This is a genomic window from Mesorhizobium sp. WSM4312 (genome assembly GCF_002294875.1).
Classification (GTDB): Bacteria; Pseudomonadota; Alphaproteobacteria; order Rhizobiales; family Rhizobiaceae; genus Mesorhizobium.
In genome coordinates, this window is record NZ_NSFU01000013.1 from 53477 (window position 1) to 109105 (window position 55629).

At 64.8% G+C, this 55629-nt stretch carries 54 protein-coding genes and 1 pseudogene (2 of these 55 only partly in view); 28 read left to right on the top strand and 27 right to left on the bottom strand.

Going from position 1 to position 55629, the window contains the following annotated elements:
* A protein-coding gene (locus tag CK228_RS22405) for a VpsF family polysaccharide biosynthesis protein (RefSeq protein ID WP_095789263.1) crosses the window boundary here: on the top strand, positions 1 to 1166 show its 3' portion. It extends 166 nt beyond the left edge of the window; 1166 of the gene's 1332 nt are visible here — the last part of the coding sequence; its start codon lies beyond the left edge, outside the window; it ends in the stop codon at positions 1164 to 1166.
* Positions 1167 to 1170: 4 nt separating this feature from the next.
* On the opposite strand, the gene CK228_RS22410 is transcribed toward CK228_RS22405, so the two are convergent.
* The 3 genes from CK228_RS22410 to CK228_RS22420 form a co-directional block, all read right to left on the bottom strand.
* Complete coding sequence (locus CK228_RS22410) at positions 1171 to 1452, bottom strand: DUF5076 domain-containing protein (RefSeq protein ID WP_095789264.1); 282 nt, start codon at positions 1450 to 1452, stop codon at positions 1171 to 1173.
* A 67-nt stretch (positions 1453 to 1519) separates the two neighbouring features.
* Positions 1520 to 2794, bottom strand: coding sequence for a cellulase family glycosylhydrolase (locus CK228_RS22415; RefSeq protein WP_095789265.1), 1275 nt, complete (start codon positions 2792 to 2794; stop codon positions 1520 to 1522).
* Complete coding sequence (locus tag CK228_RS22420; RefSeq protein ID WP_095789266.1) at positions 2791 to 3960, bottom strand: DUF1972 domain-containing protein; 1170 nt, start codon at positions 3958 to 3960, stop codon at positions 2791 to 2793. Before CK228_RS22420 ends, CK228_RS22415 begins: the two co-directional genes overlap by 4 nt.
* A 438-nt stretch (positions 3961 to 4398) precedes the next feature.
* On the opposite strand from CK228_RS22420, the gene CK228_RS22425 reads away from it, so the two are divergent.
* The 4 genes from CK228_RS22425 to CK228_RS22440 are packed head-to-tail and all read left to right on the top strand — an operon-like array spanning position 4399 to position 9358.
* Positions 4399 to 5568 carry a glycosyltransferase family 4 protein gene (locus CK228_RS22425; protein ID WP_095789368.1) on the top strand — a complete coding sequence of 390 codons (1170 nt, stop codon included), beginning with the start codon at positions 4399 to 4401 and terminating at the stop codon, positions 5566 to 5568.
* Complete coding sequence (locus CK228_RS22430; RefSeq protein ID WP_179296010.1) at positions 5565 to 6866, top strand: hypothetical protein; 1302 nt, start codon at positions 5565 to 5567, stop codon at positions 6864 to 6866. Before CK228_RS22425 ends, CK228_RS22430 begins: the two co-directional genes overlap by 4 nt.
* Before the next feature lie 3 nt (positions 6867 to 6869).
* A complete protein-coding gene (locus CK228_RS22435; RefSeq protein ID WP_179296011.1) occupies positions 6870 to 8105 on the top strand; it encodes a GNAT family N-acetyltransferase in 1236 nt (411 codons plus the stop codon).
* A 29-nt stretch (positions 8106 to 8134) separates the two neighbouring features.
* Positions 8135 to 9358 carry a GNAT family N-acetyltransferase gene (locus CK228_RS22440; protein ID WP_095789267.1) on the top strand — a complete coding sequence of 408 codons (1224 nt, stop codon included), beginning with the start codon at positions 8135 to 8137 and terminating at the stop codon, positions 9356 to 9358.
* Between the two features lie 123 nt (positions 9359 to 9481).
* On the opposite strand, the gene CK228_RS22445 is transcribed toward CK228_RS22440, so the two are convergent.
* Entirely contained in the window at positions 9482 to 9796 is a 315-nt protein-coding gene (locus CK228_RS22445; RefSeq protein WP_095775075.1) for an EthD family reductase, read from the bottom strand.
* Between the two features lie 419 nt (positions 9797 to 10215).
* On the opposite strand from CK228_RS22445, the gene CK228_RS22450 reads away from it, so the two are divergent.
* The 10 genes from CK228_RS22450 to CK228_RS35365 all read left to right on the top strand — a co-directional run bounded on the left by CK228_RS22450 (position 10216) and on the right by CK228_RS35365 (position 21150).
* Positions 10216 to 10440, top strand: coding sequence for a hypothetical protein (locus CK228_RS22450; RefSeq protein ID WP_095775076.1), 225 nt, complete (start codon positions 10216 to 10218; stop codon positions 10438 to 10440).
* Positions 10441 to 10509: 69 nt separating this feature from the next.
* Positions 10510 to 13014: a DNA ligase D gene (gene ligD, locus CK228_RS22455; protein WP_095789268.1), complete on the top strand. Its 2505-nt coding sequence runs from the start codon at positions 10510 to 10512 to the stop codon at positions 13012 to 13014.
* Positions 13015 to 13248: 234 nt separating this feature from the next.
* Entirely contained in the window at positions 13249 to 14157 is a 909-nt protein-coding gene (locus CK228_RS22460) for a Ku protein (protein WP_095775078.1), read from the top strand.
* Positions 14154 to 15278 (top strand): tetratricopeptide repeat protein, encoded by a 1125-nt coding sequence (locus tag CK228_RS22465; protein ID WP_095789269.1) that lies wholly within the window; start codon positions 14154 to 14156, stop codon positions 15276 to 15278. Before CK228_RS22460 ends, CK228_RS22465 begins: the two co-directional genes overlap by 4 nt.
* Before the next feature lie 208 nt (positions 15279 to 15486).
* Positions 15487 to 16131, top strand: a complete 645-nt coding sequence (locus CK228_RS22470) for an alpha/beta fold hydrolase (protein WP_095789270.1) — start codon at positions 15487 to 15489, stop codon at positions 16129 to 16131.
* 7 nt (positions 16132 to 16138) lie between these two features.
* Positions 16139 to 16909 carry an exodeoxyribonuclease III gene (gene xth / locus CK228_RS22475; RefSeq protein WP_095789271.1) on the top strand — a complete coding sequence of 257 codons (771 nt, stop codon included), beginning with the start codon at positions 16139 to 16141 and terminating at the stop codon, positions 16907 to 16909.
* A 191-nt stretch (positions 16910 to 17100) separates the two neighbouring features.
* Positions 17101 to 18624: a WD40 repeat domain-containing protein gene (locus CK228_RS22480; RefSeq protein WP_095789272.1), complete on the top strand. Its 1524-nt coding sequence runs from the start codon at positions 17101 to 17103 to the stop codon at positions 18622 to 18624.
* A gap of 78 nt (positions 18625 to 18702) precedes the next feature.
* Positions 18703 to 19254, top strand: a complete 552-nt coding sequence (locus CK228_RS22485) for an isochorismatase family protein (RefSeq protein ID WP_095789273.1) — start codon at positions 18703 to 18705, stop codon at positions 19252 to 19254.
* 323 nt (positions 19255 to 19577) lie between these two features.
* Entirely contained in the window at positions 19578 to 20840 is a 1263-nt protein-coding gene (locus CK228_RS22490; RefSeq protein WP_245438096.1) for an amidohydrolase family protein, read from the top strand.
* Between the two features lie 91 nt (positions 20841 to 20931).
* Positions 20932 to 21150 (top strand): hypothetical protein, encoded by a 219-nt coding sequence (locus CK228_RS35365; RefSeq protein WP_179296012.1) that lies wholly within the window; start codon positions 20932 to 20934, stop codon positions 21148 to 21150.
* Positions 21151 to 21590: 440 nt separating this feature from the next.
* Here CK228_RS35365 and CK228_RS22505 read toward each other — a convergent pair whose 3' ends face one another.
* Both CK228_RS22505 and CK228_RS22510 read right to left on the bottom strand, forming a co-directional pair.
* Entirely contained in the window at positions 21591 to 21875 is a 285-nt protein-coding gene (locus CK228_RS22505; RefSeq protein ID WP_095775085.1) for a hypothetical protein, read from the bottom strand.
* A gap of 114 nt (positions 21876 to 21989) precedes the next feature.
* Positions 21990 to 22730: a sulfotransferase family protein gene (locus tag CK228_RS22510; RefSeq protein ID WP_095789275.1), complete on the bottom strand. Its 741-nt coding sequence runs from the start codon at positions 22728 to 22730 to the stop codon at positions 21990 to 21992.
* Positions 22731 to 22946: 216 nt separating this feature from the next.
* Between CK228_RS22510 and CK228_RS22515 the strand changes: the two genes are divergently transcribed.
* The gene (locus tag CK228_RS22515; RefSeq protein WP_095789276.1) at positions 22947 to 23189 is read left to right on the top strand and encodes an exopolysaccharide production repressor protein; all 243 of its coding nucleotides are present in this window, start codon (positions 22947 to 22949) and stop codon (positions 23187 to 23189) included.
* 417 nt (positions 23190 to 23606) lie between these two features.
* Positions 23607 to 23906 (top strand): DUF1236 domain-containing protein, encoded by a 300-nt coding sequence (locus tag CK228_RS22520; RefSeq protein ID WP_095775199.1) that lies wholly within the window; start codon positions 23607 to 23609, stop codon positions 23904 to 23906.
* 77 nt (positions 23907 to 23983) lie between these two features.
* Here CK228_RS22520 and yghU read toward each other — a convergent pair whose 3' ends face one another.
* Positions 23984 to 24850, bottom strand: a complete 867-nt coding sequence (gene yghU, locus CK228_RS22525; RefSeq protein WP_095789277.1) for a glutathione-dependent disulfide-bond oxidoreductase — start codon at positions 24848 to 24850, stop codon at positions 23984 to 23986.
* 326 nt (positions 24851 to 25176) lie between these two features.
* Here yghU and CK228_RS22530 point away from each other — a divergent pair, with 326 nt between their 5' ends.
* Together CK228_RS22530 and CK228_RS22535 are read left to right on the top strand one after the other, a co-directional pair.
* On the top strand, positions 25177 to 26082 hold the full coding sequence (locus tag CK228_RS22530; protein ID WP_095200613.1) for a S1C family serine protease: 906 nt from the start codon (positions 25177 to 25179) through the stop codon (positions 26080 to 26082).
* Positions 26083 to 26101: 19 nt separating this feature from the next.
* Complete coding sequence (locus CK228_RS22535) at positions 26102 to 27091, top strand: LysR family transcriptional regulator (RefSeq protein ID WP_095789278.1); 990 nt, start codon at positions 26102 to 26104, stop codon at positions 27089 to 27091.
* On the opposite strand, the gene CK228_RS22540 is transcribed toward CK228_RS22535, so the two are convergent.
* On the bottom strand, positions 27088 to 27816 hold the full coding sequence (locus CK228_RS22540) for an SDR family oxidoreductase (protein ID WP_095789279.1): 729 nt from the start codon (positions 27814 to 27816) through the stop codon (positions 27088 to 27090). The genes CK228_RS22535 and CK228_RS22540 overlap by 4 nt on opposite strands.
* A 126-nt stretch (positions 27817 to 27942) precedes the next feature.
* Entirely contained in the window at positions 27943 to 28398 is a 456-nt protein-coding gene (locus CK228_RS22545; protein WP_095789280.1) for a MarR family winged helix-turn-helix transcriptional regulator, read from the bottom strand.
* A 65-nt stretch (positions 28399 to 28463) separates the two neighbouring features.
* On the opposite strand from CK228_RS22545, the gene CK228_RS22550 reads away from it, so the two are divergent.
* Complete coding sequence (locus tag CK228_RS22550) at positions 28464 to 28937, top strand: cupin domain-containing protein (RefSeq protein WP_095789281.1); 474 nt, start codon at positions 28464 to 28466, stop codon at positions 28935 to 28937.
* A 28-nt stretch (positions 28938 to 28965) separates the two neighbouring features.
* Here CK228_RS22550 and CK228_RS22555 read toward each other — a convergent pair whose 3' ends face one another.
* Positions 28966 to 29577: a hypothetical protein gene (locus CK228_RS22555; RefSeq protein ID WP_095789282.1), complete on the bottom strand. Its 612-nt coding sequence runs from the start codon at positions 29575 to 29577 to the stop codon at positions 28966 to 28968.
* Positions 29578 to 29830: 253 nt separating this feature from the next.
* Between CK228_RS22555 and CK228_RS22560 the strand changes: the two genes are divergently transcribed.
* Entirely contained in the window at positions 29831 to 30430 is a 600-nt protein-coding gene (locus tag CK228_RS22560) for a YdeI family protein (RefSeq protein ID WP_095789283.1), read from the top strand.
* 2 nt (positions 30431 to 30432) lie between these two features.
* On the opposite strand, the gene CK228_RS22565 is transcribed toward CK228_RS22560, so the two are convergent.
* Entirely contained in the window at positions 30433 to 31062 is a 630-nt protein-coding gene (locus CK228_RS22565; protein WP_095789284.1) for a glutathione S-transferase family protein, read from the bottom strand.
* A gap of 170 nt (positions 31063 to 31232) precedes the next feature.
* Here CK228_RS22565 and CK228_RS22570 point away from each other — a divergent pair, with 170 nt between their 5' ends.
* Entirely contained in the window at positions 31233 to 31931 is a 699-nt protein-coding gene (locus tag CK228_RS22570) for an SDR family NAD(P)-dependent oxidoreductase (RefSeq protein WP_095789285.1), read from the top strand.
* Positions 31932 to 32110: 179 nt separating this feature from the next.
* Here CK228_RS22570 and CK228_RS22575 read toward each other — a convergent pair whose 3' ends face one another.
* Both CK228_RS22575 and CK228_RS22580 read right to left on the bottom strand, forming a co-directional pair.
* Positions 32111 to 32446: a hypothetical protein gene (locus tag CK228_RS22575; RefSeq protein WP_095789286.1), complete on the bottom strand. Its 336-nt coding sequence runs from the start codon at positions 32444 to 32446 to the stop codon at positions 32111 to 32113.
* 31 nt (positions 32447 to 32477) lie between these two features.
* Entirely contained in the window at positions 32478 to 32789 is a 312-nt protein-coding gene (locus tag CK228_RS22580; RefSeq protein ID WP_179296013.1) for a hypothetical protein, read from the bottom strand.
* A gap of 385 nt (positions 32790 to 33174) precedes the next feature.
* Here CK228_RS22580 and CK228_RS22585 point away from each other — a divergent pair, with 385 nt between their 5' ends.
* Positions 33175 to 34797 carry an ABC-F family ATP-binding cassette domain-containing protein gene (locus CK228_RS22585; RefSeq protein ID WP_095789287.1) on the top strand — a complete coding sequence of 541 codons (1623 nt, stop codon included), beginning with the start codon at positions 33175 to 33177 and terminating at the stop codon, positions 34795 to 34797.
* Positions 34798 to 34967: 170 nt separating this feature from the next.
* On the opposite strand, the gene CK228_RS22590 is transcribed toward CK228_RS22585, so the two are convergent.
* Entirely contained in the window at positions 34968 to 35405 is a 438-nt protein-coding gene (locus tag CK228_RS22590; protein ID WP_095789288.1) for a VOC family protein, read from the bottom strand.
* Between the two features lie 148 nt (positions 35406 to 35553).
* Positions 35554 to 35994 (bottom strand): hypothetical protein, encoded by a 441-nt coding sequence (locus CK228_RS22595; protein WP_095775100.1) that lies wholly within the window; start codon positions 35992 to 35994, stop codon positions 35554 to 35556.
* 250 nt (positions 35995 to 36244) lie between these two features.
* Between CK228_RS22595 and CK228_RS22600 the strand changes: the two genes are divergently transcribed.
* On the top strand, positions 36245 to 36595 hold the full coding sequence (locus CK228_RS22600; RefSeq protein WP_095789289.1) for a hypothetical protein: 351 nt from the start codon (positions 36245 to 36247) through the stop codon (positions 36593 to 36595).
* 61 nt (positions 36596 to 36656) lie between these two features.
* Positions 36657 to 37556, top strand: a pseudogene (gene fusA, locus CK228_RS22605) (elongation factor G); the annotation flags it as partial.
* A gap of 50 nt (positions 37557 to 37606) precedes the next feature.
* Here the strand turns inward: fusA and CK228_RS22610 are convergent.
* The 4 genes from CK228_RS22610 to CK228_RS22625 all read right to left on the bottom strand — a co-directional run bounded on the left by CK228_RS22610 (position 37607) and on the right by CK228_RS22625 (position 43602).
* Positions 37607 to 38248, bottom strand: a complete 642-nt coding sequence (locus CK228_RS22610; RefSeq protein ID WP_095789371.1) for a glutathione S-transferase family protein — start codon at positions 38246 to 38248, stop codon at positions 37607 to 37609.
* 135 nt (positions 38249 to 38383) lie between these two features.
* Positions 38384 to 39094: a hypothetical protein gene (locus CK228_RS22615; protein WP_095789291.1), complete on the bottom strand. Its 711-nt coding sequence runs from the start codon at positions 39092 to 39094 to the stop codon at positions 38384 to 38386.
* Between the two features lie 80 nt (positions 39095 to 39174).
* Positions 39175 to 40734, bottom strand: a complete 1560-nt coding sequence (locus tag CK228_RS22620) for an FAD-dependent monooxygenase (RefSeq protein WP_095789292.1) — start codon at positions 40732 to 40734, stop codon at positions 39175 to 39177.
* Between the two features lie 264 nt (positions 40735 to 40998).
* On the bottom strand, positions 40999 to 43602 hold the full coding sequence (locus tag CK228_RS22625) for an EAL domain-containing protein (RefSeq protein WP_179296015.1): 2604 nt from the start codon (positions 43600 to 43602) through the stop codon (positions 40999 to 41001).
* Positions 43603 to 43763: 161 nt separating this feature from the next.
* Here CK228_RS22625 and CK228_RS22630 point away from each other — a divergent pair, with 161 nt between their 5' ends.
* Positions 43764 to 44744, top strand: a complete 981-nt coding sequence (locus CK228_RS22630) for a GlxA family transcriptional regulator (RefSeq protein ID WP_095789294.1) — start codon at positions 43764 to 43766, stop codon at positions 44742 to 44744.
* Positions 44745 to 44795: 51 nt separating this feature from the next.
* On the opposite strand, the gene CK228_RS22635 is transcribed toward CK228_RS22630, so the two are convergent.
* The 5 genes from CK228_RS22635 to CK228_RS22655 form a co-directional block, all read right to left on the bottom strand.
* Positions 44796 to 45968 carry an ABC transporter ATP-binding protein gene (locus CK228_RS22635; RefSeq protein WP_095789295.1) on the bottom strand — a complete coding sequence of 391 codons (1173 nt, stop codon included), beginning with the start codon at positions 45966 to 45968 and terminating at the stop codon, positions 44796 to 44798.
* On the bottom strand, positions 45961 to 47103 hold the full coding sequence (locus CK228_RS22640) for an ABC transporter substrate-binding protein (RefSeq protein WP_095775108.1): 1143 nt from the start codon (positions 47101 to 47103) through the stop codon (positions 45961 to 45963). The genes CK228_RS22635 and CK228_RS22640 overlap by 8 nt, the downstream gene beginning before the upstream one ends.
* Entirely contained in the window at positions 47100 to 47939 is an 840-nt protein-coding gene (locus CK228_RS22645) for an ABC transporter permease (RefSeq protein ID WP_095789296.1), read from the bottom strand. The genes CK228_RS22640 and CK228_RS22645 overlap by 4 nt, the downstream gene beginning before the upstream one ends.
* On the bottom strand, positions 47936 to 48796 hold the full coding sequence (locus CK228_RS22650) for an ABC transporter permease (RefSeq protein ID WP_245429705.1): 861 nt from the start codon (positions 48794 to 48796) through the stop codon (positions 47936 to 47938). Before CK228_RS22650 ends, CK228_RS22645 begins: the two co-directional genes overlap by 4 nt.
* Positions 48797 to 49010: 214 nt before the next feature.
* Positions 49011 to 50561: a winged helix-turn-helix domain-containing tetratricopeptide repeat protein gene (locus CK228_RS22655; RefSeq protein WP_095775111.1), complete on the bottom strand. Its 1551-nt coding sequence runs from the start codon at positions 50559 to 50561 to the stop codon at positions 49011 to 49013.
* A 186-nt stretch (positions 50562 to 50747) separates the two neighbouring features.
* Between CK228_RS22655 and CK228_RS22660 the strand changes: the two genes are divergently transcribed.
* Positions 50748 to 51449, top strand: a complete 702-nt coding sequence (locus CK228_RS22660) for an alpha/beta hydrolase (RefSeq protein WP_095789297.1) — start codon at positions 50748 to 50750, stop codon at positions 51447 to 51449.
* Positions 51450 to 51653: 204 nt separating this feature from the next.
* Here CK228_RS22660 and htpG read toward each other — a convergent pair whose 3' ends face one another.
* Positions 51654 to 53540, bottom strand: a complete 1887-nt coding sequence (gene htpG / locus CK228_RS22665; RefSeq protein ID WP_095789298.1) for a molecular chaperone HtpG — start codon at positions 53538 to 53540, stop codon at positions 51654 to 51656.
* Between the two features lie 386 nt (positions 53541 to 53926).
* Positions 53927 to 54811 carry a hypothetical protein gene (locus tag CK228_RS22670; RefSeq protein ID WP_095775114.1) on the bottom strand — a complete coding sequence of 295 codons (885 nt, stop codon included), beginning with the start codon at positions 54809 to 54811 and terminating at the stop codon, positions 53927 to 53929.
* A gap of 341 nt (positions 54812 to 55152) precedes the next feature.
* On the opposite strand from CK228_RS22670, the gene CK228_RS22675 reads away from it, so the two are divergent.
* Positions 55153 to 55434 (top strand): hypothetical protein, encoded by a 282-nt coding sequence (locus CK228_RS22675; protein WP_245318287.1) that lies wholly within the window; start codon positions 55153 to 55155, stop codon positions 55432 to 55434.
* 115 nt (positions 55435 to 55549) lie between these two features.
* Here the strand turns inward: CK228_RS22675 and CK228_RS22680 are convergent, their stop codons facing one another.
* Positions 55550 to 55629 carry the end of a LysR family transcriptional regulator gene (locus CK228_RS22680; protein ID WP_095789299.1) on the bottom strand. Its footprint extends 844 nt past the window's final position, so 80 of the gene's 924 nt are visible here — the last part of the coding sequence; the start codon falls outside the window, past its right edge; it ends in the stop codon at positions 55550 to 55552.

Genomic DNA, 55629 nt, shown 5'->3' on the forward strand with positions numbered 1-55629 from the left:
TGGTGGGCTACAATTACGATGGCCTGACCGGCAACCCGGCGACCAAGATCCATCCGTCGACCTATCTGCTCGTGCTGGTGTTTGCCTGGCGCGCCTGCACCTTCGGCAACCCGGTCGGCTATATGGTGGCCGTCGCCGACCGGCGGCCGGCCAGCACGCTGATGGCGGTCATCTCGATCGTGCTGCTGGTGGTCGTCGTCGTCAGGCAGCGCCCCGGCATGGCCGGCATGATCGACACTTTCGTGGCGCCGGCGCTGCTGGTGATGATGCTGGCCGAGGACGACGAGAAGACATTTGCTCGGATGCAGACCGTCGTTCACGCCATCATGACCGTGAACGCGCTGCTCGCTCTGTTCGAGTTCGCCACCAAGACGCTGCTCTTCCCCTATCGCCTCGACGGCGAGGTGTTCATGAGCGACCTGCGCTCGACGGCGCTTCAGGGTCATCCGCTGTCCAATGCCACGGTCACCTCGATCTATGTGCTGGCGCTGCTCTCCGGTTCGAGATCCCTGTCCATGCCGCTGCGGCTCGGACTGATCGGCCTGCAATTTGCGGCCCTCGTCGCCTTTGGCGGCCGCTCCGCTATGGTGCTGACCATCGTGCTCGGCGGCTGCTACCTGCTCATCCAGGGGCTGCGCGGCTTGCGCTCGGGGCGCGTCAACCTGCTTGGCGCGGCGCTCGGCCTGATCCTTGCCGCGCTGGTGCCGGTGGTCATCGCGGTCGCGGCGGCATACGGCTTTTTCGATGCGCTGCTCGAGCGCTTCGTATCGGACTCCGGCAGCGCCAATGCCCGGGTCGAGATGTTCGAACTGTTCAAACATTTCGAACTGCGCGACCTGATCGTGGGGCCTGATATCGACCTCATCGAAAGCCTGCGCCGCATCAGCGGCCTCGAACAGGGCATCGAGAACCCGGTCATCCGCATGGTGCTCTACCAGGGCGCCTTCTTCACCTTGCTGTTGTTTGTCGGCTTCGCGCTGTTCATGCACGAAGTGGCGCGCCGCTGCCATGCCGGCATCTGGCTGCTGATGCTGGGCTGGCTGATCCTGCTCAACACCTCCGAAAGCCTGGCGTCGAAGACGACGCTAATGACCAAATTCGTGGTGATCGCGCTGGTGCTGTACCGGCCGGCAAGGGGTGTGGTGAGGACGAACAGGTCGCGGTGATCGTCTACGAAGGTGCGTCTGTCGGCGCCGCGAACTCTGCCTTAAACAACATCAGGATTCTATCGAGCGCCTGGGCTTCCGAGATGCCTTCGGCGACATAGGCTCTTGCAGCATGGCGGGCGACGTCAGCGAGCAAAAGTCCCCACGCACCGGGTTCTTTCCATGTTGTCTTTAGAACAAGTTGTTGCGCCGCTCCCGGTTCTGCCCATACCCGCAGAACTTCTACAGCCCTTGCGTTCTTTGCATTCGGTGGTGGTGAGAGCTCGCTCTTAAGTTTCCCAAACATGAGTCAACTCCTGGTCAAATCAATCAACGACAAGTGCAGACCGAGCAAAGGCGCGATCCGTACCCGCCTATTCCGGCATCCTCAACCCAAGCGCCTCGACCATCGCCGGATCCAGCGCCCGCGTGGTGTCGTCCATCATGCCCATGCCGTCGAAGAGGTCCCAGAAGGCCCAGGGGAAGCCGGCCGCCTCGGCGCTCTGGCGGACGTCGGAAATGTAGCGGGCGCGGTCGGGGTTGGGGGCGGCGGTGTAGCGGGCGTCGGTGCGCAGGGCGCCGAATTCGCCCATGATGACGCGCTCCGGGGCGATGCCGTTCCTGTCGGCCCAGTCGCGCGCCTGGCCGAGATATTTGTCGATGAACCAGCGGTCGGGCCGGGCGTCGAAATAGACTTTCAGCACGCGCTCGGTTTCGGCATAGGCGGCCTGCTTGTCCGCTTCCGGGGTCTCGGCATCCTGCGCCATGCGCGCCCTGACGGAGGCGAGCGTCGCGTCGAGCGAACCGGCGGAGGCCGGCCACGGCACATTGTTCAGCGAACGGTAGACCGGCTCGCGCATCCAGGGCGCGCCCTGGTGGCTGAACAGATAGGGCTCGTAGAAGTGGAAGGTGAACAGGATCGGCTCGAAGGCCGCCAGCGGCGCCGGATCGAGTGCCGCCAGCCCGCTCACCATCGAGCCGCAGCCGCCGGTGACGACCAGCGGCAAGGTGCAGGACGACGCCCGGGCCGCGGTCAGCAGGGATGCCTGGACCTGCGACCAGACGTTGGAATCGCAGGATTGCGCCGGTTCGTTGACTGGTTCCAGCGCCACCATGCCCGGCGTGAACCGCGCCAGCCTGCCGGCAAGCTCGCCGACCAGCGCCCGGTAGAGGTCGAAGGCCGGTGCCTCGGTGCTGGAGGTCATACGGTCGGGGTTCCAGTAATGGGTGGCGCCATTGGCCTGGACGTTGACGATGATGCCGAGACCGGCGGCGAGCGTGGCGGCGACGGCAGCATCCAGCATGTCCAGCAGCTTGCCGCGCGTGGCGGTGTCGGCGGCCAGGAACGGGCCGGGATCGACCGGCAGGCGGATGAAATCGAGCCCGGTCTGGCGTAGCCGACCAAGGTCGTCCGGGGTCGGCACCGGCCGCTGCGACTGGAAGGGCGGCCAGTCATAATCGGTGCGCGGCGCGGGAAATTCGCGTGTCAGCGAGAACCAGGGCCAGGCGTTGACGCCACGGCGGAAACGCCATGCGCCGTTGGCGGCAAGGGCGGACGAGGCGGAAAGTGGCGCCAGCGATGCAGCCGCAGGCACCAGCGCCGTCGACAGCGCGGTGGTGAGAAGCCGCCGCCGCGACCAGCCCGTCATACCGCGCCGGGCGAGGGGCGTTCGATCGCGGCCGTTCTCGCGGCGCTCACGCCGAGAAGCCGGTAGGCCTCATTCTCGTAGGCCAGCAACACATCCTCCCAGCGGAACGCTTCGCGGGCGCGTGTCCTGGCGGCCTCGCCGCAGGCCTTGACCAGCGCGTCGTCCTCCATCGCCTGCTGCATCCGCTCGGCGCAGCCTTGCGTGTCGGTGAAATAGATGGCGGCGGCTCCGGCGACCCATCTGTTGTAGGGATTGTCGTGCGCGATCACCATGTTGCCGGCGGCCAGCGCCTCGACCAGCGACGGGTTGGTGCCGCCGACCGTGTGGCCATGCATATAGGCGCGCGCATGGTATCGCAGCGCCTTCACCGCGGCCTGGTCGTAGATGGCGCCGGGCAGAACCACGGAGGCGTTCGCTGCCTTGCGGACCGCGACATGATAGGGGATCTGGTCGGACAGCGTGCCCAGCACCACCAGCTTCATGTCGCGCTTGCGGCTGCAGAAGGCTTCGACGATCGGCAGGATGCTGTTGTCGGGCTCGATGCGCGCGATCGAGATCAGGTATTTTCCAGGCTCGAGGCCGAGCGCGCGCACCGGCGCCTCGGGTGCCGATGTCACCGGATCGGCGCCATAGGCGATGGTGGAAATTGCGCTGCGCGGCCGGCGCGTCGCCAGGTGATCGGCAATGACCGGATGGTCGGCGACCAGCCTGTGCGAAGCCCAGGCGCCGATCCACTCATTGAGCCAGAACCAGGTGCGCGCCGCGCGCCCCCATTTGGGGCGGCGCCACTCGATGCCGTCCATATTGGTGATGACCTTGCGCCGCATCAGCCTGAGCCAGGTCAGGAAGACCGCGCCATTGTAGCCGAGCACCAGGCAGACGCCGGGCCGGCGCGCGGCGTCGAGCACGCATTGCCAGTCGAATTCCAGCGTCGCGCGCGGGCCTTTCGACCCGACCTGGACGTGGATGAGGTCGATGCCGCGCCAGCTGTCGAGGCGCACCCTCTGGTCGACCCGCTCGACCTCTTCCTGGCAGTAGACGCCGACCTTCCAGCCGCGTGCGACCAGAAAAAGCGCCAGCCTCTCGGCGAAGGTCTCGAAGCCGCCATGGGCCGCGGGGATGCCGCGCGTTCCCAGGATCAGGATGGAAGGCTGTTCCGGTTTCATGGCTGCTGGCGCTTTCAAATCCGTCCGACCCGCTATGGAAGGCTGTCCCGTCTCAAAACCCGGCCCTGCAAAATGCCTGCCAGGCCCGATTCCAGCCATTGTCGCATTCGGGTTGTAAAATATTTGTTCCAGCCGCCGGCGTTGTTTCACTATCGGTCAACTTTCCGAACGTATGTGTACCGAAACGAGGCGATGCCGGGGCCAGTCGGCCCGCGAATGGATATATTAGCCCGGCATGAACCTTGCTGATGGACTTCTGCGCGCCGGAATCGGCGGAAGGCGTGCAGCGTTGGTGTGGTGAACCGGATCCAGATCCGTTTCATGACCGCACTAAAACCAGTGAAGTCCAAAGGGGTGTTGGGCTTGACGTTTCCGGTCGCCGGTATGGTCAGGCGGCGGAATCGTCACACCACCCCTGGCAGAAAGATGCGCGTGAAGATGCGGATTGCCTGCATCCATCAGGGCTACGAACTCTACGGCTCCGACCGCAGCTTCGCGGAGAGCGTGGCGGCGCTGCGCGCCGCGTTTCCGTCGGCCGACATCGAAGTGGTCCTGCCGCGCAGCGGACCGATCGTCGAAATCCTTCAGCCCCATGCCAGCCGCATCGTCTTCGAGCCGCTCTGGGTGCTCAGGCGCCAGGCGATGCTGAGGCTGGCGACCATCGAGATGGCGCGGCTGCCGGTCGCGCTGTGGCGGGCATGGCGGCGCCTCAGCGTTTGCGACCTCGTCTATGTCAACACCTCGATCGTCGCCGATTATGCGCTGGCCTCGCGCCTGCTGCCTTCCAAGGCTCTGCTGCACATCCATGAAATTCCCGAAGGCGTGCTGCGCCGGATCCTCGTCGGGCTCATGCACTGGAGCCATGCCGATCTCATCTTCAACTCGAAAGCGACGCGCGACACGTTCGGCGAGCCGCGATCGGCGCGCTCCTACGTCGTCTATAACGGCGTTGCCGGTCCGGCGGCGGCGGAGGCGATGACCTATGACGGCAAGCGCCCACTGCGGGTGCTGCTGCTCGGCCGCGTCAACCGGATCAAGGGCCAGGAAGTGCTTCTGCAGGCGATCGCCTCGCTGCCGGCTGAACTCAGGTCAAGGATCGAGGTGCGGCTGGTTGGCGGCGCCTTCGAAAGCGTCGAGCGCGAACGCGCGCTGGCGGAACTGGTCCAGAGCATGGGGCTGGCCGGACAGGTCAGCGCCTTGCCCTTCATCCCTGACCCTTCGGAGCATTATCGCTGGGCCGACATCGTCACCGTGCCGTCGCGGCGTCCGGAATCGCTCGGCCGTGTCGCCATCGAGGCGATGGCCTATGGCCGGCCGCCACTGGTGTCGGCGATCGGCGGGCTGGTCGAAGTGGTCGCCGACGGCGAGACCGGCTGGCATGTTCCGCCAGGCAATGCAGCGGCGTTGGCCGCGAAGTTGCAGGAGATCATCCTCGCCCCTGAAACGTGGTGCGGTTTCGTCGCCGCCGGGCGCAAGCGCTACGAGACGGTGTTCAGCGAACCGGTCGCCGCGGCCGCGATCGCGGCGATCGCCGCCGACAAGCTGAAGGCTGCCATCGCAAGGCCGGGCCGGATGGCCAGCACCCGCCAGGTGGAGACAAGGCCGTGAAGTTCCCCCTCCATCTGGTGCGGCGCCTCGTGCTGATGATCGGTGGCGAGGCGATGCAGAGCGGCTTTCATTTCGCCCTCAACATCGCGCTGCTGCACATGCTGTCGGCGCAAGGCTACGGCCTTTTCGCCATCGCCATGGTGATGGGCGGCGTCGGCCTGTCCTACATCAGGTCGCTCACCGCGGTTCCGGCCTCGATATGGATGGGCAAGAGCAGCAACAGCGCCGGCGTCGATGCCCATGACGTGGCCTTCGGATCCGCGGCGCTGGTGGTGTCGCTGCTGATGGCCATCGGCACGGCTGTCCTGATGCGCCTCCTTGGCGACCCGAGCGGCATTGCGGCCGGCTGCTTCGTCGGTGCCTGGTCGCTGCGCAGCCATATGCGCACGGCATTCTTCGCGCGCCGCCAGCAGGTGATCGTCTCCGTCAGCGACGCGGCCTTCACAATCGCAGGCACCGTGTTCGCCGGCCTGGCGATCTGGTTTGCCGAGGCCGCGCTGCAGACCGTGTTCTATGCCCTTGCCGCTGCCAATGTGATCGGCATCCTCGTCCTGGCCCGGCTGGCGCCGCGCACGCTGCGCATCAGCTTCCGCATGCCGACACGGCGGCGCTACACCAGACTCTGGCGTCAGCTGTGCTGGTCGGCCTTCAGCGCGACCACCACCAACATCCAGGGGCAATGCCTGGCACTGCTGGTCGCCGGCATTGCCGGACCCGCGGCTTACGCGCCGCTGGCGGCGGTGATCGTGCTGTTCGCGCCGCTGCGCATCATCAGTCTTGCTTTCGTCAACATGACGCAGCCGGAACTCGCCAAGCTGATGCGGCGCAATGAAACGCGCCGCGTCTGGTCTCAGGCGAAGATCTGGTCGGTGGTCATGGGGCTCGGCGGCCTGGCCTATGGATGCGCCATCCTGTTCGTCCTGCCGATGATCAAGTCCCAGGCTCTGCAGGATGCCTCGGTCGGGTTCATCGGGCTTTTCGTGACGGCGAATTTTATCCCGATCATGCTCTACATCATGCCCCGCATCGTCCTTGAGATATTCGGTGATTTCCGCATCGTCGCCTTCATCACCATGGGCGGCGCCATCGTCGGGCTGGCGTTGATCGCCATCCTGCTGGCCGTCGCGTCCCCACCATGGGCGCTGCTGGGCTCCGCGGTCTCCGAGACCTTCGTGCTCGCGGCATCATGGTATTTCGCGCATCACCGCATGTGGAACATCGAGCATCCGGACCAGCAGCGTAACAGCCGTTTGGGCTCCTGGCGGCGGGCGCTCACGTTCGCCGCGGTAAAGCGATAGGAGATGGATGTGCCTGGCCAGGCGATGCAAATTGCTGCGGTGGATGACGGCTTGCCCGTGGCGGGAGCCTCCCGTCCCGTGACCGTCCCCGCAAACGATGCCTACACGGCGCGATTGCACACAAGCCTTGAAGCGGTCAGGCCGCTCTGGCTGCGCTTCCAAATGGACGGTGTCTGCACCGCCCACCAGCATTTTGCCTGGGTCGAGGGGATCGTGGCGCGGCTGATGCCGGCAGGCGCGGAGCCGCTGATCGTTGAAGTGAACGACGCGGTGACGGGCGCGCCCTTGATGCTGGTGCCGCTGATGCTGCGCTCGGCCTTCCAGCATCGGGTGATCGAGTGGCTGAGCTGTGGCGTGTGCGACTATTCGGCACCGCTGCTGGCCGATGCGGGTGCGTGGACCGCCCAATCGGCGCAGGCTGCGTGGGCGGCGGTGCGTTCCGTGCTGCCGTCGGCGGATCGCTTCCATATCACGGGAATACCGCAGCAGGTCAGCGGCGTGGCCAATCCCCTGGCCTTGCTGACGACCACGCGCGATTCCGTGCAGACCACCTTTGGACTTGCCATCGACGGCGACCCGGAAACCGTGCTCAAGCGTCTCTGCAGGCCATCTTTCGTCAAGGAATTCGGCAAGGACTGGCGCCGGCTCGAAAGGCTCGGCGATGTGGAACTCGTCCAGGCCGTTTCGCCGGATCAGGTGGAGGAAATCTTCGGCGAACTGGTCCGGATGCGGCTTAGCCGGTTCCGCGAACTTGGCCGCTTCGACCTGCTGACGCAGGAGGCGGTTGTCGATTTCTACCGTGACGCGGCCATTCAGGGCTTGTCGGACGGTTCGGTGCGGCTCTTCGGGCTGCGCGTCGGCGGCTCCCTGATCGCGGTTCAATATCTGCTTGTCCATCAAGGGACTGTTCATGCTCTCCTGATAGCTATGGACCAGAGCGTCGTTCCCAATGTCTCGCCTGGAATGGCGATCATTGGCAGGTTGATGAGGTGGGCACGCGAGCAAGACCTTGGTTATTTCGACCTGTCGGTCGGCAACCAGAGCTACAAGGAACATATGGGCGCCAAGGGTTCGGTTCTTGTGGAACTCTGCCATGGGTACACGATGCGGGGCAGGGCGGCGAGCAACGCCATCGATCTACGCAACCGGACCGAAGCCTTCGTGCGATCCAAACCACGGCTGCTCAACGTGGCCCAGAGACTGATGCGAGGTTTGCGGCGTTCGCGTGGAGGACGTTGAGAGCAGGCCTGAACGGACGGGAGAAGTACGTGGCAGGCCAGGCAGTACGAATAGTCGCGGTGGGGGATGCACCGGACCAACCTCTTTCCCCAATTCTCGCCGGTTGGGGCGCCGCCGCGCGCTTTGCCGCGCGGCTGCACACCAGCTTCGATTCCGTAAGGCCGCTGTGGCTGCGCCTCGAGGCGACCGGCGTGTGCACGGGCCATCAAGGCCTTGCCTGGGTGGAAGGGATCGCAACCCGGCTGATGCCCAAAAGCGCGGAACTGCTGGTCGTCGAGGTCAACGACGCCGATACGGGCGCGCCGGTCATGCTGTTGCCGCTGATGCGCCGCCGGGCCATGGGCCATTATGTGATCGAATGGCTGAGCTGCGGCGTGTGCGACTATTCCGCGCCGCTGCTGGCCGATGCGAGACCCTGGACCACGCAGAGCGCCGACGCCGCCTGGGCGGCGGTGCGCGCCGTGCTGCCGCCGACGGACCGCTTCCACATAGCGGGGATTCCGCGGGAGATTCACGGCGTCGCCAATCCGCTGGCGCTGCTTTCACAGGCGCGCGATTCCATCCAGATCGCTTCGAGCCTGGCCCTGAGTGGCGATCCGCAGACGCTGATCAAGCGCATCTGCAAATCGTCCTTCGCCAAGAATTTCCACAAGCACTGCCGCCGCTTCGAACAGATGGGCAAGCTCGATCTGGTCGAAGCCGAGACGCCCGACATGGTGGAGGCGCATTTCGCGACCCTGCTCGAGTTCAGGCTCAACCGCTTCCGTGAGCTCGGGCGCTTCGACCTCCTGACACAGGCGCCGGTCGTCGATTTCTACCGCAACGCCGCCCTGCACGGCCTGTCCGACGGCTCCGTGCGGCTCTTTGGGCTGCGTGTCGGTGACGCCTATCTCGCCGTCATGTACGTGCTTGTCATGAAGGGCACCTTGCACGCGCTTCTGCTCGGGATCGATCAGGACGCGGTGGCCAACGCCGCGCCAGGCCTGACGACGATTGGCAAGCTGATGATGTGGGGAGTGACGCAGGGGCTCGACTGTTTCGACCTGTCGGTCGGAAGCCAGGGCTACAAGCAGCACATCGGCGCTTCGAGCGCGGTGCTGGCAGAATTGTGCGAGGCGGTGACGCTGCGCGGCCGGGGCTCGACGACCTATATCCAACTGCGCGGGAAGACCGAACTTTTCGTGCGCTCCAAGCCCGGGCTGTACAAGGCCGTGCAGGGCGTGATGCGGCGGTTTCGGCGACTGAAGAATTGAAGAATTGAAGAATTGAAGAATTGAAGAATTGAAGAATTGAAGAATTGACGAATTGAAGAATTGGAGAATTGCTGCTCCCGAGGTGGCTTCGGGAGCAGCAATCGCGCGCGACGAGGTGACCGCTCACAGCGCCTCGGTGTCGAAGAGCAGCATCGTCACCAGATCGTCATCCCCGGCGAGTTTGCGCCGGTCCACCGCGCAGGCCCGGCCGATCTCGCTGTCAAAGGCCGTGCGAATGGCCTCCAGGCTGTCGAAATAGAGCGTCGCGACCCTGAAAGGTGTCTCGCCAGGCAGGACATTCATGATCGGCTGCCGGCTGATCTCGTAGCGCCGCAGTCCGGGCAATTGCTTGGCCAGCGGCACGTGAATGTCGTGGTAATGGCGCTCGAAGGCCGCCGGATCGGCGGGGGTTTTGTAGATGACAAGCATCTTGGCCATGGTGGTGCTCCCAGTTTGAGGTGACCGCGCCGCGTCGGCGCCGCACCAATGTCGTTCGCCGGGAGCGTATTTCGACAGGGATGCGGGTTTTCGCGAGACCAACGGCATGGGGCCGGCGCCAGACGATATTCCGCGCATCGCCATCGCCATCGCGGCCGCCAGCCGGTGCCCGCACGGCGATGCGGTTGATCCATGTCAAAGCGGATCGTCGTCGACGCTTTTATCTGATCCACTGTCTTGGGAAGGACACAAGGCGGTGGGTGGTTCCGGGCCGGCAAGCTGAAAACAGCTCCGGTCCGGACTGCCTGCGAGATTTTGCCGGTCCGCGCCGTGTTCATGCCCGAAATTGACAGCAAGGCGTGTCTCCGTCATCCTTGAGCCCAGTCGCCTGATGTGTCAGGGCGACCGAGGGCAGCGTCATGTTCAGTCCCGTCACCGGCCAGAATGCCAAGCGCGCCGCGGTGCGCAAGGCGCTCGACGCCCACAAGGTCTACATCACCGCGCAAAGCTTTTCGGACGGGGCCTATCGCGCACGCGTGCTGGTCGACGGCGAGGCCTATTGGGTGGATGAGTTCCGGCTCGCCCAGCTGCAGCAGGGCCTGTCGCCGGCCGAGCTCGAGCTGACCCCGGCTGCCGACGATTGAGAGCGTGACTTCCATCCGTTCCGGAACGCGGCAGTTGCTCCTGCTTGCCAAGCGCTTCGGTCCTTGACCATGCCCGCTCCCGCCAAACTCAAGACCTATCGCGCCAAGCGCGAATTTTCCAAAACGCCGGAACCGGCCGGCGGGCCGATCACCGGCGAGGGCAACGGCTTCGTCGTCCACAAGCATCACGCCACCGCGGACCATTATGATCTGCGCCTGCAGGTCGGCGACGTGCTGAAGAGCTGGGCGGTGCCGCGCGGACCTTCGCTCAACCCGGCCGACAAGCGGCTGGCGGTCGAGACCGAGGACCATCCACTCGAATATATCGATTTCGAGGGCGTCATTCCCGAGGGTGAATATGGCGGCGGGCCGATGATCGTCTGGGACACCGGCACCTGGGCGCCGATGGACGATGTCGAGAAGAGCTTGCGCACCGGCGCTTTCAAGTTCCGGCTGGCCGGCGAAAAGCTCAATGGCGGCTGGATGCTGACCCGCCTGAAGCCCAAGCCCGGCGAGGACGAGAACAAGAAGAACTGGCTGCTGTTCAAGGAGCGCGACCTCGCCGCCGACACGGCGCTGAATATTCTGGAGGCGCGGCCGGAAAGCGTGAAATCCGGCCTGCGCATCGAGGAACTGGCGGCCGCCGCGAAACCGGCGGCCAAGTCCGCGCCAAAGCCGGGTTCCCTGAAACCCGGCGAACTGCCCGGCGCGGTGAAGGCGTCGGCGCTCAGCCGCATCGAGCCGCAGCTGGCGACGCAGGCGCTTAGGCCGCCGGGCGGCGAAGGCCCTGCCGAAAACACCAACGAACTCTGGCTGCACGAGATCAAATTCGACGGCTACCGCACCATGGCGCATCTGTCCGACGGGCAGGTGCGGCTGATCACCCGCGGCGGCATCGACTGGACGAAGCGCTATGGCGACCTGCCGCATGCCTTCGCCAAACTGCCGTGCCGCGAGGCGATCGTCGATGGCGAGATCGTCGTGCTCGACGCCAAGGGCATCAGCCGCTTCGCGCTGCTGCAGGACGCGCTGGCCGAGGGCGCCGGCAGCAAGCTGCATTTCTATGCCTTCGACCTCCTGCATCTCGACGGCTGGGACTTGCTGAAAGCACCGCTCATCCGGCGCAAGGCGCTGCTGGCCGAGCTGCTTGGCGGGCTCGGGGCGAATTCCGCCATCCAGTTCTCCGACCATGTCGAGGGCTCCGGGCAGGGGCTCTATGACCAGGCGACGGAGCTCGGGCTCGAAGGCGTCATTTCCAAGCGCGCCTCCGCGATCTACCAGAGCGGCCGCACCAAGAGCTGGACCAAGTGCAAGGCGCTGCAGAAGGACGATTTCGTCATCGCGGGTTACACGATTTCGGACGCGGCGGAAGGGCTGGCGGCACTCGGCATGGCCGAGTGGGAGGAAGGCGAACTGCACTATCGCGGCAAGGTCGGCACCGGCTTCGATGCCGAGACGGCAGCCGACCTGCTCGCCCGGCTGGAGCCGCTGACTTCCGGCGCCACGGCGCCGGAAGGCGTGCCGCGCGAGATCATGCGCGAGATGCACTGGGTGAAGCCGCTGTTTTCGGCGCGCATCCATTACGCCAACCGCACGGCGGACAATGCGTTGCGCCATGGCGTGTTTCGCGGTCTCAGGGATGTCGGCCTGTCGACGCCGGTCTCGGCCAAGCGCAAGCGGCTGATCTCGGAGGCGGATCTCGCCACCATCTGGGTGACCAATCCGGAGCGGCGGCTGTTCGGCAAGACCGGGCCGACCAAGCTCGACATCGCCGTCTATTACGCGCTGGTCGGCGACTTCATGCTGCCGCACATCCTCGGCCGCCCGGTGTCGCTGGTGCGCTGCCCGACCGGCCTGCCAAAGGATTGTTTCTTCCAGCGCCACGCCTTCACCGGCATGCCACCCTCGGTGGTGACGTTCCAGGCGACCAATTCCGAGGGCGAGACCAAATCCTACCTCTCGGTCGAGGGGGCAAAAGGCTATCTGGCGCTGGCGCAGTTCGGCGTCGTCGAATTCCACACCTGGGGCACGCACCGCTTGAGCCTCGACAAGCCCGACCAGATCGTCTTCGACCTCGACCCGGGCGAGGGAATTTCCTGGCGCGAAGTGGTGGAAGCCGCCGTCCACATCAAGGGCGAGCTCGAGGGGCTGGGGCTGGTGCCGTTCGCCAAGACGTCCGGCGGCAACGGCATCCACATCACCGTGCCGGTGACACCCAAGCAGAATTGGAAGAAGCTGCACCAGGCGACCAGCGCCATCTCGACGCATCTGGCGGCCACCGCGCCCGACACATTCACCACCACCATGGGCAAGGAAAATCGCAAGAAGCGCATCTTCATCGACTATCACCGCAACGCCCGCGGCCACACCTCCGCCGCGCCCTATTCGCTGCGCGCCCGCACCAATCTGCCGGCCTCGACGCCAGTGAGCTGGAGCGACCTGGAGGCGATCGACGCGCCGCAGGACCTGAATTATTCCTCGCTGCCGGGGCTGCTGGAGACGTCGGGCGATCCCTGGGCGGATATCGAGGATTTTGCGCGGGATTTGCCGGTATTCGAGGGGGCGAGGAAGTAGGCGCGAGATAAGGGCCGCCCCGATCGGTGGTCCCGCCAGCGTTTAAAATTCCAGTCCATCGACGCTTCTTACAATTTGAATTATTCTCCCCAACAACCCCTCCAGCGCCCTAAAACACTTCGTCAGGGATTTGCCGGTATCATGCGGGGTCGGTGTAGGATTTCCACGGCGTCAATCGTCCTTCGGACGAAAAGCGCTGAGCAGTATCAGTGCATGGCCGCGTAGGAGTGTATCATGGCGCCCAGGGCAAGTTGGAAGGGTTATCTCAAGCTCAGCCTCGTCAGCTGTCCGGTCCGGCTCTATCCGGCGACGACGACCAGCGAGCGCATCTCGTTCAATCAGTTGCACAAGAAGACCCATAACCGCATCAACATGAAGCCGGTCGATCCCGAACTCGGGCTCGTCGAGCGCTCGGACCTGGTCAAGGGCTACGAGTACGAGGACAAGCAGTACATCATCATCGATGAAGCCGACCTCGACGCGGTGCGCATCGAATCCAACCACACGATGAACATCGAGGCCTTCGTCGACGAGGGCGAGGTCGATGTCATCTATCAGGACGCGCCCTATTACCTGGCGCCGGACGGGGCAATGGCGGAGGAAACCTTCGCCGTGCTGCGCGAAGCCATGCGCAAATCCGGCAAGCTGGCGATCGCGCGGCTGGTGCTGTCCAGCCGCGAGCGGGTGGTGACGATCGGCGCGCGCGAGAACGGCATGTTCGTGTGCACGTTGAGGAACCCGAACGAAGTGCGTGGCACGGCTGAATATTTCGGCAACATCCCGGCAGGCAAACCCGACCCGGAAATGCTCCAGCTCGCCGAAGCGCTGATCAAGCAGAAGGAAACCACCTTCGATCCGAAGGATTACGAGGACCGCTACGAGATCGCGCTGATGGCGATGATCCGCGAGAAGCTCAAGGGTCACAAGCCGATCATCGCGGCCGCGCCCGAGCGCGGCAATGTCATCAACCTGATGGATGCGCTGAAGGCCAGCCTGTCGCAGTCGAAGCCGCCGGCCAAGTCGAAGAGCAAGGCCGATGAAGTGGCGGCCAAGCCCGCCGCCAAGAAGGCGGCAGCGGGTGGCGCGCCTGAAAATCCGCTGAAGGCCAGTCTGCTCAAGGCGGTCGGCAAGAGCAAGAAATGACGGCACCGGCCGTTTCGGTTCCGGGCGCCGTTTTCGGTACCATCGGCGCGCTGGCGGCGTTCCCCTTGCGTCTCGCCGCGCGTGAGGTCGAGCGCCAGCACGGCCAGCTCAGGCGCGGCATCACCAGGCGCACGACGCATGTCGTGTTCGGCAGGACGGTGTTGGCCAAGGCCGGATTGACGAAAAGCGGCGACGCCGGGATCGAGCGCCGCGTCGCCGCCGAGCGCGCGGCCGGGCGCACGCTGATCAGCGAGAACGGCTTTTTGCGCCTGCTCGGCCTGATGAAGGCGCCGGAGGCGTCGTCATTGTCGCGGCAATCGTTGATCGAGCAATCCAGGCTGTCGGGCGCCGACCTCGACCTGCTCAGCCTGTTCGATGCCTTCGAGCATGACTGCGAACCCTATTCCTTCCGCGACCTGATCCTGGCGCGCAAATATGCCGGGCTGGTGGCCGGCGGCGCCACCTGGGGCGCGATCGCCCGCTCCGTGCACCGCTCCGGCCCGGTCGCCTCGCTCACCGCCAAATCGCTCAATGTCGGCTCGCAGCATGGCCGCCCCGACGCGATCTATCTCGAAGGCGGCCAGAGCGAACTCGACGGGCAATTGCTGTTCGACCTGGGCGCCGCGGCACAAGGCGACGACACGCTGGAAGACTTGTTCGCCGAGGCCGAAGCGGCCGAGGAGGGCGGCGACCATGATGGTGCCGCCGTGCTCTACCAGCGCTGCCTCGCCATCGACCCCAGCGACGCCATCGCCGCCTTCAACCGCGCCAACTGCCTGCGCGCCGGCGGCCGCGCGGCGGATGCCGCGCATGATTATGCCAGGGCGATCAAGCTCGACCCGGCCTTCGTCGAAGCCTGGTTCAACCTCGCCGGGCTGATGAGCGAGCAGGGCCGTGATGCCTCCGCGCGGCGGCATTTGCACAAGGCGATCGCGCTCGACAAGAGCTATGCCGATCCGGTGTTCAACCTGGCCAGGCTGGAATTCGACGCCGGCAATCTGCCCGAGGCGCGGCGGCTCTGGGTGCGCTACCTGGAGCTCGACGCGGAGTCCGAATGGGCCGGGGTGGCCGCCAGGGGCGTGCAGTTCGTGGACATGCAGCTGGCGCGGACGGCGGGGTGACCATGATTGGCGAAGGTCGCGATGACAGCAGATCTCCGGCAGGACAGAGGGGGGCGCTGTCCCGCCAACGGATCGGCTCATTTGAGACCGTCTTGCCCGGGAGAGATTTGACTGAAGGCCGGCATTCCTTGGCGCCCCCCTCTGCCCTGCCGGGCATCTCCCCCACGAGGGGGGAGATTGGCAACGTCACTGCGGCGCGAGACGCCCCATGACCAGCTTCCTCTTCGACGGCTTCGACACCGCTCCCGTCACCATCCTGCTCGCCCACGGCGCCGGTGCGTCGATGGATTCCCCTTCGATGACCGCAACCGCCAAGGCTCTGGCTGCGGCCGGCTTCCAGGTTGCCCGCTTCGAATTCCACTACATGGCCGCCCGCCGCTACGGCCACCGCAAGCCGCCGCCGCGCGCCGAGACGGTCAACCCGGAATATATCAAGGCGATCGCCGATCTCCGCGCCAGGGGCGTGACCGGCAAGCTTATCATCGGCGGCAAGTCGATGGGCGGGCGCGTCGCTTCGATGGTGGCGGACGAGATGTTCGCCAAGGGCGAAATCGCCGGGCTGGTTTGCCTCGGCTATCCCTTCCATCCGCCTGGAAAGCCCGACCAGTTGCGGACAAAGCATCTGACCGGGCTGAAGACGCCGACGCTGATTTTTCAGGGCACGCGCGACGAGTTCGGCACGCGCGACGAAGTGGCGGGTTATGGGCTGTCTGATGCGATCGAGGTGATCTGGCTGGAAGATGGCGACCATGATTTGAAGCCGCGCAAGAGTGTGTCGGGATTCTCGACGGCGGATCATCTGAAGACGCTGGCGGAGACGGTGAAGGGTTGGGCGGGGCGGTTCGCGTCCTGACCCGTCCATGAAACTCGCCACCTTCAACATCAACAACATCAACAGCCGCCTCGAAAACCTTCTGGCCTGGCTGGCGGTGGCGAAACCCGATGTCGTCTGCCTGCAGGAACTCAAGGCGCGCGACATGCAGTTTCCGCGCACCGCGCTTGCCGATGCCGGCTATGGCGCGGTGTGGAAGGGCGAGCCGACCTGGAACGGCGTCGCCATACTGGCGCGTGGCGCGGAGCCGGTGCTGACCCGCGATGCCTTGCCCGGCGACGACGCCGACCGCCAGAGCCGCTACATCGAGGCGGCGGTCGACGGCATCGTCATCGCTTGCCTCTATGCGCCGAACGGCAATCCGCAGCCGGGGCCGAAATTTCAGTACAAGCTGGCCTGGCACAGGCGGCTGGAGGCGCATGCCGGGCAGTTGCTCGACACCGGCCTGCCGGTCGTGCTGGCCGGCGACTACAACATCGTGCCCGAGCCGCGCGACATCTATGCCACGCGCTCCTATGACGACAACGCGCTGGTGCAGCCGGAAAGCCGCGCCGCATTCGCTGCCCTCATCGAGCAGGGCTGGCTTGACGCGCTGCGCAAGGTCTATCCGAAGGAGACGCTCTACACCTTCTGGGATTACCGCAGGAACCGCTGGCCGCGCGATGCAGGCTTAAGGCTGGACCACATCTTGCTGTCGAAGACGCTCGCTCGCCGCCTGAAGGGGGCGGGCATCGACCGCGACGTGCGCGGCGAGGACGGCGCCAGCGACCATGCGCCTGTCTGGGTGGAGTTGAAGTAGGTAGCGCCCAACGAAGCAAGGAATGTCCAGCCATTTCCGTGCGTTCGCGCCCACGCGGCATTCGCACCGGCGGCCACTCGACTCCGCCGCGGCCTTGCGTAAGATCGGTCGCGGCGAGGGAATTCGATGCGACCACAGCCTGCCAATATCGAGGCCGATGCCGTCATCGGCGGCATCATGAGCCTTGCGCCATGACCAGGGTTGCCGACAGGTTGATGGCGGTGCTGCTGATGGCGCTGGCCGCGGCTTGCCTTGTCCATCTCTATCTCTTGCCGGGCAGCAAGGATTTCGGCCTGACGGCCATGCATGAGCCTTGGGCGACGCAGATGGCGGTCTTCTCGCTGCTGGCACTCGCCTGCCTCGTCGGCGCGGTGCTGTTCTGGGCCGGGCTGTTGCCGGGGCGGCCGGCACGTCTAGCCGGGACACCGCTGTTCGGCCGCGCGGCCGACGTGCAGGAGACCGGCAGGCCCGGCCTGCGCGCGATCTTCTTCGCCTTGCCGTTGATCGTGCTGGCGGCACTGGCCATCGACCGGTTCGGCCCGTGGGGCGGCGCCGAGGTGACCGCCCAGCCGAATGAACCGAAGGTGGCCGAACCCAAACCCGCCGAGCCGAAGGGCCAGGATGTCGCCAGCGCACCACCGGCACCTGAGCCGGCTCCTGCGCCGGCCCCGCAACCAGTTCCGCCACCGACAGCCGCCAACCCGCCGCCGGCACCCGCGCCGCAGGCGCCGGCCGCTCCGCCGGAGGTCGCGGTCATTCCACCGCCGACCGTGGCGCCGTTGCCGCCACCGCCACCGGCGGCGCCGACGCAGCCCGACGGCCATCGCGAGGCGGTCGTCTGGCTTGCGGTGGCGCCGGACGGCCGATCGATCATGAGCGCCAGCACCGATCGTGTGATCAAGCTGTGGGACATTGGCGGCAAGCACCTCATCCGCAACCTCGGCGTCCACAAGGACATGGCGCGCACCGCGCTCTATATGCCCGACGGCGTCAGCGCCCTGACGGGCGGCGACGATGGCGAGATCGTGCTGCGCAAACTTGCCGACGGCGCCGTGCTGCATGTCTTCCAGGCCGGCCAGAATGGCGGCGTCAACAAGCTGGCCATCAGCCCGGACGGCAGGCGCGCCGTCAGCGGGCATGACACCGGCAACGTCATCGTCTGGGACCTCGTCGACAATTCCGTGCTGCATGTGCTGAGCGGGCACGACTGGTCGATCAGCGCGGTCGCCGTCTCGCCCGACGGCAAGCAGGCGCTCAGCGGCAGCATCGACGGCACGCTGAAACTCTGGGACATCGAAAGCGGCAGGCAATTGCGCAGCTGGCACGGCCACGAGCAGGGCACATATGGCGCCGTCTTCACCGCCAACGGGCATCATCTGATCACCGGCAGCGGCGACCTGACGATCAAGGTCTGGGATCTCGACAGCGGCCGCGAGGTAAAGCGCTTCGAGGGCCATGAAGGCACGATCTATACACTGGCGCTGTCGGCCGACGGCAAGCGCTTGCTGTCGGGCTCGCTCGACGGCACGGCGCGGCTGTGGGACATGGAAACCGGCAACCAGATCGCCATGTTCGACAGCCAGACCGGCCCGATCTACGCCGTGGCTTTCGCTCCGGACGGCACAGTGTTGACCGGCGGCTACGACCGCACCATCAGGGACTGGCCGGCGGCTGGAGGGGATGGCGTGGTGCTGTTTGCCGGCGCGCCGGAGTGAGAGCCTGGTGAGGTTCCGTCTTCTTGTTAGGCACTCCGAAATTCTTGATCGCCTTCCCCGCCATGCTATGTAAAAATCATGCCAGCACCCAGCCTCGTGGTCAAAGCGCCACTCGTCGTCATCGACCTCCAGACCGCCATGTTCGACGGCCTGCACGAGCCGCCGATCCACGACGCGCCCGCCATTGCCGAGCGCGCCCGGGCGGTGATCGACTGGGCAAGGCGGGGTGGACACAAGGTCGCTTTCGTCAGGCATGATGGACCTGAGGGCGATCCGCTGGCGCCGGGCGAGCCGGGTTGGCCGATATGGCCCGCCCTTGGTCAGGCGGAGGACGAGCCGACCTTCGCCAAGTCCGTGCGCGATGCTTTCAGCAATTCAGCCTTCGGCGACTGGGTGGTTGCGCAGGGGGCCGGTGGGGTTGTGATCGTCGGTGCGCAGACTGATTTTTGTGTCACGGCAACCGTCAGGGCCGCAATCGCCAGAGGGCTCTGCGTCACCGTGGTTTCCGACGCCCACAGCACGCTGGACAGCGCCAGCGAGAGCGCTGAGCAGATCATCGCCAGGCACAATGACGAATTCGCCGAGGCTGGCGTCAATCTGGTGACGACAAAGGCGCTGGTTGGCGGTTGAAGCGGCAACGACGGTCATGACAGCCCGGCCTGCCGGACGGATCACAATGCCAAGCCATGGTCGACGCGGACGGGGCGGCGCATTGTTGGGGATGGCTGGGCGCCCGCGTCAACCAGGGCGGCTCGTACCGCCGCGATAACACAATGGCACATTGCGGGGCTGCCGAAACTTCCGCGAAAGCGGAATAGGCAAGAGCCGCGGCGCGGATTCGCGCTCTGTCTCGCCGGCACCAGCGGCAATTGCGCGAAACAGTTTCCTTGGCTGCCGCATTGACCCACGGCAGGCGGGCGGCGAGGACTGGCGCTTCAGCAGCGATGGCGCCCATGAGCGAGCAGACGATGAGCGAACAGACGATTTTCCGCAACGCGAAACTGGCCGACGGGTCGCTGGCGGATTTCTTCGTCACCGGCGGCCGCTTCAGCGCCATCGTGCCGGCCGGCAAGGCGCCGCCGGCTGATTTCGCCGCCGTCGCCCCCGCCATCGGCACCCCCGGCATCGTCGACCCCGCCATCATCGACCTTGATGGCCAGCTTGTCGTGCCGGCCTTCGTCGAGGGGCACATCCATCTCGACACCTCGTTCTATGGCGATGCCTGGCGCCCGCACATTCCCTGCACCAACGGGTTCGACGTGCGCGAGCGCGTCGCCTTCCAGGCGCGAAACCTTGCCGCCGCCGCGCCGATGGCGGAGCGCGCGAAGAACCAGCTCGAGCTCTGCGTCGGCAATGGCAGCCTAGCCATGCGCAGCCATGTCATGGTCGACGCATCGGTCGGGCTCAGCCATGTCGAGACCATCCTGGCCGTGCGCGAAAAATACCGCGACCTCATCGACATCCAGCTCGTCGCCTTCCCGCAAAGCGGCATCCTGTCCTCGCCCGGCACGGCGGAGCTGCTCGACGAGGCGCTGAGGCTCGGCTGCGACCTTGTCGGCGGGCTCGACCCCGCCAGCTTCGACCGCGATGTGAAGGGCCATCTCGATGTGGTGTTCGCCCTGGCGCGGAAGCATGGCGCCGGCGTCGACATCCATCTGCATGACGGCGGCGCGCTCGGCCTATTCCAGGTCGAGGAGATCGCCGCGCGGACAAAGGCGCTCGGCATGGCGGGCCATGTCGCCGTCAGCCATGCCTATGGGCTTGGCGACATCCCGCCCGACGCGCTGGCGAGGGCCGGCGCGATGCTGGCGGCCGCCGGCGTCGCGATCATGACCAATGCGCCCGGCAACCATGCCTTCCCGCCGGTGGCGGCCCTGCGGCAGGCCGGCGTCACCGTGTTCAGCGGTTCCGACAACATCCGGGATTCCTGGTGGCCCTATGGCGATGGCGACATGCTGAACCGGGCCAACATGATCGGCTATCGCTCCGGCTTCTACGAGGACCGCGAGCTCGCGGCGGCCTTCGATGTGGTGACCCATGCCGGCGCCAGGGCACTGGGGCTGGCGGACTATGGCATTGCCGTCGGCGCCAAGGCCGACTTCGTCGCCATGCCGGCGCAGCACGTGCCCGAAGCGGTGGTGGCCGTGCCGAAGGACCGCACGGTCTACCGGCGGGGCAAGGCCGTCGCCAGAGATGGCAAGGTGCTGGCGCGCTGACACGCGCTGCCGGCAGAGGGCGGCGTCGCGGATTGCGCACACATCAATCGACCGCCTGGGCCGATCGGGCTGGCACGGAGGACAGCGCGCGTTGATCAGGCGGCTGCTGGCCGAAATAGAGCAAGCCGCCCAGGACAAGGAAAACGATCCCAACCGCCACAAGTCCGACCATCAACACGGCGACCGCCGTGCCCGGGCCGTGGCCTGTTCTGGTGATGATGGACCGATGGTGCATGGCTCTTCCTCCGAAATCCCGTCCGGTCAGCAGATCTTGCGGCAAACGACGGCGGAGGCGGTATGTTCCCGGTGACGGCCCACATCGGCCTTTTGCGTTTCCTTTTGGGACCAAGGTCTTAGGTGAGGTATGCAAAGGTCCGACGGGTCCTGTTCGGTTCCGGCAATGTCCATCGGATGTTCCGCTATTTTAGCCAACTCGGATATGAAGGCTTTGCCCTTCGAGGGCCAATTCGGGCGTCGAGCAGAGCAGATGTCGGCCGCCCGGCATCTAATAGCGGTGTGCCAACTTTCACATTCATTGGAGAAAATGCGCCCCAGAAGGCAGGTGAAGTGGAACTTGGTTCAGTCCGGATGTCGCGGCAAACAGGCCGTTGCCGAGAAGCGGAACCATTTGAGGAAGCTCACCGGCTCGCAGGCCAAGCGGGCCCGGGAACCCTGGATTGCCGCAAGCCCGGAGGATTACGCGGACATTGCGGGGAGGGAGCGCTTGCAGGTCTGAAAGGGCGTTGGCCCTCATGTCTCGTCGAACCGCCCCTCGCGTGTCGGGTGCCGCTTGATCGCGGCTTCTTCCTCGTCGTCGGGCAAGGCGTCGTCGCTGTGCTGGAGAGCGTTGTCATCGTCCTCCTCCGGCAGGTCGCCGTCCTTTTCGACGGCGTAGCGCATGTCGCCGTTTTCCGACACGGTATCGGGCAGGATCTGGGCACCCTTGATCGCGTCCCAGTCCTGCTGCTCGATGGTCGGACCCTCGACCTCAGGGCTTTCGTCATCGCCGGTGCGTGGTTTGCTGCGCGGTGCCATGCTGGCCTCCAATCCTTGAAAAGACTGAAAGCAAAACTCGAGGTGCGGTGGTTGGTTCCCGGTCCCCGTGGCAAGGGGTTCGGATGCCCTTCGGACTTGAGCTTGCGGGTGCAACTACCACAGCCACCACCACAGCGCCGCAACCACCACCGCAACGGCGGCAAGCGCCAGACCCAGCATGATGTAGGAGCCCTTGATGATGTCGCGGATGATCTTCTTGATCGTCTCGCGGTCATTGAGGTTGGGGAAGGGTTCGTTGGGCAGCGCCACGCCAAGGAAATCGCAGAGCGGCGCCCAGCCTTCGGTCACCTTGTAGACCAGCAGTCTGTGCGGGGGCACGGCCGCCTTCACTTCCTCGACATAGGCGTTGTATCGCGCCACCGCCTTGGCGCGGTCGTTCATCACGCCATCCAGCGTGCGGCCCCATATCAGCTTGCGCGACATGTCGCCGAATTTCCAGCCGAAGGGCGTCAGCCATTCCAGGATCCTGAACTGCCAGACATTCTCGGTGAAGTAGATCGTGTCGATCGTGCTTTCGTACCACGCCTCGGCGCCGCGCGGATGCAAGGTCAAAAGCACCTTGGCGTCGGGGAAGGCGGCCAGCAATTCCTTCCACACACAGCAACCGGGATTGTCGACTGTCGCCGTATAGTTGGCGAAGACGCGGTTCCAGTCGTGCTGGCTGCCGGGTGGGCTGTTGGCCACCTTGCGCCAGAAATCGAGATGGCCCTTGTTGGCCTTGTTCATGATCACTTCCTGCATGTGATAGCAGGGCAGACCGAGCCTGTTCAGCGCGGCAAAAGTCGACCACGTGCCGGTGCGGCCGAAACCGGCTCCGATCAGTTTGAGCGTCATTTCCCCATCCCCCGGACTTATTTTCTGCGCCACCCGCAGTCCGTGAGCATCAAATTGCTCCCGACCAGGTCAACGCGCAACAAATTTCGAGGCTGGGCTAAGGTCGGACGATCACATAGTTGCGTAGTTGCTAAAATAATGAAACTTTATAGGCGGGCATTGGGAATTCGGGCAGGGAGTCGTGCGAAACCGGGTGGTTTCGGCGATGCGGGATCGATGTATTTTGGACAATTTCTCGTGGGGATGTCAGCCACGACCACCTTCGTCGCGGTATGGGCTTACATGGCCACCGGTTCTTTCTGGAAGGCGCTGGGCTGGACGATAGCCGTGCTGGTGGTCCTCCAAGTCGGCTATTTCGCGCTCGTCATGCGGCTGATCTACAGTCGCGCACGCAAGGCGGTGAGCGAGGGTGAGGTCGACGGTGTTCCGCCGCTGCATCGCGACGGTGTTTCGCTGTGAGGCCGATCACTTGTGAGGCCGGATACCGGGGATAGATCGGCAGTGGGACGACCGACTACCAGCCCCTGTTCCCGGCCGGCGAGCCTTTTAATGTCTTCCATGACGGCATGTGGAACGACGGCGTGCGCTCTACGTTAGCTGTCGCCAAGGCAATCGACGGTTCGCGTTCTATCTGGAAAAGAGCACCTCGCATGCATCCTCCGAGTCAAGTGCATTCCGCGATATTCCTCAAATCCGGTAATTAATCGCGGATTGTCAAAAGCATAGATTGCGTGCTTTCGCTCGATTTCGAAAAAATAGAAAATAGGCATTTGTTGGGCGTGTCGCATTTATTCCACAAATCGCGATGGAACCTCGTGACGGTGGCCGAGTTCTCCTACAGGGCCGGAAGCCCGGATAATGGATATGGAGGTTGTTATGAAACATTATCTTTCGAGTGCGGCAGCCGCGATCGTCCTGATGGGCGGCATCGGTGCGGCCCTGGCGGACACCATCGTCGTTCAGCCGGAGCAGGAAACTGTGGTTCGCGAATACGTCAAGAAGCAGCCGCTGGCGTCGGTCAATCTGCTGGGCCTTGAGCTCAAGCTCGGCTCGCCGGTGCCCGATAAGGTCGAACTGCGCGAAGTGCCCAACGTCAAGTATCGCGTCGCCGTGATCAACGACCAGACTGTCCTGGTCGACCCGGACACCCGTCAGATCGTAGAAGTGCTGCACTAACCGGTTCAGCATCAGGCATTTGAAAAAACCCGCTACCAATCTGGTGGCGGGTTTTTCTTGCCAGCTTTTGCCGCCGCCTATTCGGCGGCCAGCTTGTCCTGCGTCTTGGTGTCGAAGTCGCTGGCGTCGTGGCGCTCATGCAGTTGCAGGGCCGGCTCGCCGAAGGCGCGGTTGACCATGCGGCCGCGCTTGACCGCCGGGCGGGCGTCGATTGCCTTGGCCCAGCGCTGGACGTGCTTGTATTCCTGCACCGACAGGAACTCGCCGGAATCATTGTACATGCGTCCGAGCGCCAGCCCGCCATACCAGGGCCACACCGCCATGTCGGCGATCGTGTAATCCTCGCCGCCGAGATATTCCGTCTCCGCCAGCCGGCGGTCGAGCACATCGAGCTGCCGCTTGGTTTCCATGGCGAAACGGTCGATGGCATATTCGAATTTCTGCGGCGCGTAGGCATAGAAATGGCCGAAGCCGCCGCCCAGATACGGTGCCGAACCCATCTGCCAGAACAGCCAGGACAGGACTTCCGCGCGCGCCGGCTGCTCGGTGGGCAGGAATTCGCCGAACTTTTCGGCGAGATAGACCAGGATCGAGCCGGATTCGAAGATACGCACCGGCGTGGCGCCGCTGCGATCCATCAGGGCCGGGATCTTGGAGTTGGGGTTGACCTCGACGAAGCCGCTGCCGAACTGGTCGCCATCGTTGATCCGGATGAGCCAGGCATCGTATTCGGCGCCCTTGTGACCGCGCGCCAGAAGCTCCTCCAGCATGACGGTGACCTTGACGCCATTCGGCGTCGCCAGCGAATAGAGCTGCAGCGGATGCTTGCCGACGGGCAATTCCTTGTCATGCGTCGGCCCGGCGATCGGCCGGTTGATGCTGGCAAAGGCGCCGCCATTTGCCTTGTTCCAGGTCCATACTTTCGGCGGGGTGTAGTCTGTCATGTCGGGCCTCGGGTGGGGATGGGAAGGATGTGATTGAGCGGATGCATCTACAGCTAGGGCTACAGAGGCGAAAGTTCAACTTGCGTTGAACTATTGTTTTATGTGGGCGCCGCGCCCCCAGCCCTTCGGGCGTTCAGCCCCTTCAAAACCTCCACGGGACCTTTTGATCCGCCTGAAGGCGGACCGGGCCTTCACCGTTCGAAACTCGAAAGCCAAGCAATTGGCTTTTCGTGGCCTGCGGCCCCCGTTTCTCACCCCTTGCAGCATCCCCTCCGAGCCATACCTATAGGAGAAGCCGCCAAGCATTTGCATCGCAGGACAAAATCATGGCCATCAATCCCAATCCGCGCTCCGTCGTTGCCGTGCGCGCCACTGTTCCCGAGGATGCCTTCACAGCCGGCGCGCTGGGCACGCTCAGGGAAGGCAGCGGCGTCGTCATCCGCAATGACGGGCTGGTGCTGACCATCGGCTATCTCATCACTGAGGCCGAAGAGGTCTGGCTGACCGCGCATGACGGCCGTGTCATCCCGGCGCACGCGCTGGCCTATGATCAGGAATCGGGTTTCGGCCTTGTCCAGGCGCTGGCGCCGACCGGCCTGCCGGCCGTGGCGCTGGGCGATGCCGGCAAGGCCAGGATCGGCGACGCGGTGGTGCTTGCCGATGGCGTCGGCCGGGCGGTCGAGGCCAAGATCGTCACCAAGCAGGAATTCGCCGGCTATTGGGAGTATCTGCTCGACGAGGCGATCTTCATCGCGCCAGCGCATCCGTCCTGGGGCGGGGCGCCGCTGTTCAGCGCCGACGGGGCGCTGCTTGGCATCGGTTCGCTGCGCCTGCAGATGAGCCGCGCCGGCGAGGTCGCCGATATCAACATGGTGGTGCCGATCGACCTGTTGCCGCCGATCCTCGACGATCTGCTGACGCGCGGCCAGGTGGCCAAGCCGCCGCGCCCGTGGCTCGGCGCCCTGTCGGCCGAAAGCGACGGCAAGGTGGTGGTGATGAGCGTGACCGAGGGCGGCCCGGCGGCAAAAGCCGGCCTGCGCCAGGGTGACGTCATCTCAGAGGTGCGCGACGGCGCCGTCGACGGGCTCGCCGATTTCTATCGCAAGCTGTGGGACAGCGGCTCGGCCGGCGCCGAGATCCCGATGCGGGTGGTGCGCGACGGCCGCGAGACCTGGCTGCGCGTCAAATCCGCAGACCGCGGCAGTTTCTTGAAGAAGCCGCAACTGCAATAGGCCCGGTGTCGGCCCGGCAATGCACCCCAGACTGCTCAAGACCTTCCTCGCGGTGGCGCGCAGCCGCAACATCACGCGTGCCGCCGAGGCGGTTCACCTCGCGCAATCGAGCGTCAGCGACCAGATCCAGTCTCTCGAGGCCGAACTGGGTGCTGCCCTGTTCACGCGTTCGAAGTCCGGCCTTGAACTGACGCCGGCGGGGCTGGCGCTGAAGCCGATCGCCGAAGAGCTGCTGCGGCTCGACGGCGAGGCGCGCGCCGCGGTGCTGGCGGCTGCCGGGCGCAGCAGCGGGGCACTGACCATCGGCGCGCTGGAAACGATCGCCTCGGCCCGGCTGGCGCCCTGGCTTCCGGGGTTCCAGGCTGGCCATCCCGACATCACCGTGCGGATGAAGGTGGCCGACAGCGGCACGCTGCGGCGCCTGCTGGAGGACGGCGACATCGACGTCGCCTTCTGCTTCGAGCGTCAGGACGGTGCGAAGCGCGCCGCCGACGGACGCCTGGCCAGGCGCACGATAGGGGCCGAACCGCTGGTGCTGGTCGCGGCTCCCGGGCAAGCCGCCGCGCCGCGCGACCTGGCAGACCTGGCCGCTTTGCGCTTCGTGGCGACGGAGCCCGGATGCGTCTACCGGCACATGTTCGACACCGCTTTTGCCGAGGCGGATATGGTTCCGCCCCAACCCGCGGCCGAAGTCGGCAGCATCGGCGCCATTGCCCGGCTGGTGGCGACGGGTGCCGGGCTCGGCCTCCTTCCCCGTCTCGCCGTCAGCGATGCGCTGGCGCGCGGCGAGCTCATGGAATTGCCGTGGCCCGGCCGAAAGCGGACGGCACCGCTGACGATGGTCTGGCGACGCCGGCGCATCCAGCCGCCGGCGCTCAGGCAATTGCTCGCCGCCGCGCGCGACACGCTGGTGCCTGAACGTCTTGAGACGGGCTCAGGACTTGAATCGGCAGATGGCTCCAAGGCATTGTTTCCAAACAACTCCCTGGCGAAGACCGCCGCCAGCTAAACCAGCCGGTGCCCGCCTTCGACATGCAGCGTCGTGCCGGTGGCAAATCCGTTGCCGATGAGGAAGAAAATGGCGTCGGCGATGTCTTCGGGCTGGCCGACCCTGCCGACCGGCAGCCGCTCGGCCATCGCCGCCAGCATCTCGGCCTTGCGGTCGCCGGCGACCTGCGCCCAGATCGTGGTGTCGACCCAGCCGGGCGAAACGGCGTTGACGCGGGTCGGCGCAAGTTCGACGGCCAGCGCCCGCACCAGCCCTTCGAGCGCGGCGTTGACGGCGGCGACGACCGAGCCGCGCGCGGCCGGCCGGTAGGCGGCGATGCCGGAGATGAAGGTCATCGAGCCGCCAGCGGCAAGCCGTGGCGCGCCGTGCTTGGCAAGCAGCAGCGGGCCGAACAGCTTGCTGTCGACCATGCGTTGCGCCGCCTTCAGGTCAAGCTCCGGCAGCAGCCTGTAGGCGCCGTCGATGTCGGCCGCCGTGCTGACAATGTGGTCGAGCCCACCGATCTCGGCGAACAGCGCCGCAACCTGGCCTTCCCGGGCGATGTCTACGACGGCAACGTCCAGGCCGGCGGGATTGCCAAGCGCCTCGCGCGCCTGTCGCAGCCTCTGCTCGCCGCGCCCGGCGACGATGACCGTGGCGCCGGCCTCGACGCAGCGCCTGGCCAGCGCCAGGCCCATGCCGGAGCCGCCGCCGACGATCAGGATCTTCTGGTTCGAAAGGTTCATTTCGCTCTGCCTTTGCTTTGATGGGACAAGGGCAGAGGATTGGCAGGTCGGTCTGCCGAAAAGGAAACGGAAGAAACCGATAGCGTCATCGGAAATGCCGATGATGATGCACGAATGCGGTTTCGGTCAGCGCACCAGCGGGCTGTCCCAGACGGCGAACAACAGCGCTTTGAGCTGGTCGAAGCGCTCCGGCCCGAGCTCGGTGCGCCACTCCTCCTCGATGTCGCGCAATATGTCGACCATCTTCCAGAAGGCAGCGTGGCCGCGTTCGGTGGCGTGCACCACGCGCGCGCTGCCTTCGCCGTCGGAGCGGACGATATAGCCGTAATTTTCGAGGCTGCTGAGCAACTGGTTGATCGCCTGTTTGCTCATGCCGGCACGTTCGGCGATGGTGCCGGGGCGCGCGCCGTCCGGGCCGGGAAACTGCAGCACGGCCATATGCGGCAGGCGCAATTCGTCGAAACCGGCGGCGTTGAGCTCCTTGATCAGCCGGCGCTGGATGGCCTGCGCCGGCACGCGCAGCAGGGCGCCGATCAAAAGGTCCGTGGTCTTGGTCTGCAGGACTTCTGTGGAGGTGGCCATTGACGATCCGGTAAAGTGAGTTTACTGATTGCTAGTAAATGTAATTTACCGGAGAGGTTTGCGCAATGTCAGCCATGGATCTTCAGGTCAACCCAGCCAATGAGACCATCGGCACCAAGGGGCTGTCGGTCCGTTTCCTGGTGTCGGGCGAAAATTCGAACGGCAGTGTCGCCGCTTTCGAACTGATGGTGCCGGGCGCGCAGCGCCTGCCCGCGCCGGCGCACAGCCACGATCATTACGAGGAAACGATCTACGGGATTGACGGGGTCTTGACCTGGACCGTGAACGGCAAGCCGATCGAGGTTGGGCCGGGGGAGGCGCTGTGCATTCCACGCGGCGCCGTCCACCGCTTCGACAATAATGGCACCCGGGATGCCAAGACGCTGTGCGTCATCACGCCGGCGGCAATTGGTCCGGACTATTTCCGCGAGGCATTCGGTCTGCTCAACGCCGCTGCCGGCGGGCCGCCTGACAAGGCTGCGATGATGGAGATCATGCGCCGCCACGGCCTGACGCCGGCGATGCCGCCACCGGCCTGATGCCGGCCGAAGGCCCAGCGCGCGTCACTTATTCCTGGCAAGCAGCGAAGGCGTCGCCCGAGTTCCAGTCCCGGAATGCGATGGTCTTGCTTTCAACCGACACGGTCTTGTGCTTGGTGCTGCCGTCCGGTTGCTGCTTCGAACTGGCGCCCTTGCCGGTCAGCACGTTGTAGTCGCAGGCGCTGGCGGCATTCTCCTGCAGGTAGTCATCGGAATCGTAGGCGAAGCCGGCAACGATGAAGGCGCCGTCGCGGTAGGCGATCGTCAGCGTCTGGTTGGTGCGCTCGCTGCCGATCTCTGGCGCCGGCAGATAGAATTTGATCGAGCCGTTGGGCAGCATGGTCAGCTCCGGCTCGGTGGCGGAGTTCTCGTAGCCCGGCCGGTCGTAACCGTTCCACTCGCCACCGATCTGTTCGCGCACGATTTCGACGGGCTTGAGGTAATTATGCTCCTTGTCCCCGAGGAAGAAGTGGATGTCCATCGGGTCGGTCGGCGCGGTCTCGACCACCATGGCAAGGTCGGGAGCGCCGTCGCCGTTGAAGTCGCCGGTCAGCGCGGTGATGATCTTGCGGGTTTCTATCGGTTCGGCCAGCACCACGCCCGGCAGCAACAAGGCAAGGCCGAAAAGCAGAGATTTCATTGTGGCGTGTCCCCCAAGCGTGGCATTTGTGGTCCTATAGCACGGTGGCGAAGCGTCGAGCTCCTCCATCTGGTCGGGCGCGCTCCAGCCGCAACACGGCGATGTATCGCGCGTTCCCTATTTCGCGGCACCGTGCCTCACTGCTGACGGGAATTGGGTAGTGGGCGATGCCATAATGCCGGAAATCGCAGGATGATGGAGGCAAGATGACCGGGACGCCAGTAACGACAATCCTGAACCCGCGGGCGTGCTGATGGCGCCGGTCAAGGTCGATCCCGACAAGGTGCGGGAATTCTCCGACGCGGCGAGTTTTTATGCCTGGCTCGGCCAGCACCACGCCACCGAAAGCGAGGTGTGGATCAAGGTGCACAAGGTCGGGTCTGGACTGAAGTCGATCACGCCGAAGGAGGCCATCGATGTCGTGCTGTGCTTCGGCTGGATCGATGCGGTGCGCAAAGGGCTGAACGAAAACAGTTTTCTGCAGCGCTACACGCCGCGCGGCAAGAAGAGCATCTGGAGCAAGATCAACATCGACAATGTCGCGCGGCTGGTGGAGGAGGGCCGCATGACCGGGCATGGGCTGAAACAGGTCGAAGCCGCCAAGGCCGACGGGCGCTGGGCGCGCGCCTATGGCGGCAGCAAGGAGATGAAAATCCCCGACGATTTGCAGGCGGCCATCGATGCCGAGCCGGCGGCGAAGGCGATGCTGGAAAAACTCAGCGCGCAGAACCGCTTCTCGCTCGCCTTCCGCACCCACAACATGAAGACCGAGGCCGGCCGCAAGAAGAAGATCGAGACCTTTGTCGCGATGCTGAAGCGTGGCGAGACGATCTATCCGCAGGGCAAGAAGTAGCCTCAGCCGCCCGAATGCGGGTCGATGCCGTAGGGGTGAACCGGATAGCCCTGGCCGATGGCGTCGCCCACGCGCCCGGTCCAGGCGAGGAATGCCGGGTAGTCCGGTGGAGAGAAGCCGCTATCCCCGGCGCGGTGGCTGTAGGCGTAGATGGCGATGTCGGCGATGGTGAGGTCGTTTCCGGTGAGGAACGGCGTCTCGGCAAGGCTGCGGTCCAGGGCGGCCAGCGCGCGGGCGCCGGCCTCGCGCTTGCCGGCAACCATGGCATGGTTGCGCTCGAGCCGTCCGGTCAAGGTCCAGAAACGCAGCGAGCCGATCACGGGCTCGACATTGTACTGTTCGAAGAACAGCCACTGCATCACCTTGGCGCGCCGGTAGCGGTCCGCCGGCAGCAGGGGCGTGCCTTCGGCGAGGTAGGTGAGGATCGCGTTGGATTCGGCGATGGCGCTGCCGTCTTCGAGCTGGAGCACGGGAACCGCGCCCGCCGGGTTGAGGGCAAGGAAGGCATCGCTGTGGCTCTCGCCCTCGAAGATCGAGACGAGGCGGGTCTGGTAAGGGATCTTCAGCAGGCCGAGCAGAACCCGGACTTTCCAGCCATTTTGCGATGGCAGATAATCGTGAAGCGTGAGCATGGCCGATCCTCGTGATCGGCGAACGATCGCATAGCACGACATCAGACGACACCCGATTCCTGCCCGGTCAATTCATGCACTCGGCCGCACAATGATTGCGATCTCCGCCGCCTAATACATCAATTCCGCCTGTGCCATCTTTTCCCGAGACGATAACGGAGGCATTCCACATGACCATGCATCCCGACAAAGTCGCCCTCATCACCGGTGCCAATCGCGGCATCGGACTTGAAACCGGTCGCCAACTGGCGAAACTCGGTTTCAGCGTGCTGCTCGGCGTGCGCGATCTGGCCAAGGGCGAGGTGGCGGCGAAAGCGCTCGACGGCCATGTCGAGGCCATCGCGCTCGATGTCGCAGCATCCGACGCGGCTGCAAGGGCAGCCGATGAGGTCGAACGCCGGTTCGGCCGGCTCGACGTGCTGATCAACAATGCCGCCATCCACTACGACACCGGCTCGCGCGCCTCGCGACCGGACTGGACTGTCATCCGCGAAGCCTTCGAGACCAATGTCTTCGGCGCCTGGCGGGTGGCGGCCGCCTTCGCGCCGCTGCTCAAGGCCGGCGGCCACGGAAGGCTGGTCAATGTGTCGTCGGAGGGCGGTTCGCTGGCCTCGATGGGAGCGGGCGCGCCGGCCTACTCGACATCGAAGGCGACGCTCAATGCGCTGACCTGCGTGCTGGCGGCGGAATTGCGCGGCTCCGGCGTGCTGGTCAATGCCATCTGCCCGGGCTGGGTCGCCACCGACATGGGCGGGCCGGGCGGACGCCCGGTGGCGCAAGGGGCGGCCGGCATCGTCTGGGCCGCGACCTTGCCGGACGACGGGCCGACGGGCGGATTCTTCCGCGACGGCAAAAGACTGCCGTGGTGAGCGAACAGGTCGGGGTGGCTTGAGGCGGTTCACGATCTGAATTGCGGAGTTACCGTAAGCGCCTGTTTTGACTAACTTTCAGCGGATCCGGCTTGCCTTCTTGTACACAAGAAAAAGCCGCCCTCGCTTTTAGCGAATGGCGGCCTTTTCCCGGGAGGAAGCCAGAAAAAAGCTGGCGATCAAGCCGCCTTGGCGTGGCCGTGCTTCTTGTGGGTGTGCTTCTTGGCGACGTGCCGGTGGCCGTGCTTCTTGCCCACGTGTTTGTGGCCGTGCTTGCGCACATGCTTGCGATGCTTCTTGTGGTGCTTGTGCGCCGCCGCCTTGACCGGCGTCTTAGCTGCATCGACGGCAGCGGGAGCCGCCGGAGCAGTCGCGGGCGCGGTCGGCGCGGCGGGAGCCGTGGTCGGCGCAGCGGCGGTGGTGGCGGCCGCGTTGGCCGTGCTGGTGCCGATAACCGGCATGGCCAGACCGAGCGCAATGGCGAGACCGAGGGCGGAGAGGAGGGGCTTGTTCATGATAGGCTTTCCTTCGGATTGATGGTTGCCGTCACTGGTCGAGGTCGACCGGTGTCACTCCAAGAAGTTTCAGGGCGTTGGCGTAGGTCCGGATGCCTTGCGCCTCCTTGCGCTCGGCACAAAACCGGTTGGCCTTGTCCTGCAGTGCCTCTGCCGTGGCGATCTGGCTGGCGCTGGCACCGGGTTCGGCTTTGGTCCGGATGGCTCCGTCGAGTTGAGAACCGAGCCGGCTGCAATATTCGCTCCGGGTAACCGCCGCCTGCGCAGCCGATTGCGCGACCGCAAGCATGGCGAGCGAAATGCCTGCGAGGGCACCCATCCATCCGGTCGAACGTCGTTGCATTGTCGGGACCATCCCTTTGCGTCGTGTGGCGACCGCTGTCCGGTCGCTACGGGGATGGTTATCGCAGACGATGTTTTCTTCAGTTTTTCCCGCATGTTGAATCTTGTTTCTGAAGTATGTCTGGCAGGGTTTTTCCTTCTCCTCTTGCGGGAGAAGGTGGCCTCGCGAAGCGAGGTCGGATGAGGGTGCTCCAGGGAACGCCAACGTCTCACTCCACTGGAACACCCCTCAACCGTCTCGGCGCTGCGCGCCGATCCACCTTCCCCCACAAGGGGGGAAGGAAGAGCGTCGCGCCCGCTGCGGCGCTTGCGCCTCTTCCTCTGGCGCCCGCCATCGCGTATGGCCCGGGGAAAATCCTCCCAAGTTCCAATTCCCCGGAAACCGCATGATCAGACTTGAAAGCATCAGCAAGCAGAACGGCCGTCAGCTTGTCTTCATCGAGGCGTCGGCTTCCTTGCAGAAGGGCGAGAAGATTGGTCTTGTCGGGCCGAACGGCGCCGGCAAGACCACCTTGTTCCGTATGATCACCGGCCAGGAGCAGCCCGACGAGGGCCAGGTGCAGGTCGATCGCGGCGTCACCATCGGCTATTTCAGCCAGGATGTCGGCGACATGGAAGGCCATAGCGCCGTCGCCGAAGTGATGAACGGCGCCGGGCCGGTGAGCGATGTCGCGGCCGAGATGGCGGAACTGGAAGCGGCGATGGCCGACCCGGACCAGGCCGACCGGATGGACGAGATCATCGAGAAGTATGGCGAGGCGCAGCATCGCTTCGAGGAGCTCGACGGCTATGCGTTGGACGGCCGCGCCCGCGAAGTGCTCGACGGTCTGGGCTTTTCCCAAGAGATGATGGACGGCGATGTCGGCAAGCTGTCGGGCGGCTGGAAGATGCGCGTGGCGCTGGCGCGTATTCTGCTGATGCGGCCCGATGTCATGCTGCTCGACGAGCCGTCCAACCATCTGGATCTCGAAAGCCTGATCTGGCTGGAGCAGTTCCTGAAGGGCTATGACGGCGCGCTGCTGATGACCTCGCACGACCGCGAGTTCATGAACCGCATCGTCAACAAGATCGTCGAGATCGATGCCGGCTCGCTCACCGCCTACTCGGGCAATTACGAATTCTACCAGCAGCAGCGGGCGATTGCCGACAAGCAGCAGCAGGCGCAGTTCGAGCGCCAGCAGGCGATGCTGGCCAAGGAGATCGCCTTCATCGAGCGCTTCAAGGCGCGCGCTTCCCATGCCGCGCAGGTGCAGAGCCGCGTGAAGAAACTCGACAAGATCGACCGCGTCGAGCCGCCCAAGCGCCGCCAGATCGTCAATTTCGAGTTCCAGCCGGCGCCGCGCTGCGGCGAGGATGTCGTCACCTTGAAGAACGTCCACAAGGCCTATGGCAGCCGCGCCATCTATGAGGGGATCGACTTCCAGGTCCGTCGCCGCGAGCGCTGGTGCATCATGGGCGTCAACGGTGCCGGCAAGTCGACGCTGCTGAAGCTGGTGGCCGGCGCTTCCGACCCCGACACCGGCACGGTGGCGCGCGGGCCGAGCGTGAAGATGGGCTATTTCGCCCAGCACGCCATGGAGCTGCTCGAAGGCGAGCGCACCGTGTTCCAGACGCTGGAAGACAATTTCCCGCAGGCCGGCCAGGCGCCGCTTCGCGCACTTGCCGGGTGCTTCGGCTTTTCCGGCGACGAGATCGAGAAGAAGTGCCGCGTGCTGTCAGGCGGCGAGAAGGCGCGGCTGGTGATGGCGCTGATGCTGTTCGACCCGCCCAATCTGCTGGTGCTGGACGAGCCGACCAACCACCTCGACATCGCCACCAAGCAGATGCTGATCGAGGCGCTGTCGCAATATGAGGGCACCATGCTGTTCGTCTCGCACGACCGGCATTTTCTGGCCGCACTTTCGAACCGCGTGCTGGAGCTGACGCCGGAAGGCATCCACACCTATGGCGGCGGCTATACCGAGTATGTCGAGAGGACGGGGCAGGAGGCGCCGGGGCTGCGGAGCTAGAGCAATTCCAGGAAAAGTGTGAGCGGTTTTCCGTCCGGAATTGCGTCAAAACAAAGAGTTAGAGCGGTTCGCCGTTTCCATGAAACGGTGAAACGCTCTAGGCTACCAGGGACCTTGTGAGACGCGCCAGCCGGCATTGGTCGCTCTTGGCCATTGTCATCGCATGGCGCTCAGCCGAGTTCCTGGGCGAGGCCGATGAGAAGGTCTCCGGGTCCGCGAATGTAGCAGAGCCGATATACGTCCTTGTACTGAACGACCTCGCCTGCGAGCCGCGCACCGCGCTTGCGAAGCCTTTCAAGCGTATCGTCGATGTCGTCCACGGTGAACATGACGCGCAGGTAGCCCAGGGCGTTGACCGGGGCGTCGCGGTGATCTGCGACGACCGGCGGCGTGAGGAAGCGGGATAGTTCGAGCCGGCTGTGACCGTCGGGCGTGCGCATCATGGCAATCTCGACGTGCTGATCGCCCAGTCCGGTGACACGTCCCGCCCATTCGCCTTCGATCGTGGCCCGCCCTTCGAGTTCAAGGCCGAGCTCGCGAAAGAAATCGATCGTCTCTTCGAGGTCATCGACGACGATTCCGACATTGTCCATCCGTTTGAGCGCCATGCGTCCAACCTCGTGTCTGGATCAACAGCCTGCGGGTCTTCGGCCAGGGATCGGTCTTCGGCCAGCGAAAAGGCGGCTGTCGAGCCGACGCCGCCTTCCGGACTTTTCCGTCAGACCTCTTACCGTCGAAGGAATGGGCGAGAGTCCCTTACCTCAGCGAGATGGCCATGCCGCTGAGATCGGCGTTGACCTGCAGCCCGACCTGCTTGCCGGTGAGCTCGAGCTGGGCACCCCTGTCATTCGTCATGACGATCATCTGGGCGCCTTTGCCGAGCGTGCCGCCGCCGCCCGCCGCACCGTAGACCCCCGTCACATCGCGGACGCGCCTGATGTGGCGCACGGTGCCTCGGAAATAGGTCTTTGAAACGCCGAAGGCGAGGCCGCCCGAGACGCCGCCGATCGAGATGGGATAGGTTTTGCCGTGGAAGGTGAACGTGCCTTCGCCGCCGGAGCCGCCGACGAAGAAGGCCGCCTTGTAGACGGCAAAGCGGATCGTGCCGCTGTCGGCATGCGCGGCGCTGGCAAAGCCGATGCCCGCGGTGGCGATGGCGGCAACCGCGATTCTACGAAATCCGGACGAAATATTCATGATGAGAGCTCCTCGAAGTCGCCGCTTGCCCACCCGACCGGGCGCGCCAGCGCTGTGTTAAAGTTACAACGGAACAGTCTCGCCCGTCATTTGGTTCCAGGCACGCGGCCTGAATCTGGCCGCGGGAAGATCGACATGAAACGAGGCCTATGGCAAGCGCTCCGGCGAGACATCGCATACACGTGATTGGCGCGGACGGGGCGCCTGCGAGGTTTGCGGACAGCGAGAAGGGCTTCGGATGAGAGTTGTGATGCGAATTGCAGTGTCGGTCGTACTGGCCGCGACAGTGGCCGGATGCGCGACCTCTCCGGTCGACTATGGCGCGTCGCTTTCGCCGCAGGATCCGAAATGGGCGTCGCCGGAATGCCAGCAGGCGCGGGCGGCGGCTTCGGACTACGCGGCGCGCGAAAAACAACATCCGGGCTGGGAATTCGCGGTCCTCGGCCCGTACGGCCTGGGCATCATCGCGGCCACCAAGGAGGCCGAGCAGAAGCAGCGAAAGCGTTACGCCCGCGACGTGCACCTGCAATGCTCAAGCCTGCCTTTGCCGAAAGAGTTGCAGGGCGATCTAAACCCGGGCGCAAAGGCGAAATATCCGTAGCCGTGGCTGTTGACGGCGCCCTTCCTGTGCCGTTGCGGACATCCGACCAACCTGCGACCATATCGTCATGGAAGAACCTGCCGCGCCATGGCCCTTGCTGCAAATCGCGATCGAGGCGAAGTCGAGAGCCGATGAGGAGAAGCTGCGTATCGCCCTGTCGAGGCTGGCGGACGAGAATCCTTGGTTCCATGTCAAGTGGGACGAGGAATCCGGTCAGACGATCGTGGCCTACATGGACGAGCCTGAGCTCGACAGCATCATTGAGCGTCTGCGCCGCGAGTTCATGATCAACGTGAACGTCGGCTCACCGCAGGTCGCCCATCGCGAGACGATCACTCGCAGCCACCAGCAAGACTACACCCACAAGAAGCAGTTCGGCGGCGCGGGCCAGTTCGCCCGCGTCAAGATTGCGTTCGAGCCGAACGCGTACAATCCGGACTTCGTTTTCGCGTCCAGGATCGCCGGCGGCGCGGTTCCGAACGAATATGGTGCGGGGGTCGAAAAGGGGCTGCGCAGCGCGCTGTCGTCGGGGCCGTTCGCGGGCTTTCCCATGATCGGCGTCAAGGCGACGCTGGTGGACGGCGCCTGGCACGAGACCGACTCCTCGGCCCTGGCTTTCGAGGTTGCGGCCCGCGCCTGCTTTCGCGAGGCCGCGCCGTATCTCGGCGTGCAACTGCTCGAACCGGTCATGAAGGTCGAGGTGGTGACGCCGGCGGACTATGCCGGCAGCATCACCGGCGAGCTGAAGAGCCGCCGTGGCCGGATCGGGGACCAGGAAGGTCGCGATGTTGCCGTCGTCATCCACGCCATGGTGCCGCTCTCAGCCATGTTCAAGCTGGAAGAGACACTGCGGTCGCGTTCGAACGGGCAGGCACGCTTGAGCGCCTTCTATGCCGGATACGAGCCCGTTCCGATGCCTGACAATCGCGATCCGCCGCCCGCCGCGGCCGCGTTCGCCTGACTTCCGCTCACCTCTGCTGTGGTCGCACTGCTCCTGCTGTCGGCTCGGCTTTATGATGCGGCGTTGACCGCGAATTGCGCGGCGAAGGCCCTGGCGTAAGCGGGGCGGGCTTCGCCGCGCGCCACATAGGCAGCCAGGTTTTGATATTCGTCCAGAATGCCCGACATGCGCAGCCGCAGCAGCACCGATACCATCAAAAGGTCACCGGCGCTGAACGCACCATCGAGCCACTCGGCGGCGCCCAGATAGGCCGAGAGCTGGTCCAGCCGGGCGCGAACCCGGTCCTTGACCAATGGCAGGCGCTCTTCGCTCCACGGCCTGTCGGCTTCGAATATTCTCGCCGTCGTCAATTCGAGGATGGGCGGCTCGACGGTGTTGAGGGCGGCAAACATCCAGGTGATGGCACGCGCGCGGGCATCGCGATCCCTGGGCAGCAGGCCCGCATGCCGCTCGGCAAGATGAAAGACGATCGAACCGGTCTCGAACAGGCACAGAGATCCTTCCTCATAGGTGGGGATCTGGCCGAACGGATGGATGGCCATATGGCCAGGTGCCTTCATCCCGGCGAAGGAAACGAGACGAACCTCATAGGGTTGCCCCACCTCTTCGAGCGCCCAGCGAACGCGCGTATCGCGCGCCAGTCCCTTGCCGCCGTCGGGCGATCGTTCGAAGGCGGTGATGGTGGGGATCATGGCAGGCTCCGGCTGGTTGGTTCGGTTCTTGGTTGCACCCAAAGGACGAACGGCCGGGGCGATTCCCGACAACCGCCTGGTTTTTCCGGACCGCGGGATTTAACGCTTCGGACCGGTTGAAAAGCGTCCTCGGCTCTAGCGCAGCAGGCCTTCCGCCTCGAATGTGTCCCAGCCCTCCAGCTTCGGCGGTGGAGCATCATCCTTTCCCGAAGTCCTGGCGCTGCGCGCCTTGCGCTGTCGTTTTCCCGCGCGCGTCAGGGCGGCCTTGCCGGCACCGCGCCGCCTGTTTTCGGACGCTTCCTGCGCATCTTCCTCCCGCCAGGCGCTCGCCAGGTCGCGGTCGAGAACATCCTCGATGTGGCGTGGATCGAAGACATGGAAGGTCACGGCCTTGGATCGCCCGCGCATCTTGACGGTGCGGGTGCCGATGCTCTTCAGGCGGCCGTCCTTCAGCCATTTGTGGCGCTCGCGGGCGGAGATGGTGAGAATGTCTTCTGCCTCGCGCGGAAGCACGGCGAGGGTTTCGATCCCCTCCAGTGTCCTGGAGATGGTTGCCGAGGCCGCCTGGAAGGCATCCGCGTCGGTTTTCAACATGCGCAGGATGATGCGGCCGGTCTCGGCCTTGGCAAATTTCCTTACAGCCCACGGCAGGCGGGCTCGAATTTCGCGTTCGATCCCCTTCAGGCGCAAGGCGGAGCCAAGCGTTGCCGATGGCGGCAGCGGCCATTCGGCGACTACTGACGCTTTGGCGGTGCTCAGGCCTTGCTCGCGATCAGGCGCGCCGGCAATTGCCGCGACGATGCCACTCAGGACCTTTCGCAGGGAATCGCGCTTCTTGTCTGCCATGTTTCATGTTCGCTCATCAGGTGCCTTCGTGGAACGGCACTTCGCACAGCAGACAACCGAAATCAGGCTCAAACAGTTCCTTAGTATACGCAGCCACCTGTTGCCGCTTCGCCAAACCATCGCGATGCGGCCTGCGTCGCTTCGCCAAGGTCAGGCTCGCCATCAGCGGCCCAGGCGACGAAGCCATCGGGGCGCACGAGCAGGGCGCTCAGGCCCAGGCGGTCCCTGGCATCCCCGGCGACATAGGCGATCCGCCCGCTCCAGTGGCTGGCAAGCGCTTGCAGGGCAGGGTGGGAATCGAAGTCCAGCAACAGGCCTTGGCCGTTCCGCAAGCGCTCGCCGAGCCTCGTTGCGTCGGCCAGTTCGAAATCGGGCGCGCTGCGGCCCACCAGTGGGTGGCTGCCGCCAAGGTCGTAGCGCAGCGAAACGCCCCAGACGCGCTCGGCGAAGTAGGTCGCGCCGTCGCGCGTGTCGATGAGGTCGCGGATGATGGCTTCGAGCGCGCGTGAACTGCGGCTTGGCCGCATCAGCGCGACCTGGGCGCGCGACCAGTCGAGGATTTGCGCGGCCACCGGATGCCGCTCGTCGAAATAGCTGTCGATGAGGCCGGCCGGCGCGTCGCAGCGGATGGTGGCGGCAAGCTTCCAGCCGAGGTTCATGGCGTCGCCAATCCCTAGGTTGAGGCCCTGGCCGCCCAATGGAGAATGGATGTGCGCGGCGTCGCCGGCAAGCAGCACCCGCCCGTTGCGGTAGGTGGTCGCCTGGTAGGCGCGATCGGTCCAGGTGGTGGCGAGGCGCAGCGCCGTCAGGGTGACGTCGGTGCCGGACACGCGGCGCAGCACCGCCTGCACGTGCTCCAGCGTGACCGGCTCTGTCCGATGGAAAGCGGCGCCGTCGAACTCGACCATCGCGATGGTGCCTGGCCGCGAGTAGGTGTACATGCCCGTCGGGGTGTAGTGGCGGCCAAGGCCGAGCGTGTCCGGATCGGCAATTTCGACGTCGACGGAATAGCCGGTGAACTCGGCAGCGGTGCCGGTGAAGGCAAAGCCGCCAAGCTTGCGCACCGTGCTGCGGCCGCCATCGCAACCGACGAGCCAGCGGGCGCGAAAGACCTCGCCACCGGCGCGGATAGTCACATCCTCGTGCGACTGGGCGAAGTTTTCGACGCCGAGCCCGCGCCTGATCTCGACGCCCATCGCGTCTGCGCGGGTGGCGAGCGCGGTTTCCAGATGCTCCATCTCGACCGCCATGCTGCTGCCCGCCGGGCCGGGCAGGCGATAGGGCCATTTCGAGCTGTCGACGGCGTCGAGATGGAACTGGATGCCGGCGAAATGGCCGCCCGGGCGGCGCGGCTGCCGCATCCAGTGTGCGGCGGCCAATGTGTCGTCGCCCGGGCCATTCTTCGCCGGCGGCGGCACAATGGCGTCCAGCAGGCCGCGACGATGGAAGGCCTCGATGGTCGGCACTGACAGGCCGCGCATGCCGAAAGGAAGCCGTTTCAGCGGCGAACTGGGGTCGTCGGCCTTTTCCAATACCAGGACCGAGAGGCCGGCCAGGCGCAGCTCGCAAGCGAGAAACAAGCCGACCGGGCCGGCGCCGGAGATGATGACGTCATAGGAAATTGGGTGGTGGCGTTGCATGAAACTACTCCTTGGTCGATGTTCGACCGGAGCGTTCCTCGAGATAAGAACCACACGGACGAACGACAGGGCGCTGGGTCAGCGTCCGATGTTCGTCGTGGGGATCTCGTGCACGAAGCCAAAGACCAGAGCTCTCGTTACCGAGAGGAGTTGGGCTTACCAAACCAACTCTGCCTTTTCCGACGTGGGCTATATAGCGATGCGGCGATTGGTCTGCAACAGGTGAGGCGGCGGCCAAGGGCAACGCCATTGGTTAGGGGCAATCTAGCCCGCGGCCAGCCATTTACGCGATAGGGCGAAGGCCTTGAAGGCCTTGGCCTCCATCGGGCGGCCAAAAAGGTAGCCCTGCAGGATATCGCAGCCAAGTTCCTTGAGGATGCGCGCATGCTCCATCGTCTCGACGCCCTCGGCGACCACTTCGATGCCGAGCGATTTGCCGATCTCGATGATCGACGCCACCAAATGCCGTTGCGCCATTGAGCCGGTGATGGGTGTGATCAGTTGGCGGTCGATCTTGAGGCGGCGCGGACGCAATTTGAGCAGCGAGACGATCGAGGCGTGGCCGGTGCCGAAATCGTCGATCTCGATGTCTATGCCGAGCTCCTTGATGTGGTCGATATTCCACGTGACCAGGTCGTCGTTTTCATCGAGGAAAATGGACTCCACCAGTTCGAACGACACCGTTCCAGCCTTGATGGCGAGCTTGCGCAGACCTTCAATCAGGTCCCTGTCCTCCAGCCGCCTGGCCGAGACGTTGACCGACACGCGCGGGATGTTGAGATGACTGTGCGACCAACGCTCGAAATTCTCCAGCGCGTGTTTGAGGACGATGCGGTCGATCAGCGCCACGACGTTGAGTTCTTCAGCCACCTTGAGATAAGCGTCAGGGGCCAGGATGCCGCGTCGCGGGTGCTTCCAGCGCGACAACGCCTCTACGCCGACGATCTCGAGCGTGCTGGCGTCGAACTGCGGCTGATAGTAGGCGACGAATTCGTTCCGCTCCAACCCGCCCAGGATGTCGTCGGCGATCTGCTTGGTCCGCACGATCTCGCTCTGCAACTCCTCGTTGAAGAACTCGTAGCGGTTGCGGCCACGGCTTTTGGCCCGATAGAGCGCCAGATCGGCGTTGACCAGCAACTGTTTCACGTCGACGCCATTGTTGGCGGCAATGCCGATACTGACCCCGAAACGGCACGGATGACCGCGGTAATCGACAGGTTGGCGCATGTCCTCGATGATGCGATGGGCAAGTGCCGACAGTCCGTCGTCGTCAAGCCCATGGCTCACCACGACGAACTCGTCGCCGCCGATGCGCGCAACGAAATCGTCATGGCCCGCATTGGCCTGGATAACCTCGGATGCATGCACCAGCATGGCATCGCCCGCAGCGTGGCCGAGCGTGTCGTTGATCTGCTTGAAGCGGTCGAGGTCCAGGTGCAGCAGTGCTGTGCGCCGGTCCGGTTCGCCGTTTTCGGCCAGCAGTTCATCGAGATAGCGGCGGTTGGGCAGGCCGGTCAGCGAATCGTGTAGCGCCGCATACTCGATATGTGCCTTGGCGAGATTGATTTCGGCGTTATTCGATTCCGTCAACTGGCGTTCACGAATGAGGTTTTCGTTGAGCAGCACGTCGCTGGTCACGTCCCATTCGGCGCCGATCAGCTTGGGCGTTCCGCCAATGTCCTGGAAGTAGGTCGCGCGCGTGCGCACATGGCGGACGGTGCCGTCGGGGCGTAGGAGCCGGTATTGTGAGGAATAGGGGCCTTGTTTGGCCGCGGCGAGATCGAAGTCCTGTCTCGCCCGTACCAGATCTTCAGGATGGATCGCCTGCGCCCAGTCATCATAGCCGCGTGGCTTGCCGTCGGCTGACTTGCCGTAGATCTCGTTGACGCGGTCATCCCACACCATTTCATTGGTGGTGAGGTCGTGTTCCCAAACGCCAATGCCAGAGGCTTCCAGCGCCAGCTCCAGGCGCCCGGACAGGCGCCTCAGCTCGGCGTAGTTTTTCTGCCTTTCGCCAAACAGCCGACCGGCCACCATGATCGGCAGCACCACCAGCGCCCCGGCGAGCAACATAAGCGACCGCAAGGCCCACTCGTTTTTCGGAGCCTCCGGCCAGCCGCCCTTGGGGAGGGCCGAAATCTGCCAGGAACCCGATGGCAGCTGCACATCGGCCGATACGGGATTTCCGGCAATGACCTGGCCGCCGCCGAAAAAGCGTTCGCCGCCGCCGCCCAGCGCATCCTTGCCTGTGAGCGCGACATCGATGTCGAGATCCGGATCGGTCAACCCACTCGCCGCGTAGAGCCGGTCGACATCGACCACCGCCGAGACGATGCCCCAGAAACGGTCGCCGCCGTTCGCGGTCGGAACAAAGACCGGGATGCGGCCGATGAAGCCGCGCCCGCCTTGGGCGAGGTCGACCGGGCCGGCAAACACCAGGACTCGCTGGTCGCGCGCCCGCAGCGCCGCCATGCGCTGCGCTTCGTTCTTGCGGTAATCGAGCCCGATGGCCTTCTCGTTGCCTTCCATGGGGTACATCAGCGAGATCACCAGGTCGGGCGCGCCGGCAATGTTGCGCAATTGCGATTTCTGCTGGAACAGATTTCCGGCAAGCGAGGCAAATCTCTGCTGGCCCATAAAGGGTTCGGTATCGATGGCCGAGACCAAACCCTGAACAAGCTGAAGATTGCCGTTAATGTTGCCTTCGAGCTTGGCGCGGATGATGTTTACCTTGGCCAGCACGTCGGCGCGCGCCAGTTGGTCGGAGACCCTCCTGTTCTGCTGGTCGGCAACGATGGAGCAGATCAGAAGCACGACAAAAGCGATCGCCGCCGGCAAGTTGGCGGAAGAAAGAACGGCCCGTCTCAGGCGGCCGAGGCTGAATCCAGTGATGGTCAATTCGACCCTGACACCTTTCCTGAACTATAGCTCATCGATGGACTGTAGTAGAAAACGCTTAAATTTACCCTTCCAGACTGGTGGCAAGTTTCGGCATCAGCTATGGCAGGCGGACGGGCGGCGGAAGTACAATGGCAAGGCGTTTTGCGTTTCTTTTGGTTCGCGACTTCACGCTGTCGCCGCTGTCGCTGTTCATCGACACGCTGCGGCTGGCGGGCGATGAGGGCGACCGCAGCCGCAGGATCGAGTTCGACTGGGAGATCGTCGGCGAACGCGGCCTGCCGATTCGGGCCAGCTGCGGCGTCGAATTGCTGCCCACCAAGGGGATCGGCAATCCGGAGGATTTCGACAATATCGTCGTGGTCGGCGGCCTGCTCGACACCAACCGCAGCCTGAGTTCCGACAAGGAGGCCTTCCTGTTGCGGGCTGCCGAAAAGGGGGTGCCGCTGACGGCGCTCTGCACGGGAAGCTTCGTACTGGCGCGCTACGGCCTGCTCGACGGCTACGCCGCCGCCGTCAGCTGGTTCCATATCAAGGATTTCCGCAGCCAGTTCCCCGATGTCAACGCCCATGCCGACAGCCTGTATTCCGTCGACCGAGGCCGCTCGACCTGCGCCGGCGGCACGGGGGCGGCCGACCTTGCCGGCTATTTCGTGTCGCAGTTCATCGGCCAGAAGGCGGCGGAAAAGGCCGCCAAGATCCTGGTGCTCGACCGCATCAGGAGCAGCCGGGACGTGCAGCCCGTCGGCGACCTGTTCCCGGCGGCGTCAAGCCGCGCGGTCAAGCGCGCTTTGCTGTTGATGGAGAGCAACCTGCAGGAGACGCTGTCCGTCGGCGAGATCGCAACCCGGCTCAACTGCTCGAGGCGCCAGCTCGAACGGCTTTTCGGGACGGAGCTGGGTATCGGCCCGATGGCGGCATACCTGGCGCTGAGAGTGCATCATGCGAAGTCGCTGCTCGAAGGCAGCGACCTGCAGATCGGTGACATCGCCTACCGCTGCGGCTTCACCAATGCCGGTCATTTCAGCCGCGTGTTCCGCCAGCAGACAGGCATCACGCCGACCCATCTAAGGCATCCCAGCCGCGTGCCCGCCGGCGCGGCGGGGCAATGAAGCTGGTCGCTGACCGGCCTCCAAGCCGGGCCGGCTTCCCGGCGACATGCATCACGAAATCCGCTGACCATCCTCGTCGAGCAGAACGCAGCCTTCGGGATCGAATCCGATGTCGATCGCCTCGCCTTCGCGAAGGACGCGGCCGGTGATCGGCGCGTTGGCGCGGATGATCGTCTTGCCGCCAATGTCGATCTCGTAGATCGCGCTGCCGCCCAGATACGAGGCCGAGACGACACGGCCGGACAGCCTGTTGGTGATTGCCGCCGTGCCGACCGACAGTTTCTGCGGCCGTATCACGACAGTGACCTTGCTGCCCTGCGCAAGCGGGCTTGGGCAGGCGACCTCGACCGTCTGGCCGGTGGCAAGCGTCACCGTCGTCGCTTGGCCGGACCGGCTCACGGTGCCGGCGAGCATGTTAGCCTTGCCGAGGAAGTCGGCGACGAAGGCCGTGGCCGGCGTCTCATAGACTTCCTGCGGGGTTCCGATCTGCTCGACCGCGCCGGCGTTCATCACCACGATGCGATCCGACATGGAGAGCGCTTCCTCCTGGTCGTGGGTGACGAAGATGGCGGTAATGCCGGTTTCCTTCTGGATCTTCTTGATCTCGACGCGCATCTCCTCACGCATATTGGCGTCCAGCGCCGACAGCGGCTCGTCGAGCAGCAGCACCTGCGGCTCGAAGACGATGGCGCGGGCGAGCGCGATGCGCTGCTGCTGCCCGCCCGACAGCTGCGACGGCAGCTTCTTCTCGCTGCCCGGCAGCCGCACCATCTCGAGCGCCCGGCCGACCTTGCGGGCGATCTCGGGCTTCGGCACGTTGCGGTACTTCAGGCCGAAGGCGACATTGTCGAAGACGTTCTTGTGCGGAAACAGCGCATAGCTCTGGAAGACCAGTCCGATGTTGCGCTTGTAGATCGGCACGTCGTCGACCCGTCGCCCGTCGATCATGATCTGGCCGCCCGAAATGTCGACGAGGCCGGCGATGGAGCGCAGGATCGTCGTCTTGCCGCAGCCCGAAGGGCCGAGCAAGGTGACGAAGCTGCCCTTGGCGATGGAGAGCGAGAAATCGCGCACGGCGACGAACTTGCCATAGGCGATGTCGATGTCGCGGAACTCGACCGCCGGCTGGCCGGCCCCGATGCCGCCGCCCAGAGCGGCTGCGCTCCTTGCCGCCCCGGCCGCTTCCGGCCGGGGCACTTCCGAAAGGTCGTTCCTGTCAGGCACCTTTCGAGATCCTGTTCCACTGCTTGGTCCAGGCATCCTCGTTGGTCGCCCAGTAGACCGGGTCGGCGAAGGTCAGCGACTTCATCGTGCCGGTCTTGTCGAAGGCCGGCAGCTTCTCGATCTTCTCGGTGAGCTTGACCTTTGTCGGGTCGAGCGACGGCGGATAGCTCTGGCCCTCGGCAACCGCAATGGCGGTCGCCGGGTCGAGCATGAAGTTGATCAACTCCTCGCACTCGGCCATTGGCGAGCCTTTCAGGATCAGCATATCCTCCATCCAGGCATAGGAACCGGCGGGGTCGAGATAGCCGATCGGATGGCCCTGGTCCTGCAAGGCGGCGACGCGGCCCGACCAGGCGTCGGTCACCACGATCTCGCCCTTGGAAAGCAGGTCCATCAGCTCCGCGCCGGAGCTCCAGAACTTCTTGGCGAGGTCGCGCGTTTCGCGCACCTTGGCCCAGATCGCGTCCATGTCCTTGAGGTTGTTGGGATCCTGTCCGGTGGCGAGCGCGGCGTACCAGACGCGCGTGGTCATGTCGGAATAGCCGCCGACCTTGCCGGCATATTTCTTGTCGAGCAAAAGGGCCGCGCCCTTTTCCTTGGCTTCCTCGGGCGAGATCACCTTGGTGTTGTAGGCGATGCCGGTCGTGCCATAGTCGTAAGGCACGGCCGAGAGTTTCGGCGTCAGCTTGCGGAACGGATCGATCATCGGCTGCAGCACATTGGCCATGTTGGGGATGTTGGCCTCGTTGATCTCCGAGGTCAGGCCGCCATTCACATATTTGATGTAGTAGTTGACGCCGGAGGAATGGATGACCTGGTAGTCGCCGGGCTTGGCGGTCTTGATCTTGGTGATGATCTCGTCCTCGTCGCCGAATGTGCCCTGGACCACCTTGATCTTGGTCTTGGCCGTGTAGGGCTTGAAGGCGTATTTGTCGATCGCGTCCTGCACCGTGCCGCCCCAGCCATCGAAGCGAACCTCCTCGACCGCGGCGAGCGCCTGCCGCATCCAGGGCATGTCGAGACCGGCCGCGGCGGCCGCGGCGGCGGTCAGCGTCAGGAAAGTGCGGCGGCTGAGATCGCCGTTTTGGTACCTATCGTGCAGCCGTTCAAGCCGCTTGCCGTTGGACAGTTTCATCGTGCTTCCTCCTTTGGTTCGTCGCGTCGTTTCAATCTGGTCAGGCTTTGCAGGATCAGGCCGCCGAGCAGCGGGATGCCGACGGTCACCAGGATCATCACGGTGCCGAGCGCGTTGATCTCCGGGCTGATCGAGATCTTGAGCATCGAAAGGATCTGGGTGGGCATGGTCTCGACGCCTGCCGGCCGCCAGAACAGGCTGGCCGAGGTGTTGTCGAACGAGATGGTGAAGGCGAGCAGCGCGCCGCCGATGACGGCGGGGATGAGCAGCGGCAGCGTGATCTCGCGGAAGGATGAAAAGCGCGAGGCGCCGAGCGAGAGCGCCGCCTCCTCGTAGACGCGGCGGATGCCGACCATGCGCGCCTGGGTGATCAGCACCACATAGGGCACGGCGAGCAGGATGTGGCCGAGCACCAGGAGAAGCATGGTGCGCGGCTGGTCGACCGCCTTGATCAGCACCAGAAGGCCGACGCCGAGGATGGTCTCGGGCACCAGCGCCGGCAGGATCACCAGAGTGCTCAGCGCCTGCTTGCCGCGGAATTCGAAGCGCACCAGCGCAAACGACGTGACGACGCCTATGGCCGTGGTAACGGCGGCGGTGACCAGCGCGATCCAAAGCGACGTGCGGAAGGCGGCCAGCACCGGTTCGTTGGCCATCAGCTTGACGTACCATTGCAGGCTGAAGCCGGTCATCGGGAAGCCGCCGAACATCGAGGCGTTGAACGACAGGATCACTGTCGCCACGATCGGCGCGAACATGAAGATGTAGACGCAGACCGTGACGAAGCCGGTCAGCCGCCAGGCCCATCTGCCTTCCTCTTTGCGCCGCGCCTTCATCCGCCCAATCCCTTGACGATCTGCGACATGCCCATGAAGCGTGTGTAGATGGCGGCGAAGGAGCCGAGCACGAGGAACAGCACGATCGAAAGCGTGGCGCCCATCGGCCAGTTCAGCTCGCCCATGATGGTGTCGTAGATCAGATTGCCGAACAGCGCGTCGCGGCCGGAACCGAGCAGCTGCGGCGTCACATAGCTGCCGGCGGCCAGCACGAAGCAGAGCAGCAGGCCTGCCGCCAGCCCGGGCAGCGAAAGCGGCAGCGTGACCTCGCGGAACGCCTGCGCGCTGGTGCAGCCCATCGAGCGCGCGGCCGAGATCAGGGTGCGGTCGATGCCCTCGAGGCTGACATAGACGTTGAGGATCATGTAGGGCAGCAGGAAGTGCAGCATGCCCAGGATGACCGCGCCTTCATTGTAGAGCATCGGCAGCGGCTCGCTGATGATGCCCATCTTCAGCAGCGCGACATTGATGACGCCCTGTTCGCCAAGGATGTTGATCCAGGAAAACGTTCGGATGGTGAAGCTGATCCAGAACGGCACGATGAGCAGGAGAAGCAGCAGCCATTTGTGCTTGAAGGTCGTCGCCCAGATGAAATAGGCCGGGAAATAACCGAGCACCCCGCAAAGCAGCGCGGTGATGGCGCCGACCCGCAGCGTCTTCAAAAGGAAGCCGGCATAATAGCTGTCGGTCAGGAATTCGTGCCAGTTCGCCGTCGTCAGCGCGCTGGTTTCCACGCCGGCGGTGACGAAGGTGAAGAAGGTGTAGGCGGCCATCACGGCGATCGGCAACACCAGGAAGAAGATCAGCAGCAGGAGCACCGGCGCGACCAGCAGCCATGCCAGCCGTGGATCATACAATGTCCATCGTCGTTTCATGAGCACCCGGTGCGCTTGCTTTGAAGCGCCTGTTTTGTTCCCGGGCCAAGATTGGGTGATTGGAGGCCCGATGTCTACAACAGGCGATTGAGCCAGCGGACATCGGGCGCGTCGCCGGCTGCGGTGGATGTCGACGGCATCGCAGCGGCTCCGGCATGGCCGTTCGGTCGGGTTAGTAGAATTTTACCGGCGGCTTCTATGCCGGCAGGCCGGCCAGCCGCATGGCCTCGGTGACGTCATCGATGATGGCAGGCGCAAGCCCGACGGCGGCGGACCAGCGGCCAATGGTGAAATGCGGGTCGAGCGTCATCAACCGTGATCCCGCAGCCTTTGCTTCCTCGAGCCGTCCCAGCCTGGCAAGGGGTGCGGCCAGCCATCCGTGCAGGATGCTGAAGCCGGGGTTCATCTCCACCGCCCGCCGTCCGGCAGCAATGGCCTGTTCGTGCCTGCCGGCGAGAAAGTTGGCGAAGCCGATCATGCCTTGCGGCACGCAGTTCATGGCGTCCAGCGGGTTCAGCCGCAACGCCTGCTCGCCCCAGTCGATGGCGCGTGTCGCATCGCCGCCATAGGCCACCGGCACGCAGCCGAAGGCATAGACGAAGGCGCAGGATGCGCTGAGCGAAAGCGCCTGCAAAAACGCCTCGTCGGCGAGTTTGCGGTCATGCTCGACCAGGCCGATGGTGAAGCCGGCCAGCGCCAGCGCCATGGCGTCGCCCGAGCCGTGCTCGATCGCCGCATGGGCATGGCGGGACGCCTTCCCGCTATGCTCCGCCTGCATGCCCCCACGAATGAAAAGGGTTTGATGCGCCCAAGCGGCAAAACCGTGGACGAGAGCATAGCTCGGCTCAATGGCCAGCGCTTGGTCGAGCAGCGGCAGGCCCTTGGCGGCACCTTGCGGCATGAAGGTGTAGACGTCGGGCAGCGCGCGCAGGAAAAGATCGTAGGCATCGAGACTGTCGGGTCGCTGGCGCTTGACGCGCTCGATCTCGGCCCGGCGCAGATTGGGCTCGATGGCCGCGACCACGCTGATGGTGATCTCGTCCTGCAGCGCGAACACGTCGGTCAGCTCGCGGTCGTAGCGTTCGGCCCAGAGATGGCCGCCTTCCTCGGTGTCGATCAACTGGCCGGTGATGCGCACGCGGCTTCCCACCTTGCGCACGCTGCCTTCCAGAACATAGCGCACGCCAAGCTCTTGTCCGACCCGCTTCATATCCACCGCCCGGCCCTTGTAGGTGAAGGAGGAGTTCCGCGCGATAACGAACAGCCAGCGGATCCGAGACAGGCCGGTGATGATGTCCTCGACCATGCCATCGGCGAAATAGTCCTGATCCGGATCGCCGCTCAGGTTCACGAAAGGCAGCACCGCAATGGAAGGACGGGCGGGGATGCCAAGGCCAGGCTTCGCCGGCTCGACCGGTGCTGTCGCCTCGGCACCGGCCTCCTCGCGCACGCTGCCGACGAACCGAAAGCCCCTGCGTGGAAAGGTGCGGACGAGGCGCTGTTGCTCGCCATTGTCCTGAAGGGCGCTGCGCGCGGCGTTGACGCGGCTGGCCAGCGTGGCGTCCGAGACGATGCGTCCCTGCCAGACCGCATCGACCAGATCGTCCTTGCTCACCACCCGCTCGCGATTGCGAATGAGATATTGAAGCAAGTCGAACACTTGTGGCTCGACGGCGACCAGGTTGTTGCCACGGCGCAATTCGCGCCGGTCGCCGTCCAGGGCGAAATCCTCGAAAAAATACGGCAAATTGCTGGCTCCGGAACCCGGCTAATAGCGATTCTGGACACTGTAGCCGTGTGATGGCCGCAAAATCAAAGCCATCTCAAGGGAAAATCAAGAGGTCCTGAAGGCCGCCTCAAAGCGAGCGCGGCGGCCGTGTCACATAGTTCTCCTGCAACCAACACAGACAACACTTTGAAACGGAGAACTCAAATGTCGAACAACACAGCAAAATCGGTCGTCCTCGTCCATGGCGGCTTCGTCGATGGCTCCGGCTGGGAAGGGGTCTACCACCAGCTCAAGAAGGACGGCTACGAGGTCATCATCACCCAGAACCCCACCACCTCATTGGCCGACGATGTCGCGGTGACCAAGCGTGCCATTGCCGAAGCCAAGGGCGACGTCATCCTGGTCGGCCACTCCTATGGCGGCGTCGTGGTGTCGGAAGCCGGCACCGACCCCAAGGTGGCGGCCGTTGTCTATATCGCTGCCTTCGCGGCGGATGCCGGCGAGTCGGTCTCGACCCTGATCGCCAACCCGCCTCCCGGCGCTTCCGTGCCGCCGATCCTGCCGCCCGTCGACGGCTTCCTGATGCTCGACAAGGCCAAGTTCGCCGCTGCGTTCGCCGCCGATGTACGTCCCTCGCTCGCCGCCTTCATGGCCGACTCGCAGGTTCCGTGGGGTGTGGCTGCGCTCGAAGGCAAGGTCACCAAGCCGGCCTGGCGCGTGAAGCCGAGCTGGTATCTCGTCGCCACCGACGACCACATGATCCCGCCGCCGGCACAGCGCCAGATGGCGACGCGGGCTGGCGCGACGACGGTCGAAGTGCCCGGCAGCCACGCTGTCTACGTTTCCGATCCGGCTGCGGTCGCCAAGCTCATCGAACAGGCCGCCGCCAGCGTCGGCAAGAACTGAGACCGGCATCATCCGAGAATGGCCTGGGTGCTTGACGGCACCCAGGCTTTTTAGCACTCGCGGGAGGCAAAACGTTACCGGAGCGTCTGGGGCGATGGCTCGAAGATGCTCACTGCGTTTTGCCGGGGCCTGCTGCCATGACATTCCCCCTCGCATATCTTTTCCTGGCAAGTCGGCGTCTATTTTACCAGAATCGGCCTACGCTCAGCCCTTCGCGATGCCGCGTGCGATCAGCCGCGCCAGGCGCTCGGAGAATGCCCTGGCGTCGGCCGGTTTGTCGCCGTCGAGCACACGCGCCTCGTCGTAGAGAAGATGAGCCGCGTCGTCCTTGAACGCCTGGTCCTCGTCGCCGAGGCCGGCGAGCGCCAGCACGCGCGCGTGGCGCGGGTTGATTTCGAGGATGGGCTTGGCCGCCTTGTCGAGACGGCCGGCGGCGTTCATCAGCCGCTCGAACTGCCGGTCGGGTCCATGTTCCGGGGCGACCAGGCAGACGGCGCTCTCGGTCAGGCGGTCGGAGGCCTTCACATCCGAGACGGCATCGCCAAGCGTTGATTTGATGAAAGCCAGGAAGCCGTCGACCTCAGGCGTTGCCGCCGCGTCCGGCTTCTTCGCTTCGTCGAGCAGCGGGATGTCGGACAGTTCGGCCACGCCTTGCGTTACCGACTTGAACGGCTTGCCGTCGAAGTCCGGCGCCATCGTCACCCAGAAACTGTCGACCGGGTCGGTCAAGAGCAGCACCTCGATGCCGCGCGCCTTGAAGCCTTCGAGCTGCGGCGAGGCTTCGAGCCGAGCGCGGTCGTCGCCGGCCATGAAGAAGATCGCTTTCTGGCCCTCCTTCATCGCCGCGACATAGTCGGCAAGGCCGCGCCAGCCTTCGCCGGAGGCGGTCGAGTGGAAGCGGGCGAGCTTCAGCAATTGCTCGCGCCGCTCGTAATCCTCATAGAGCCCTTCCTTCAGCACAACGCCGAAGTTCTCCCAGATCCTGGCATAGGCCTCGGCCTCGTTCTCCGCCAGCTTGGCGAGGTCGCCGAGCACGCGGTTGGTCAGGCCCTTGCGGATCGAGGCCAGCAGCGGGCTTTCCTGGATCATTTCGCGCGAGACGTTGAGCGGCAGGTCGGCGGAATCGACCAGCCCGCGCACGAAGCGCAGATAGCGCGGCAGAAGATCGGCATCGTCGGTGATGAAGACGCGGCGCACATAAAGCTTCATGCGGCCCTTGCGGTCCTGGTCGAACAGATCGAACGGCCGCGAGCCGGGCACGAAGGCGAGCACGGAGTATTCCTGCCGGCCCTCGGCGCGGAAATGGATGGTGGCGGCCGGCTCGTCATACTGGCCGGCGACGCCGCGGTAGAAGTCGGTGTATTCCTCGGGCTTGATCTCGCTCTTCGGCCGCACCCAGAGTGCGGTGCCATCGGCAACGTCGCGCGCCTCGGCGCCAGGCTTTTCGATGAGCGTGATCGGCACCGGCACATGACCGGATTGCGACTTGGCCAGCTGCTCGAGCCGGTAGGTGCCGGTGTAGGAGACGGCGTCATCCATCAGGTGCAGCACGACGCGGGTGCCACGCTTCGGCGCGGCTTCGAGCGGGGCGGGGGCGATCTCGTAGGAGCCCTTGCCGTCGGAGGACCAGCGCCAGGCCTCCTCGCTTCCGGCCAGGCGGCTGATGACGTCGACGCGGTCGGCGACCATGAAGGCGGAGTAGAAGCCGACGCCGAACTGGCCGATGAGCTGCGTGTCCTCCGTGTCCGCGCCGACGCGCTCGATGAAGGCGCGTGTGCCCGAGCGGGCGATCGTGCCCAGGGCTTCGGCCATGTCGTCGCGGCTCATGCCGATGCCATTGTCCTCGACGGTGATCTCTCTGTTGTCGGCGTCAGCCGAAATCGAGATGCGCGGCTTGGGATCGTCGCCCAGCAATTCGGGGCGGCTGATGGCCTCGAAGCGCAGCTTCTCGCAAGCGTCGGCGGCGTTGGAAATCAGTTCGCGCAGGAATACGTCCTTATCGGAATAGACCGAGTGCACCATCATGTGCAGCAGCCGCGAAACATCCGCCTCGAATGCCCTGGTTTCCGTTGCTTTCGTATCCGTCGTCATGCAGATTTTCCCACGCTGTTCATCGGCCCGCCGCGCCGAGCGCGTTCGGGACTTTCCTTTCAAACCATTTTTTGCGGTGCTGGCAACTGCGTTCAGTGTGCCAGCGCGCCGACGATATGGTGGTGGGGTGCCGGGGCAACAAGAGGGCGCCGGCGGCGAAACTGCCAATCTCCCCCCCTCGTGGGGGAGATGCCCGGCAGGGCAGAGGGGGGCGTGAAGGAACTCGGCCTTGCCGATTGACCCAGCGAGGCGCGTTCTTCTCAAGGTTACGGGTAATCCAACGCTATCAGACGTCGGCGGGCCAGCGCCCCCCTCTGGCCTGCCGGCCATCTCCCCCACAGGTGGGGAGATTGGCAGCGTCGGCGTCGCGCCACTCTCTTGCGCGCCTAATTCGCCGCCATGTGATCCGCCAGCGCCTGCGCCTGGGCGAGCAGGGCGGGGTAGGCCGGGGTGTCCGGCAGGCTCTTGCCCATGCAGGCGCGGAAGTCGTTGTCGCCTTTCGTCCAGGCGGCGTTGGCGGCGTCGGATGTGTTTTCGTCGCTGTCGTCGGTGGCCTGCTTGGCGAGTTTCTGGGCGGCGGCGTCGGCGGCGGTCCACGCGGCGTCGCAGGCCGCGATCTTGGGGACGGGCGGAGTCGCAGGCGCTTCGGCGATCAGGACGCTGTTGCCCTTGACGACCGTGACGACGACCTCCTGGTCGGAGTTCGGTCCGATATCCTGTGCCCAGCCGCCGAGGCGGGCGATCGCCATGTCGGCGCCGTCAGGCTTCTTCAGCGCGAAGTCGAGCGTGCTGGTGAAGGCGGCGTCGCTGCCGATGGCCTGGGTGTAGAAGGCATCGAGCTTCAGCGCCGCGTCGAAGCTTGTGGGCAGTTTAAGATCGGCGTCCGTCTCGGCGGCGCGCGACTGCAGCCAGCGCTCGACCAGCCCGCGTGTCGAGGCCACGATGCTGGGGCCGTCCTCGGTGCCGTGGCGCAGCCCGTCCAGCATGCCGAAGCCGACATCGGAGGAACTCAGGCTTTCGATGTTGATCGTGCCGGCCGCCGGAAAATCCTTGACCGTGAAAGGGCCGAGCAGGGCGGAAAGCCGTTTTTCGAGATCGGCGCGGGCCTTTTCATTGGCCGCATCGAGCGTCTCCACGGGTGTGTTCGTGCTCTCCATCGCCGCGATGTCGGCAATCGCCTTGTCGCGCGCGGCGATATAATCATCCTCGGGCGAGGCGGCGAAGGCAGCGCTGCTCGCCAGGGCAAACATGACCGTCCAGACCAACCGCATGACAGAACCTTTCTTCGTGGCGGATCAACAGGCCAGGCAGCCATCGGGCAGCTTTGCGGCTATTGCGCGGCAGAAGACGCCGAGGCGAAATATCCTGATCGGGGAGGCGTGGCCAGTGCTGCCATTAACCATCGATTAACTATCCGTTCGCCTTTGAATCAAATTTGACGGATACTATTTCCAGGCCAAACGAGGCAGCCCGAGGGGCCGGAGAAGACAGTAATTGCAAGCCTGGCGCGCCGCTTTCCGTGGCGCAGCAGGCTGAAATCAAAGAAGAAGCGACGGACCACCGTCGCCTTTGCGGGGAGGCGTCAGCATCATTCTTGATGAGGATCGCCAGAATGAAGATCGAAGACGCAGTGACCGCTGTAACAGCCGAGGCCAACGCGCTGCTCTCATGCCTCGGCCAACCCGTCGTCGCCTACCACGTGACGGAAATCATGCGGGAGGCGGACCAGGAACACGCAAGGCAGATGCAACTCGCCCTGATGCGGCGAAGCATCGAGGCGCTGGTCGATGACGGCCTGGAGGATGTCGCCGCTGAGAGGTTTGCTTCGCAGTTCCATGGGCACGTGGGCTCGGCCTGGAGGCTGCTGCACGCGTCGGATGGCGTGGCGCACTGATTTCGGCCAAGCGATCCTTGATCGGCTCAGGTTGTCTGGGCTTCGAATGGCGGCAATGCGCCTCCATTCGGTCATTCGTGCCAAGGTTTCTTTGCTGCTAGAAGCCGCCATTCGGTCATCTGGCTGGCAACGGCTGCACCGTCGCCTCGCGCGATACGGACAGGCCCGCGAGAAGCGGCGCGTACGCGGCGAGCC

Coding starts and splice junctions, on each gene's coding strand:
- CK228_RS22410 (WP_095789264.1), bottom strand. CDS start 1,452: ATGTTTGGGAAACTTAAGAGCGAGCTCTCACCACCACCGAATGCAAAG.
- CK228_RS22415 (WP_095789265.1), bottom strand. CDS start 2,794: ATGACGGGCTGGTCGCGGCGGCGGCTTCTCACCACCGCGCTGTCGACG.
- CK228_RS22420 (WP_095789266.1), bottom strand. CDS start 3,960: ATGAAACCGGAACAGCCTTCCATCCTGATCCTGGGAACGCGCGGCATC.
- CK228_RS22425 (WP_095789368.1), top strand. CDS start 4,399: ATGCGGATTGCCTGCATCCATCAGGGCTACGAACTCTACGGCTCCGAC.
- CK228_RS22435 (WP_179296011.1), top strand. CDS start 6,870: ATGGATGTGCCTGGCCAGGCGATGCAAATTGCTGCGGTGGATGACGGC.
- CK228_RS22445 (WP_095775075.1), bottom strand. CDS start 9,796: ATGGCCAAGATGCTTGTCATCTACAAAACCCCCGCCGATCCGGCGGCC.
- CK228_RS22450 (WP_095775076.1), top strand. CDS start 10,216: ATGTTCAGTCCCGTCACCGGCCAGAATGCCAAGCGCGCCGCGGTGCGC.
- ligD (WP_095789268.1), top strand. CDS start 10,510: ATGCCCGCTCCCGCCAAACTCAAGACCTATCGCGCCAAGCGCGAATTT.
- CK228_RS22460 (WP_095775078.1), top strand. CDS start 13,249: ATGGCGCCCAGGGCAAGTTGGAAGGGTTATCTCAAGCTCAGCCTCGTC.
- CK228_RS22465 (WP_095789269.1), top strand. CDS start 14,154: ATGACGGCACCGGCCGTTTCGGTTCCGGGCGCCGTTTTCGGTACCATC.
- CK228_RS22470 (WP_095789270.1), top strand. CDS start 15,487: ATGACCAGCTTCCTCTTCGACGGCTTCGACACCGCTCCCGTCACCATC.
- xth (WP_095789271.1), top strand. CDS start 16,139: ATGAAACTCGCCACCTTCAACATCAACAACATCAACAGCCGCCTCGAA.
- CK228_RS22480 (WP_095789272.1), top strand. CDS start 17,101: ATGACCAGGGTTGCCGACAGGTTGATGGCGGTGCTGCTGATGGCGCTG.
- CK228_RS22485 (WP_095789273.1), top strand. CDS start 18,703: ATGCCAGCACCCAGCCTCGTGGTCAAAGCGCCACTCGTCGTCATCGAC.
- CK228_RS22490 (WP_245438096.1), top strand. CDS start 19,578: ATGAGCGAGCAGACGATGAGCGAACAGACGATTTTCCGCAACGCGAAA.
- CK228_RS22505 (WP_095775085.1), bottom strand. CDS start 21,875: ATGGCACCGCGCAGCAAACCACGCACCGGCGATGACGAAAGCCCTGAG.
- CK228_RS22510 (WP_095789275.1), bottom strand. CDS start 22,730: ATGACGCTCAAACTGATCGGAGCCGGTTTCGGCCGCACCGGCACGTGG.
- CK228_RS22515 (WP_095789276.1), top strand. CDS start 22,947: ATGTATTTTGGACAATTTCTCGTGGGGATGTCAGCCACGACCACCTTC.
- CK228_RS22520 (WP_095775199.1), top strand. CDS start 23,607: ATGAAACATTATCTTTCGAGTGCGGCAGCCGCGATCGTCCTGATGGGC.
- yghU (WP_095789277.1), bottom strand. CDS start 24,850: ATGACAGACTACACCCCGCCGAAAGTATGGACCTGGAACAAGGCAAAT.
- CK228_RS22530 (WP_095200613.1), top strand. CDS start 25,177: ATGGCCATCAATCCCAATCCGCGCTCCGTCGTTGCCGTGCGCGCCACT.
- CK228_RS22535 (WP_095789278.1), top strand. CDS start 26,102: ATGCACCCCAGACTGCTCAAGACCTTCCTCGCGGTGGCGCGCAGCCGC.
- CK228_RS22540 (WP_095789279.1), bottom strand. CDS start 27,816: ATGAACCTTTCGAACCAGAAGATCCTGATCGTCGGCGGCGGCTCCGGC.
- CK228_RS22545 (WP_095789280.1), bottom strand. CDS start 28,398: ATGGCCACCTCCACAGAAGTCCTGCAGACCAAGACCACGGACCTTTTG.
- CK228_RS22550 (WP_095789281.1), top strand. CDS start 28,464: ATGTCAGCCATGGATCTTCAGGTCAACCCAGCCAATGAGACCATCGGC.
- CK228_RS22555 (WP_095789282.1), bottom strand. CDS start 29,577: ATGAAATCTCTGCTTTTCGGCCTTGCCTTGTTGCTGCCGGGCGTGGTG.
- CK228_RS22560 (WP_095789283.1), top strand. CDS start 29,831: ATGGCGCCGGTCAAGGTCGATCCCGACAAGGTGCGGGAATTCTCCGAC.
- CK228_RS22565 (WP_095789284.1), bottom strand. CDS start 31,062: ATGCTCACGCTTCACGATTATCTGCCATCGCAAAATGGCTGGAAAGTC.
- CK228_RS22570 (WP_095789285.1), top strand. CDS start 31,233: ATGACCATGCATCCCGACAAAGTCGCCCTCATCACCGGTGCCAATCGC.
- CK228_RS22575 (WP_095789286.1), bottom strand. CDS start 32,446: ATGAACAAGCCCCTCCTCTCCGCCCTCGGTCTCGCCATTGCGCTCGGT.
- CK228_RS22580 (WP_179296013.1), bottom strand. CDS start 32,789: ATGCAACGACGTTCGACCGGATGGATGGGTGCCCTCGCAGGCATTTCG.
- CK228_RS22585 (WP_095789287.1), top strand. CDS start 33,175: ATGATCAGACTTGAAAGCATCAGCAAGCAGAACGGCCGTCAGCTTGTC.
- CK228_RS22590 (WP_095789288.1), bottom strand. CDS start 35,405: ATGGCGCTCAAACGGATGGACAATGTCGGAATCGTCGTCGATGACCTC.
- CK228_RS22595 (WP_095775100.1), bottom strand. CDS start 35,994: ATGAATATTTCGTCCGGATTTCGTAGAATCGCGGTTGCCGCCATCGCC.
- CK228_RS22600 (WP_095789289.1), top strand. CDS start 36,245: ATGCGAATTGCAGTGTCGGTCGTACTGGCCGCGACAGTGGCCGGATGC.
- CK228_RS22610 (WP_095789371.1), bottom strand. CDS start 38,248: ATGATCCCCACCATCACCGCCTTCGAACGATCGCCCGACGGCGGCAAG.
- CK228_RS22615 (WP_095789291.1), bottom strand. CDS start 39,094: ATGGCAGACAAGAAGCGCGATTCCCTGCGAAAGGTCCTGAGTGGCATC.
- CK228_RS22620 (WP_095789292.1), bottom strand. CDS start 40,734: ATGCAACGCCACCACCCAATTTCCTATGACGTCATCATCTCCGGCGCC.
- CK228_RS22630 (WP_095789294.1), top strand. CDS start 43,764: ATGGCAAGGCGTTTTGCGTTTCTTTTGGTTCGCGACTTCACGCTGTCG.
- CK228_RS22640 (WP_095775108.1), bottom strand. CDS start 47,103: ATGAAACTGTCCAACGGCAAGCGGCTTGAACGGCTGCACGATAGGTAC.
- CK228_RS22645 (WP_095789296.1), bottom strand. CDS start 47,939: ATGAAGGCGCGGCGCAAAGAGGAAGGCAGATGGGCCTGGCGGCTGACC.
- CK228_RS22660 (WP_095789297.1), top strand. CDS start 50,748: ATGTCGAACAACACAGCAAAATCGGTCGTCCTCGTCCATGGCGGCTTC.
- htpG (WP_095789298.1), bottom strand. CDS start 53,540: ATGACGACGGATACGAAAGCAACGGAAACCAGGGCATTCGAGGCGGAT.
- CK228_RS22670 (WP_095775114.1), bottom strand. CDS start 54,811: ATGCGGTTGGTCTGGACGGTCATGTTTGCCCTGGCGAGCAGCGCTGCC.
- CK228_RS22675 (WP_245318287.1), top strand. CDS start 55,153: ATGAAGATCGAAGACGCAGTGACCGCTGTAACAGCCGAGGCCAACGCG.